The 55,664-nt window shown below is 72.3% G+C and carries 54 protein-coding genes (1 of these 54 running past the window's edge); 31 read left to right on the forward strand and 23 right to left on the reverse strand.

Features of this window, described 5'->3' with window-relative positions; translation table 11 throughout:
- Positions 1–657: 657 nt before the first annotated feature.
- The 3 genes from ABZU52_RS14930 to ABZU52_RS14940 all read left to right on the forward strand — a co-directional run bounded on the left by ABZU52_RS14930 (position 658) and on the right by ABZU52_RS14940 (position 2,500).
- On the forward strand, positions 658–1,344 hold the full coding sequence (locus ABZU52_RS14930) for a BON domain-containing protein (RefSeq protein ID WP_354971594.1): 687 nt from the start codon (positions 658–660) through the stop codon (positions 1,342–1,344).
- 113 nt (positions 1,345–1,457) lie between these two features.
- Positions 1,458–1,955 carry a redoxin domain-containing protein gene (locus ABZU52_RS14935; protein WP_354971595.1) on the forward strand — a complete coding sequence of 166 codons (498 nt, stop codon included), beginning with the start codon at positions 1,458–1,460 and terminating at the stop codon, positions 1,953–1,955.
- The gene (locus tag ABZU52_RS14940; RefSeq protein ID WP_354971596.1) at positions 1,952–2,500 is read left to right on the forward strand and encodes a DsbA family protein; all 549 of its coding nucleotides are present in this window, start codon (positions 1,952–1,954) and stop codon (positions 2,498–2,500) included. The genes ABZU52_RS14935 and ABZU52_RS14940 overlap by 4 nt, the downstream gene beginning before the upstream one ends.
- A gap of 11 nt (positions 2,501–2,511) precedes the next feature.
- Here ABZU52_RS14940 and ABZU52_RS14945 read toward each other — a convergent pair whose 3' ends face one another.
- Positions 2,512–5,415, reverse strand: a complete 2,904-nt coding sequence (locus ABZU52_RS14945; protein WP_354971597.1) for a LuxR C-terminal-related transcriptional regulator — start codon at positions 5,413–5,415, stop codon at positions 2,512–2,514.
- Between the two features lie 153 nt (positions 5,416–5,568).
- On the opposite strand from ABZU52_RS14945, the gene ABZU52_RS14950 reads away from it, so the two are divergent.
- The 5 genes from ABZU52_RS14950 (at position 5,569) to serS (ending at position 10,889) form a co-directional block, all read left to right on the forward strand.
- On the forward strand, positions 5,569–6,033 hold the full coding sequence (locus tag ABZU52_RS14950) for a hypothetical protein (RefSeq protein ID WP_354971647.1): 465 nt from the start codon (positions 5,569–5,571) through the stop codon (positions 6,031–6,033).
- Positions 6,030–7,178, forward strand: a complete 1,149-nt coding sequence (locus tag ABZU52_RS14955; protein ID WP_354971598.1) for an alcohol dehydrogenase catalytic domain-containing protein — start codon at positions 6,030–6,032, stop codon at positions 7,176–7,178. Before ABZU52_RS14950 ends, ABZU52_RS14955 begins: the two co-directional genes overlap by 4 nt.
- A gap of 51 nt (positions 7,179–7,229) precedes the next feature.
- Complete coding sequence (locus ABZU52_RS14960; protein ID WP_354971599.1) at positions 7,230–8,411, forward strand: saccharopine dehydrogenase NADP-binding domain-containing protein; 1,182 nt, start codon at positions 7,230–7,232, stop codon at positions 8,409–8,411.
- A gap of 25 nt (positions 8,412–8,436) precedes the next feature.
- Complete coding sequence (locus tag ABZU52_RS14965; protein ID WP_354971600.1) at positions 8,437–9,519, forward strand: MerR family transcriptional regulator; 1,083 nt, start codon at positions 8,437–8,439, stop codon at positions 9,517–9,519.
- Between the two features lie 86 nt (positions 9,520–9,605).
- The gene (serS, locus tag ABZU52_RS14970) at positions 9,606–10,889 is read left to right on the forward strand and encodes a serine--tRNA ligase (protein ID WP_354971601.1); all 1,284 of its coding nucleotides are present in this window, start codon (positions 9,606–9,608) and stop codon (positions 10,887–10,889) included.
- A 32-nt stretch (positions 10,890–10,921) separates the two neighbouring features.
- Here serS and ABZU52_RS14975 read toward each other — a convergent pair whose 3' ends face one another.
- The 4 genes from ABZU52_RS14975 to ABZU52_RS14990 are packed head-to-tail and all read right to left on the reverse strand — an operon-like array spanning position 10,922 to position 15,585.
- The gene (locus tag ABZU52_RS14975) at positions 10,922–11,803 is read right to left on the reverse strand and encodes a cytochrome c biogenesis protein CcdA (protein WP_354971602.1); all 882 of its coding nucleotides are present in this window, start codon (positions 11,801–11,803) and stop codon (positions 10,922–10,924) included.
- On the reverse strand, positions 11,800–12,453 hold the full coding sequence (locus ABZU52_RS14980; protein ID WP_354971603.1) for a redoxin family protein: 654 nt from the start codon (positions 12,451–12,453) through the stop codon (positions 11,800–11,802). Before ABZU52_RS14980 ends, ABZU52_RS14975 begins: the two co-directional genes overlap by 4 nt.
- 52 nt (positions 12,454–12,505) lie before the next feature.
- Positions 12,506–13,969, reverse strand: coding sequence for an NADH-ubiquinone oxidoreductase-F iron-sulfur binding region domain-containing protein (locus tag ABZU52_RS14985; protein ID WP_354971604.1), 1,464 nt, complete (start codon positions 13,967–13,969; stop codon positions 12,506–12,508).
- Positions 13,969–15,585, reverse strand: coding sequence for a ferric reductase-like transmembrane domain-containing protein (locus ABZU52_RS14990; protein WP_354971605.1), 1,617 nt, complete (start codon positions 15,583–15,585; stop codon positions 13,969–13,971). The genes ABZU52_RS14985 and ABZU52_RS14990 overlap by 1 nt, the downstream gene beginning before the upstream one ends.
- Positions 15,586–15,865: 280 nt before the next feature.
- Between ABZU52_RS14990 and ABZU52_RS14995 the strand changes: the two genes are divergently transcribed.
- Both ABZU52_RS14995 and ABZU52_RS15000 read left to right on the forward strand, forming a co-directional pair.
- Entirely contained in the window at positions 15,866–17,311 is a 1,446-nt protein-coding gene (locus tag ABZU52_RS14995; protein ID WP_354971606.1) for an alpha-amylase family glycosyl hydrolase, read from the forward strand.
- 75 nt (positions 17,312–17,386) lie between these two features.
- Entirely contained in the window at positions 17,387–18,295 is a 909-nt protein-coding gene (locus ABZU52_RS15000) for a L,D-transpeptidase (protein ID WP_354971607.1), read from the forward strand.
- Between the two features lie 16 nt (positions 18,296–18,311).
- On the opposite strand, the gene ABZU52_RS15005 is transcribed toward ABZU52_RS15000, so the two are convergent.
- From ABZU52_RS15005 to ABZU52_RS15020, 4 genes are read right to left on the reverse strand one after another with little or no spacing between them, the layout of a single operon-like run.
- On the reverse strand, positions 18,312–18,944 hold the full coding sequence (locus tag ABZU52_RS15005; protein WP_354971608.1) for a response regulator transcription factor: 633 nt from the start codon (positions 18,942–18,944) through the stop codon (positions 18,312–18,314).
- Positions 18,941–20,071: a histidine kinase gene (locus tag ABZU52_RS15010; protein ID WP_354971609.1), complete on the reverse strand. Its 1,131-nt coding sequence runs from the start codon at positions 20,069–20,071 to the stop codon at positions 18,941–18,943. The genes ABZU52_RS15005 and ABZU52_RS15010 overlap by 4 nt, the downstream gene beginning before the upstream one ends.
- A 26-nt stretch (positions 20,072–20,097) precedes the next feature.
- Positions 20,098–20,898, reverse strand: coding sequence for an ABC transporter permease (locus ABZU52_RS15015; RefSeq protein WP_354971610.1), 801 nt, complete (start codon positions 20,896–20,898; stop codon positions 20,098–20,100).
- Between the two features lies 1 nt (position 20,899).
- Positions 20,900–21,799: an ABC transporter ATP-binding protein gene (locus ABZU52_RS15020; RefSeq protein WP_354971611.1), complete on the reverse strand. Its 900-nt coding sequence runs from the start codon at positions 21,797–21,799 to the stop codon at positions 20,900–20,902.
- A gap of 183 nt (positions 21,800–21,982) precedes the next feature.
- Between ABZU52_RS15020 and ABZU52_RS15025 the strand changes: the two genes are divergently transcribed.
- Positions 21,983–22,837, forward strand: a complete 855-nt coding sequence (locus ABZU52_RS15025; protein WP_354971612.1) for an alpha/beta fold hydrolase — start codon at positions 21,983–21,985, stop codon at positions 22,835–22,837.
- 49 nt (positions 22,838–22,886) lie between these two features.
- Here ABZU52_RS15025 and ABZU52_RS15030 read toward each other — a convergent pair whose 3' ends face one another.
- The 3 genes from ABZU52_RS15030 to ABZU52_RS15040 all read right to left on the reverse strand — a co-directional run bounded on the left by ABZU52_RS15030 (position 22,887) and on the right by ABZU52_RS15040 (position 26,749).
- A complete protein-coding gene (locus tag ABZU52_RS15030) occupies positions 22,887–24,983 on the reverse strand; it encodes a prolyl oligopeptidase family serine peptidase (protein ID WP_354971648.1) in 2,097 nt (698 codons plus the stop codon).
- Between the two features lie 115 nt (positions 24,984–25,098).
- The gene (locus ABZU52_RS15035; protein WP_354971613.1) at positions 25,099–25,329 is read right to left on the reverse strand and encodes a hypothetical protein; all 231 of its coding nucleotides are present in this window, start codon (positions 25,327–25,329) and stop codon (positions 25,099–25,101) included.
- Between the two features lie 505 nt (positions 25,330–25,834).
- Positions 25,835–26,749 carry a DNA-processing protein DprA gene (locus ABZU52_RS15040; RefSeq protein ID WP_354971614.1) on the reverse strand — a complete coding sequence of 305 codons (915 nt, stop codon included), beginning with the start codon at positions 26,747–26,749 and terminating at the stop codon, positions 25,835–25,837.
- A gap of 195 nt (positions 26,750–26,944) precedes the next feature.
- Between ABZU52_RS15040 and ABZU52_RS15045 the strand changes: the two genes are divergently transcribed.
- The gene (locus ABZU52_RS15045) at positions 26,945–27,253 is read left to right on the forward strand and encodes a hypothetical protein (RefSeq protein ID WP_354971615.1); all 309 of its coding nucleotides are present in this window, start codon (positions 26,945–26,947) and stop codon (positions 27,251–27,253) included.
- A gap of 19 nt (positions 27,254–27,272) precedes the next feature.
- A complete protein-coding gene (locus tag ABZU52_RS15050; protein WP_354971616.1) occupies positions 27,273–28,418 on the forward strand; it encodes a site-2 protease family protein in 1,146 nt (381 codons plus the stop codon).
- A gap of 78 nt (positions 28,419–28,496) precedes the next feature.
- Here ABZU52_RS15050 and ABZU52_RS15055 read toward each other — a convergent pair whose 3' ends face one another.
- On the reverse strand, positions 28,497–29,768 hold the full coding sequence (locus tag ABZU52_RS15055) for an FAD-binding protein (protein ID WP_354971617.1): 1,272 nt from the start codon (positions 29,766–29,768) through the stop codon (positions 28,497–28,499).
- Entirely contained in the window at positions 29,765–30,517 is a 753-nt protein-coding gene (locus tag ABZU52_RS15060; protein ID WP_354971618.1) for a hypothetical protein, read from the reverse strand. Before ABZU52_RS15060 ends, ABZU52_RS15055 begins: the two co-directional genes overlap by 4 nt.
- 119 nt (positions 30,518–30,636) lie before the next feature.
- Between ABZU52_RS15060 and ABZU52_RS15065 the strand changes: the two genes are divergently transcribed.
- Positions 30,637–31,059, forward strand: coding sequence for a hypothetical protein (locus ABZU52_RS15065; protein ID WP_354971619.1), 423 nt, complete (start codon positions 30,637–30,639; stop codon positions 31,057–31,059).
- 32 nt (positions 31,060–31,091) lie between these two features.
- Here ABZU52_RS15065 and ABZU52_RS15070 read toward each other — a convergent pair whose 3' ends face one another.
- Entirely contained in the window at positions 31,092–32,021 is a 930-nt protein-coding gene (locus ABZU52_RS15070; protein WP_354971620.1) for an LLM class F420-dependent oxidoreductase, read from the reverse strand.
- 98 nt (positions 32,022–32,119) lie between these two features.
- On the opposite strand from ABZU52_RS15070, the gene ABZU52_RS15075 reads away from it, so the two are divergent.
- Both ABZU52_RS15075 and ABZU52_RS15080 read left to right on the forward strand, forming a co-directional pair.
- A complete protein-coding gene (locus tag ABZU52_RS15075; RefSeq protein WP_354971621.1) occupies positions 32,120–32,431 on the forward strand; it encodes a metalloregulator ArsR/SmtB family transcription factor in 312 nt (103 codons plus the stop codon).
- Positions 32,432–32,962 carry an SRPBCC family protein gene (locus tag ABZU52_RS15080; protein ID WP_354971622.1) on the forward strand — a complete coding sequence of 177 codons (531 nt, stop codon included), beginning with the start codon at positions 32,432–32,434 and terminating at the stop codon, positions 32,960–32,962.
- Between the two features lie 32 nt (positions 32,963–32,994).
- On the opposite strand, the gene ABZU52_RS15085 is transcribed toward ABZU52_RS15080, so the two are convergent.
- From ABZU52_RS15085 to ABZU52_RS15095, 3 genes are all read right to left on the reverse strand, one after another.
- On the reverse strand, positions 32,995–34,032 hold the full coding sequence (locus ABZU52_RS15085; RefSeq protein ID WP_354971623.1) for a hypothetical protein: 1,038 nt from the start codon (positions 34,030–34,032) through the stop codon (positions 32,995–32,997).
- A gap of 670 nt (positions 34,033–34,702) precedes the next feature.
- Positions 34,703–34,909, reverse strand: coding sequence for a hypothetical protein (locus tag ABZU52_RS15090; RefSeq protein WP_354971624.1), 207 nt, complete (start codon positions 34,907–34,909; stop codon positions 34,703–34,705).
- 200 nt (positions 34,910–35,109) lie between these two features.
- Positions 35,110–36,129, reverse strand: a complete 1,020-nt coding sequence (locus ABZU52_RS15095; protein ID WP_354971625.1) for an aldo/keto reductase — start codon at positions 36,127–36,129, stop codon at positions 35,110–35,112.
- Positions 36,130–36,260: 131 nt separating this feature from the next.
- Here ABZU52_RS15095 and ABZU52_RS15100 point away from each other — a divergent pair, with 131 nt between their 5' ends.
- From ABZU52_RS15100 to ABZU52_RS15155, 12 genes are all read left to right on the forward strand, one after another.
- Positions 36,261–36,863: a TetR/AcrR family transcriptional regulator gene (locus ABZU52_RS15100; protein ID WP_354971626.1), complete on the forward strand. Its 603-nt coding sequence runs from the start codon at positions 36,261–36,263 to the stop codon at positions 36,861–36,863.
- A gap of 127 nt (positions 36,864–36,990) precedes the next feature.
- Complete coding sequence (locus ABZU52_RS15105; protein WP_354971627.1) at positions 36,991–37,881, forward strand: helix-turn-helix domain-containing protein; 891 nt, start codon at positions 36,991–36,993, stop codon at positions 37,879–37,881.
- 63 nt (positions 37,882–37,944) lie between these two features.
- A complete protein-coding gene (locus ABZU52_RS15110) occupies positions 37,945–38,526 on the forward strand; it encodes a dihydrofolate reductase family protein (protein ID WP_354971628.1) in 582 nt (193 codons plus the stop codon).
- Between the two features lie 80 nt (positions 38,527–38,606).
- Positions 38,607–39,086 carry a hypothetical protein gene (locus ABZU52_RS15115; RefSeq protein ID WP_354971629.1) on the forward strand — a complete coding sequence of 160 codons (480 nt, stop codon included), beginning with the start codon at positions 38,607–38,609 and terminating at the stop codon, positions 39,084–39,086.
- 75 nt (positions 39,087–39,161) lie between these two features.
- Entirely contained in the window at positions 39,162–40,319 is a 1,158-nt protein-coding gene (locus tag ABZU52_RS15120; RefSeq protein ID WP_354971630.1) for an MFS transporter, read from the forward strand.
- Between the two features lie 83 nt (positions 40,320–40,402).
- Positions 40,403–41,347 carry an RNA polymerase sigma-70 factor gene (locus ABZU52_RS15125; protein ID WP_354971631.1) on the forward strand — a complete coding sequence of 315 codons (945 nt, stop codon included), beginning with the start codon at positions 40,403–40,405 and terminating at the stop codon, positions 41,345–41,347.
- An 82-nt stretch (positions 41,348–41,429) separates the two neighbouring features.
- Positions 41,430–42,617, forward strand: a complete 1,188-nt coding sequence (locus tag ABZU52_RS15130) for an FAD-dependent oxidoreductase (RefSeq protein ID WP_354971632.1) — start codon at positions 41,430–41,432, stop codon at positions 42,615–42,617.
- Positions 42,618–42,738: 121 nt separating this feature from the next.
- Positions 42,739–43,290 carry a sigma-70 family RNA polymerase sigma factor gene (locus ABZU52_RS15135; protein WP_354971633.1) on the forward strand — a complete coding sequence of 184 codons (552 nt, stop codon included), beginning with the start codon at positions 42,739–42,741 and terminating at the stop codon, positions 43,288–43,290.
- Positions 43,287–44,093 (forward strand): hypothetical protein, encoded by an 807-nt coding sequence (locus ABZU52_RS15140; RefSeq protein ID WP_354971634.1) that lies wholly within the window; start codon positions 43,287–43,289, stop codon positions 44,091–44,093. The genes ABZU52_RS15135 and ABZU52_RS15140 overlap by 4 nt, the downstream gene beginning before the upstream one ends.
- An 11-nt stretch (positions 44,094–44,104) precedes the next feature.
- Complete coding sequence (locus ABZU52_RS15145) at positions 44,105–44,905, forward strand: ATP-binding cassette domain-containing protein (RefSeq protein ID WP_354971635.1); 801 nt, start codon at positions 44,105–44,107, stop codon at positions 44,903–44,905.
- Positions 44,902–46,224: a hypothetical protein gene (locus ABZU52_RS15150; RefSeq protein ID WP_354971636.1), complete on the forward strand. Its 1,323-nt coding sequence runs from the start codon at positions 44,902–44,904 to the stop codon at positions 46,222–46,224. The genes ABZU52_RS15145 and ABZU52_RS15150 overlap by 4 nt, the downstream gene beginning before the upstream one ends.
- Positions 46,221–46,793, forward strand: a complete 573-nt coding sequence (locus ABZU52_RS15155; RefSeq protein ID WP_354971637.1) for a hypothetical protein — start codon at positions 46,221–46,223, stop codon at positions 46,791–46,793. Before ABZU52_RS15150 ends, ABZU52_RS15155 begins: the two co-directional genes overlap by 4 nt.
- Positions 46,794–46,893: 100 nt before the next feature.
- On the opposite strand, the gene ABZU52_RS15160 is transcribed toward ABZU52_RS15155, so the two are convergent.
- From ABZU52_RS15160 to ABZU52_RS15175, 4 genes are all read right to left on the reverse strand, one after another.
- Complete coding sequence (locus ABZU52_RS15160; RefSeq protein WP_354971638.1) at positions 46,894–47,778, reverse strand: hypothetical protein; 885 nt, start codon at positions 47,776–47,778, stop codon at positions 46,894–46,896.
- Positions 47,779–47,812: 34 nt separating this feature from the next.
- Entirely contained in the window at positions 47,813–48,532 is a 720-nt protein-coding gene (locus ABZU52_RS15165; protein WP_354971639.1) for a hypothetical protein, read from the reverse strand.
- A gap of 95 nt (positions 48,533–48,627) precedes the next feature.
- Positions 48,628–51,396 carry a BTAD domain-containing putative transcriptional regulator gene (locus tag ABZU52_RS15170; RefSeq protein ID WP_354971649.1) on the reverse strand — a complete coding sequence of 923 codons (2,769 nt, stop codon included), beginning with the start codon at positions 51,394–51,396 and terminating at the stop codon, positions 48,628–48,630.
- 107 nt (positions 51,397–51,503) lie between these two features.
- Positions 51,504–52,310 carry a helix-turn-helix transcriptional regulator gene (locus ABZU52_RS15175; protein WP_354971640.1) on the reverse strand — a complete coding sequence of 269 codons (807 nt, stop codon included), beginning with the start codon at positions 52,308–52,310 and terminating at the stop codon, positions 51,504–51,506.
- A 656-nt stretch (positions 52,311–52,966) separates the two neighbouring features.
- Here ABZU52_RS15175 and ABZU52_RS15180 point away from each other — a divergent pair.
- From ABZU52_RS15180 to ABZU52_RS15190, 3 genes are read left to right on the forward strand one after another with little or no spacing between them, the layout of a single operon-like run.
- The gene (locus ABZU52_RS15180) at positions 52,967–53,842 is read left to right on the forward strand and encodes an ABC transporter permease (RefSeq protein ID WP_354971641.1); all 876 of its coding nucleotides are present in this window, start codon (positions 52,967–52,969) and stop codon (positions 53,840–53,842) included.
- Positions 53,835–54,968, forward strand: a complete 1,134-nt coding sequence (locus ABZU52_RS15185; protein ID WP_354971642.1) for an asparagine synthase-related protein — start codon at positions 53,835–53,837, stop codon at positions 54,966–54,968. Before ABZU52_RS15180 ends, ABZU52_RS15185 begins: the two co-directional genes overlap by 8 nt.
- On the forward strand, positions 54,965–55,246 hold the full coding sequence (locus ABZU52_RS15190) for a PqqD family peptide modification chaperone (protein WP_354971643.1): 282 nt from the start codon (positions 54,965–54,967) through the stop codon (positions 55,244–55,246). The genes ABZU52_RS15185 and ABZU52_RS15190 overlap by 4 nt, the downstream gene beginning before the upstream one ends.
- Before the next feature lie 35 nt (positions 55,247–55,281).
- Here ABZU52_RS15190 and ABZU52_RS15195 read toward each other — a convergent pair whose 3' ends face one another.
- A protein-coding gene (locus ABZU52_RS15195; RefSeq protein WP_354971644.1) for a lasso peptide biosynthesis protein crosses the window boundary here: on the reverse strand, positions 55,282–55,664 show its 3' portion. It continues 19 nt past the right edge of the window; 383 of the gene's 402 nt are visible here — the last part of the coding sequence; the start codon falls outside the window, past its right edge; the stop codon is at positions 55,282–55,284.

The raw sequence follows: 55,664 nt of genomic DNA on the forward strand, positions 1-55,664 counted from the left end.
CGTTTTTCTTTTTTGCCGCCTTCTGGTGGGGGGGGGCCGGCGGTGGTGCAAACCCGGCCCCCCGGCTTCTATCTTGCTGTTGTGGTGGGGGTGGGGGGGGGGCCCGGTCCGCCGGGTGCCGGACCCCTCAGGCAGCCCGGCGGACCGGTGTACGGGTGGCGATCCGTCCGGATCACCCGCTCGGCGGCTCACGCAGGTGCTGGCCGCCAGCGGAGTGCGCGGAAGCTGTCGGTAACGGGCAGGCTGCGGCGGCCGAAGTGGACACCGGCGGCGGTGGAGGACGCCGGACCGACCCGCACATCTGCGGTTCCTCTCGGGATCGAGCCCGGGGGACGGGGTCGATCGCCTGGTGACGCCGTGGCCCGGGGGACGAGCACGACGACGGGGACGGACGGAGCTGCCCTGGCTCCATCACCCGACGCGACGGCTCCCGCAATCGAGGAACGCGATTACCGTAACCGAAATCAGCTCGCTTTGGAAGCGCTCCCATCATCGATGTACGCCCTGATCTCCACCCGTACCGCCCAGCTCCCCGCCGCGTCGTCACCCGGTCCGGGCGAGGACGGCTCACCCGGGGCGGCGGCAGGATCGCGGCATGGCGGACCTCCGGCCGCAGCCACCGCCCGGTCCGCCATCGGAACAGCGGAGGAGGGACAGATGGCCATCGCGGAGATCAATCGCACCGACCAGGACATCCAGTCCGCCGTGCTCGACGAGCTGACCTGGGAACCACGGGTGCAGCCGCACGAGATCGGCGTGACAGTGGCCGAGGGCGTCGTCACCCTGACCGGTCGGGTGGACAGCTACGCCAAGAAGTGGGCCGCCGAACGGGCCACCCACCGGGTCGCCTCGGTCCGGGCGGTCGCCAACGACGTGGCCGTGCAGCTCACCAACAACACCGAGCGCGCCGACACCGACCTGGCCGCGGCGGCCAGCCACGCGCTGGAGTGGGACGCGTTCGTGCCCATCGAGAAGCTCCAGGTCACCGTCTCGGCCGGCTGGGTGACGCTGCACGGCGACGTCGAGTGGGAGTACCAGCGCAGAGCCGCCGAACGGGCGGTCGCCCGGCTGGCCGGCGTACGCGGGGTGAGCAACGGCATCACCGTCCGACCGGCCAGCGCGCCGGACGGCCACAACCTGGCCGAGCGGATCGTCGACGCCCTCACCCGGGCCGGAGCGACCGAGGCCGAACGGGTCAGCGTCCGGGTGCACGGCGACACCGCGATCCTCGCCGGGTTGGTGCACTCGATGCCCGAACGGGCCGAGGTCGAGCAGGTGGCCTGGTCCGCGCCGGGCATCCGGGAGGTGCAGAACCACATCGCGGTCGCCCCGGTGCTGCACTGAGCGGGCGAGCCACCGAGCGGGCGCTGAGCGGGCGCTGAGCGGGCGCTGAGCGGGCGCGGAACCACCCGGGGTGGGTGAGCCCGGCTCACCCACCCCGGGAGCAGGCTGGTGGCATGAGTGATCCGAATGGGCTGATCCAACCGGGGCGCACCGCGCCCGGTTTCACCCTGCCGGCCACCCCGGACGGGGCTCCGCTGGGGCCTGAGCAGTTTCGTGGCCGGCCGGTCGTGCTCGCCTTCTACCCCGCCGACTGGAGCCCGGTCTGCGGTGACCAGATGTCGCTCTACCAGTCGGCGGCGCCCGTCTTCGCCCAGTATCAGGCGGTGGTGCTCGGCCTGTCGGTGGACAGCATCTGGTCGCACCGGGCGTTCGCGGAGAGCCGTGGCATCGAGTTCCCTCTGCTGGCCGACTTCGAGCCGAAGGGCGAGGTGGCGCGCAGCTACGGCGCGTACATGCCGAACGGTGAGGCGGCCCGCGCGCTTGTCGTGCTCGACCCGGCGGGGAAGGTGACCTGGAGCTACCTGTCGCCGCCCGACGTCAACCCGGGCGCCGACGGCATCTTCGACGCGCTGGACCAACTCGCCGCCGATCGGAAGGTGATGGCCGGATGAGTACGCCACTACAGGTCACCGCCCGACTTCGGGACCCGGTGACCACCGAGGATCACGTCCGAGGGCCGGCCGACGCCGCGGTGACCTTCGTCGAGTACGGCGACTTCCAGTGCCAGTTCTGCGGTGCCGCGTACCCGAACCTGCACGAGCTGCTGCGGCAGCGGGCCGACACGGTACGGCTGGTCTATCGCTACTTCCCGATCGCCAACGTGCACCCGTACGCCGAACGCGCCGCCGAGACGGCCGAGGCCGCCGGGGTCCGGGGCCGGTTCTGGGAGATGCACGACTGGCTCTACGAGCACCAGGACCAGCTCGACCCGGTGCACCTCTCGCTCGGTGTCGAGCAGGTCGGGTTGCCGCCGGACGAGTTGAACGCCGAGGTGGAGAGCCGGGCGCACGCGGACCGGGTGCGCCGGGATTTCGTGGGTGGTATCCGCAGCGGGGTGAACGGCACCCCCACCCTGTTCGTCAACGGCATTCGGCACGACGGCGGGTACGACCTGCCCGACCTGCTGACGGCCGCGGACGCCGCCGCCAACGCCTGACCGCTATCCGCTCAGATCAGCCGCAACTCGCGCGCCCGCCGGACCGCCTCGCGCCGACGGGTCGCGTCGAGCTTGCGGTAGATGTTGCGGACGTGGGTCTTCACCGTGTTGACCGAGAGGGACAGCTCGCTGGCGATCTCCACGTTGGACAGGATGCTCTGCAGGTAGCGCAGGATGGTCAGCTCCCGCTCGGTGAGCGGCTCGTCGAGCGCTCCCTTCGGGCCGGCGGCCGCCCCGGTGGTGCTCTGCCCCGCGCCCCGTACCAGGTCACTGACGAGCGCGAAGTGCGCGGTGCCGGCGTCCAGGTGCGCGGCCAGCAGGTCCCGCACCGGCGGTTCGGCACGGGTGAAGGCCCTTCGGCAGCCCTGCGGGCCGGCCAGGTCCAGCGTCCGCTCCAGGATCCGGCCGGCCCGACGCCCGTCCCCGGCGCGGTCGGCCAGCACCGCGTCCAGCAGACCCGCGTCCAGGCGTACCGGTAGCGGCCAGGTCCTCGCCGTCGGCGCCTGCCAGTCCGGCAGTGTCCGCTCGGCGGCGGCGGCGTCGCCGGCCAGCAGCTGCACCTTCGCCAACGCCACCGCGAGCACCGGGTCGGCACCCTCGTCGACGGCACCGGCCAGCAGGTCGCGGGCGGAGTCCAGGTCGCCCCGCGCGGCACGCAGTTCGGCTTCCACGGCCCGCAGCAGACCTGTCAACTCGGCGGCGGCCGGCCGGTCGGCCAACGCCTCGCGGGCCCGGACGAGCAGTCGCTGGCCGGCCGCCGGGTCACCGCCGTCGCGGCGCAACTGCGCCCGGCACAGCGCGGCCACCGCCGCCGCCACCGGTTCGCCGGAGGCGGCTGCCAGCCAGTCGTCCCCCGCCTCGGGGTCGCCGGCCCAGCCGCCCGCCGCGTTGAGCGCCGGGAGAGCGAGGGCGAGGTGCGCGGTGGCCTCCTCGGGCTGGTCGCGCAGCAGCGCCACCACGGCGAGCGCCAGGTACGCGTAACCGCAGTCGAGCCGACAGGACCAGCCCCGACAGGGCGGCATGCCGAGCGCGTCCCGGGCCGCCTGTTCGGCCGACCGCAACTCGCCGCGCACCGCGAGCAGCAGGGCCGCGCGGCTGGCGCCGACCAGCTCGGTACGCGGCCGGCCGGCCTCCCGAGCCGCCGCCCGAGCCCGGACGAACCGGGCGGTGGGCAGCCCGCCGTCGGCCAACTCGACAAGCCCCAGCGCGGTGCCGGTGAACGCCCGCAGGTCCAGGTCGTCGGCCGCGCCACCGCCACCGGCGGTCGGGGCAGAGCTGGCCACCCCGGTGCTGGCGGGCCGCGGACCGGGGCCGGCGGCGGCATCACCCGGGACAGCGAGCACGGCCTCCGCCGGACGGGTACGCAGCAGACGAGCGGCGGCGGCACGGACCTCGGCGCGGTCGTCGGCGAGCCGGGCCACGGTCAGCTCCAGCGCGGTGACCAACCGCAGGAACCGGTCCCGGCGTGGTACCGGCAGGCCCGCCGCGTGCCCGGCGGCGGCGCGCAGGTGACCGGTGGCGGCGCGCAGGTGACCGGTGGCGGCCGGCAGGTCACCGGCGTACGCGCGCTCGGCGGCGCAGGCCAACGCCGTCTCCGGGTCGGCGCGGATCACCTCCGCTGGTGGCGGCGCGGGGGCCGGGGCGTGCACCGGATCGTGGTCGTAGCGGGTCAGCTCCGGCCAGTGCGCGACGAACAGGTCGCCGGCCAGGTCCCAGCGGCCGGCGGCCAGGGCGTGGCGCAGACCGTCGGCGGGCCGGCCGTCGCCCGCGTACCAGTCGGCGGCCCGGACGTGCAGTTCACGCAACTCGTCGGCGGGCAACCGGGCCAGGTCGGCGCGGAGCAGGTCGGCGAGCAGCGACTCGCACCGGTACCAGGGCGGCCGGGTGTCCTCCCGGTGCAGCAGGCCACCGGTCCCGGCCAGGTCGGCCAGCGCCTGCCCGGCATCGGCACGACCGGTGACGGCCTCGGCCAGGTCGGCGCAGACGCTGTCGACGATGGCGGTACGGCGCAGCAGATCCTCCTCGGCCGGGTCGAGTGTCGCGAGCACCTCCTCGTGCAGGTACCCGGCGATCTCCGGTTGGTCTCCGCCGAACTGCCCCACCCAGCGGTCCGGGTCGGGCTGTCCGCGTACCGCCAGGGCCGCGATGCGCAACGCGGCCGGCCAACCGCCGGTGCGCTCCCGCAGCCGGTGCACGGCGGTCGCCGGCAGCGCGGCGGCGTGGGCGGTGAGCAGGTCGGCCACCTCGTCGTCGGTGAACGCCAGCTCGTCCGGGCCGATCTCGGTCAGCTCGCCGGCGAGGCGGAGCCGGTGCAGGGGCAGGTGCAGCCCGGCTCGCGCGCCGATCACCAGGCGGAGTCGCCGCCCGGCATGCCGCAGCAGGAACTCCAGGCCGGTCAACGCCGCCGGGTCGGCGACCCGGTGCAGGTCGTCCAGGATCAGCAGCACCGGCCGGTCGGCGTCGGCGAGCGTGGCGGCCAGCGCCTCCAGTTGATCGGGGCGCGGCGGCCGGTCCGGCACCGGGCCGCCCTCCGCCGACCCGGTCGCCGTACGCAGCGCCGCCGCAAGGTACGCCCAAAGCCGGTCGGAGTCGTCGCCGGCCTCCACCGACATCCACGCCGAGACCGGGTCGTCGGCCGGCGAAACCGACAGGTCACCGGAATCGGGCACGACCGCGCCCGGCTCGACGTCGGGCGGAGCGCCGCCCAGCCGCACCCAGGACGCGAGCAGGGTGGTCTTGCCCCAACCGGCCGGGGCGGCCACCAGGGTGACCGGCCCCGCGCTGCCCTCGTCCAACCGGCGCAACAGGCGGGGCCGGGCCACCACCGGCTCCGGCGGCACCGCCGGCGTCAGCCGGGACGCCAACAGCGGTGGCCCCGGTGCCGGTTCGACCCGTACCCGATTCTGTTCCGGCACCCAGCCCCACCCCCACCACACGTTCCGCCCCCGGTCGGCGAGCGGTTACCCGACCCGGGCCGGTTCACCCCTTCCGGGCGAGCGCGCTTCACCCGGCCGCGACCGACGATCGGGGGACGTGAACCGGGAGGACGGGTGGTACCGATGGGACGGCTGGCGCGGGCGGGACCCGCCCTCGGCAGCGCGGCGCTGGCCGGGGCGGCACGGCTGCTGCGCGTACCCCATTGGCTGGGCTGGCCGGGCGCGGACGGCGACGCCGCACGTGGGCGGCGCGGTGCGGACCGCCACGCCGCCGCGCCGGCCCGGTGGGAGGTGGTGACCGTCGACCGGCCGCCTGAGCAGGTGCTTCCCGACGGCCGCTGGCCGGAGCCGCTGCGCCGCCTGGACGGGGCGGTCGAGGTGCGGGTGCGGCCGGCGCCCGGCGACCGGGGAACCGAGCTGGCCGCCCGGCCGGTGGCCGGCGTCACCCCGCCCACCGGGCTGGCCGCGCACCTGGTCGGCGACGACCCGGGTCTGCTGGTCCGCCGGACACTGCGCCAGATCAAGCAACGGGTGGAGGCCGGTGAGGTGCTCCGCGCGGACCGCTCCGCGCTGGACCGTCCCGAGGTCCGCGGGTGAGGGCGCTCTGCTGGATGGCCGCCGGCGAGCTGGCGGTACGTGAGGTGCCCGACCCGGAGCTGCGCAACGAACGCGACGTCATCGTCCAGGTCCGGCGCAGCGCCACCTGCGGCGGTGACCTGCCGCTGCTTGCCGGCCGGCATCCGCTGCTGCGGGCCGGCGACGTGCTCGGCGCGGAGTTCCTGGGCAAGGTGGTGGAGGTCGGCCCCGGGGTCCGCCGACACCGCACCGGCGACCGGGTGGTCGTGGGCGCGAGCGTCGCCTGCGGCGGCTGCTGGTACTGCCGCCAGGGCCTGCACTCCTGCTGCGACAACGCCCATGCCGACCTGGCCAGCTCCGACCCCGACTGGGCCCGCTCGGACGCCGGCTGCTTCGGCCGGCCCCGGGCGGCGGGCGGCTTCGCGGGCGGCCACGCCGAGTACGTGCGGGTGCCGTACGCCGACGTGAGCGCCTTCCGGGTGCCGGACGCCGTCGACGACGACCGGGCCGTGTTCGCCGCCGACGCGGCGCCGACCGGGTGGCTCGCCACCGAGCTGGGTGCGGTACGCCCCGGCGACGTGGTGGCCGTCTGGGGCGCCGGGGCGGTGGGCCAGTTGACCGCGCGGGCTGCGGTGCTGCGCGGCGCCGCCCGGGTGCTGGTGGTGGACCGGTACGAGGAGCGGTTGCGGATGGCCGAGCGGCACTCCGACGCCGAGCCGCTGGACTACCGCCGCACCGACGTCGCCACCGAGCTGCGCGACCGTAGCGGTGGGCGCGGGCCGGACGTGTGCGTGGTGGCGGTCGGCACGACGCCGACCCGGTCGATGGCCGACCGGTTCGGTGGCCAGCACGCCGACCGACCGGACGCGCTGCGGGAGGCCGTGCACGCGTGTCGTAAGAGCGGCGTGGTGGTGGTGCTGGGCGGGACGGGCGGGTTCGTCGACGCGTTCCCGCTGGGTGCGCTGACCGAGCGGCGGCTCACAGTGCGCGGCGCTGCCCGGCCGGACCTGCGGGACGTGCCGATGCTGCTGGACCGGATGGCCCGCGACGAACTGCGGACCGAACACCTGGCCACCCACCGGCTGCCGTTGGCGCAGGGCTCCGAGGGGTACGCGCTGTTCCGGGACCGGGCCGACGGCTGCGTGCGCGCCGTGTTCACGCCGTGACGACCCACTCGTGATCACCTCATGGCCGGCGGTAGATGGCAGACTCCGGGGATGGCCGTGGAGCGAACGTACGACGTGGTGCTGTTCGGGGCGACCGGGTTCACCGGCGGCCTGACCGCCGAATACCTGGCCCGACACGCGCCGGCCGGGCTGCGCTGGGCGCTGGCCGGGCGCAACCCGCAGCGCCTCGCCGCCGTACGCACTCGGCTCGCCGCGATCGATCCGAGCCTGACCGACCTGCCGTTGCTCACCGCCGACGTGACCGACGCCGACTCCCTGCGGGCGGTGGCGGAGAACGCCCGGGTGGTGGCCAGCACGGTCGGCCCGTTCATCCACCACGGGGAACCGCTGGTCGCGGCCTGCGCCCGAGCCGGCACCGACTACCTGGACATCACCGGCGAGCCGGAGTTCGTCGACCTCATGTACGTGCGCCACCACGCCGAGGCGACCCGCACCGGCGCCCGGCTGGTGCACGCCTGCGGCTTCGACTCCATCCCGCACGACCTGGGCGCCTGGTTCACCGTCAAGCAGTTGCCCGCCGACGTCCCGATAACCGTGGACGGGTACGTGCGCGCCGGCGGCCGGTTCTCCGCCGGCACCTACCATTCGGCGCTCACCGCGTTCTCCCGTACCGGGCAGGCCAGCCAGGCCGCCCGGGACCGCCGGGCGGTCGAGCCGCGCCCGACCGACCGTCGGGTCCGGGCGGTGCCCGGCCGGCTGGCCCGCTCGGCGGAGCTGGGCATCTGGACCGTGCCGCTGCCGACCATCGACCCGCAGGTGGTACGCCGCTCGGCGGCGGCCCGCCCGGAGTACGGCCCGGACTTCCGCTACCGGCACTTCGCCGCGGTGAAGCGGCTGCCCACCGTGCTGGCCGGCGCGGCCGGGCTCGGCGCGCTGATCGGGCTCGTGAAGCTGCCGCCGAGCCGACGCTGGCTGCTGGGCCGGCTCGCGTCCGGGCAGGGGCCGACCGCCCAGCAGCGGGCGTCGTCCTGGTTCCGGGTCCGGTTCGTCGGCACCGGCGGCGGGCAGCGGGTGGTCACCGAGGTGGCTGGCGGTGACCCCGGTTATGACGAGACGGCGAAGATGCTCGGCGAGTCGGCGCTGTGCCTGGCGCTCGACGAGTTGCCGCCGGCCGCCGGCCAGCTCACCCCGGTCGCCGCGATGGGTGACGCGCTGCTCGACCGGCTCGTCCGGGCCGGCATCACCTTCCGGGTGCTGGAGCGCTCGGCTTGACCCTCAACCGGGTCGAGGGGTCAGGATGCGCAGCGTGAGCGACCTGCACAGCATCGGCGAGCTGGCCCGGGCCAGCGGCCTGACCGTCAGCGCCCTGCGCTACTACGACTCGGCGGGGGTGCTGGAGCCGACTCTGGTCGACCCGGTGACCGGCTACCGCTGGTACACCGAGGAGCAGATCGCGCCGGCCCGGCTGGTGGCCGGGCTACGCCGGATCGGCATGCCGGTGCCGGAGATCGCCGCCGCGGTACGCGCCGAGCCGGCCGTGGTGCACCACCTGCTCGACGCGCATCTGCGCCGGCTCGCCGACGGGCTCACCGACGCCCGCCGCGAAGTCGACCGGCTCCGGGCCCTGCTGGACCCGGCCCCGCCGGCCGCCACCACACTCCTGATCTCCCCCGCCGCCCTGGCCGCCGGGCTCGACGCGGTGCGCTTCGCCGTCAGCGTCGACCCGGAGCTGCCGATGCTCGCCGGCGTGCTGTTCGACGTGGAGCCCGACGGCGTCCGGCTGGTCGCCACCGACCGGTACCGGCTCGCGCTGGCTCGGGCCGGGGCCGACGTCGACGGAGCACCGGTGCGGGTGTTCGTGCCGGTGGCCCTCGTGGACCAGCTCCGGCCACTGCTCGACACCGCCGACACCTGGCCGGTCCGGCTGACCGTGGCCGGCGCGGACCTGCGGGTGCGGGTGGCCGAGCGCACGGTGACCGGCACCGCCCTGCCGTACGACTTCCCGGACTACCACCGGCTGCTGCGTAAGTCCGTCGGCGAGCGGCCGACCGCGCGCCGGATCCCGGTGGACGTGGCCACGCTGCGCGCCGCGCTGGTCGATCCGGCGGCCCCCACTGTCGCCCGCGACCACGACGGCACGACCCGGGAGGTCACCGTGCTCGGCGTCGACGACCAGGGCGGGCTGCGGCTGCTCCCCGCCGCCGACCTGGGCAGCGACGTGCTGCGGGTCGGGGTGGACGGTGGCTACCTGCTGGACGCGCTGAACGCGGCCGGCGCGCCGCAGCTGGTGCTGGAGCTGGACGGGCCGATCGCCCCGCTGGCCGTACGCCGACCGGACGACGCGGACACCTACTCGGTGCTGATGCCGATCCGGCTGTAGAACCTCCCCGCCCCGGGCCGAGGGGGCCGCGACGGTAGCATCTGGTGGTTCACCAGTGAACCCCGGACGGAGGCGTACGGAGCAGCATGCTCGACATGGAGTTGATCCGGAAGGATCGCGAGGCGGTGGCGACCGCGCTGGCGAAGCGTCTGGATCCCGCCGAGGTCAACCGAGCCCTGGACGAGATCCAGCGGCTCGACCAGGAACGCCGCGCCCTGATCACGGAGATCGACGCCGAGCGGCAGCGCCGCAAGGCCGAGGCCCGGGCGTACGCGCAGGCGAAGCGCGCCGGCGAGGAGCCGCAGGTCGCCGCGCCGGAGGCGGAGCGTAAGCAGCTCGCCGAGCTGGAGTCCCAGCTGGACGAGGTGCAGGCCCGGCTGCGCGACGCGATGAGCGAGCTGCCCAACCTGCCCGCCGACGACGTGGTGGCCGGCGGCAAGGAAGCCAACCGGGTCGTCAAGACCTTCGGTGAGCCGCCGGTGATCGAGAAGGTCCGCGACCACGTGGAGCTGAGCCGCGCGCTGGGCCTGGTCGACTATGAGCGTGGGGTCAAGCTCGGCGGGTCCGGTTTCTGGATCTACACGGGCATCGGCGCCCGGCTGGAGTGGGCACTGCTCAACTACTTCGTCGACCAGCACATCAAGGCCGGCTACGAGTTCCTGCTCCCGCCGCACCTGCTGCTGGACTCGGCCGGCTTCGCCGCCGGGCAGTTCCCCAAGTTCTACGACGACGTCTACCACCTGGATGCGGCGTCCGCCCCGCGCGGTCAGTTCCTGCTGCCCACGTCGGAGACGGCGATCCTCGGCGCGTACCAGGACGAGATCCTGGAGACCCCGAAGCTGCCGTTGAAGGCGTTCGCGTACACCCCGTGCTACCGGCGGGAGTCGGCCGGCTCGCACTCGGACGAGCGCGGCACGGTGCGGGGGCACCAGTTCAACAAGGTGGAGATCTTCCAGTTCACCCTGCCGGAGCAGGCCGACGCGGCGCTGGAGGAGATGCTCGCCCACGCCGAGAGCCTGGTCGAGGGGCTGGGCCTGCACTACCAGCGCACGCTGCTCTCGGCCGGTGACGCCAGCGCGTCGATGAAGAAGACCCTCGACATCGAGGTGTGGATGCCGAGCACCGGCAAGTACAAGGAGGTGTCGTCGGTCTCCTGGGCCGGCGACTACCAGGCCCGTCGGGCGGCCATCCGTTACCGCGAGCCGGGCGGCAAGCAGACCCGCTTCGTGCACACCCTCAACGGCTCCGCGCTGGCCACCAGCCGGCTCTTCCCCGCCATCCTGGAGCAGTACCAGCAGCCCGACGGCAGCGTCCTGATCCCCAAGGTCCTCCAGGACCGCCTAGGAACAGACCGCCTCTCCCCCCGCTAGACCCCCCCGGCCTCTCGCGGTTGATCATGAAGTTATTGCCCTTCGCCTCGGCGTGTCGTGGCAATAACTTCATGATCAGCAGGGTCTGGGCGGAGGCGCCTCGTGAGGGCTGCCGTTAGGAGGAGCGCGGTGAGGGCGGCCAGCAGTAGCGCTGGGCCGATGGTGTTCAGGGTGTTGGCCAGGGTGTGCTGGATCTCGGCGGCCGCTCGGATGACCGGGTCCTGGAAGGCGTCGCGGCGGCCGGCGGCGAGCCGTAGCTCGTACCAGCCGTACCAGGCGACGTAGCCGCCGGCGAGCAGCAGCACCAGACCACTGAGGCGGGGCACCAGCGCGCCGGCGACGCGCAGCCGGGCCACCAGGCCGTCGCGCAGCAGCGCCACGCCGAGCGCGGCGACCGCCACCACCAGACCCATCCCGAGGGCGTACGCGCCGAACAGCGCCAACCCCTGACCGGTCGAGCCGGCCTGGAGGCTGGTCACCACGATGGCCAGGAACGGCGCGATGGCGCAGCCGAGCGACGCCAGCGCGTACGCCGCGCCGAACAGCGCCATCGACGGCCAGGACCGGGTCAGCCGGGGCGCCCGGGTGGACCAGCCGGGGGCGGGCAGCCGGCGACCGGCGAGCAACCAGCAGCCGGCCACCACCAGCAGCACGCCGAGCGCCACGGTCAGCCACGGCAGCCGGGGCCGCAGCCAGCCGGCCAGCGGCGCGAGCGCCAGGCCGAACGCGCCGAACACCAGCACGTACCCCACTGTCAGCCCGGCCGCCGCGGTGAGCGCGCGGCCGACCGCGCCGCGGGTGTCCGACTCCCCGGCGACCAACAGCGAGAGGTACGCGGGCAGCAACGCGAAGCCGCACGGGTTGACCGCGCCGAGCATGCCGGCGGTCAGCGCGAGCAGCAGTGTGGCGGTCACGCCCCGGCCAGTGCGGCGACCTTGGCGGTGAGCGCCTCACCGTCCAGGAAGCCCTGGTGGACGATGGCGCCGTTCCGGTCGATGATCACGAAGATGCTCTGCTCGGTCACCTTGAACCGCTTCCAGAGCGCGCCCTTGCCGTCCTCGATCTGTGGCGTGTCGCCCAGGTCGAACTCGGTGACGAACTCCTTCATGGCTTTCCGCTCGCCCAGCCCGGCGACGCCGACGATCGGCACGGTGTCCCGGTACCGGGGTGCGATCTCGGCCACCGTCCAGGCCTGGCTGGCGCAGGTGGCGCACCACGGCGCCCAGAACCACAGCACCACCGGTTTGCCGGCGAGCTGCGCCGCGTCGAACGCGGCCCCGCCGAGGGTGGTCCCGGTGAAGCGCAGTACGTCCGGGACCCGCGCTGGGGCGGCGGGCGGTCCGCCGGTCGGCGTGGACGGTGTCCCGGTCGACGTGGGCGCGGCACCGGTCGAGGCCGGGGCCGATCCGGCGGCGGCGGGCCCACCCGGCGCGGTGCCGGTACAGGCGGCGACGCCGAACAGGGCCACCACGAGCGCCCCGCCGGTGGCGGCCCGGCGCAACTGCCCGGCCGCTGTCCAGCGGCGCAACTGCCCGGCCGCTCTGCACGCCCTGCTGATCCGCATCCGCTTCTCCGTTTCCGGTCCGGAAGGGACCCTTGCTGGACCTGAGGCTTTCCTACTCGGCCTTGGCGAGTCGGAGAGCCAACTCGGGGCAGACCTTGACCGCCTTCAGCGCGCCCTCGCGCAGCCAGGTCGGCACGGGGGTGGCCGGGAAGGCGGGATATCCGTTCGCGTCCAGCCGGATGAAATCCGGTACGACGTGCGCGCAGAGGCCGTGCCCGTCACAGCGGGACCAGTCCAGGGTGAGCTTCTGCGGGTTCGCGTCCGGTGCGCCCGGCAGCCCCATCACGCCCTTGACCCGTCGGCCACAACCGTCGCCGGTGCTGTGCAGCCGCAGATCCTCCGCGAAGACCTCGATCGCGGAGAGCGCGAACCGGGCGGTGCCGTCCGGGTGGCTGCACGCGCCCCGGCCCTTCACCTCGCCGGCGGCGGCGCGCACCACGTCCGCCGGTTGGCTGCCGGCGACGGCCAGGTCCACCGCACGGGCCAGGTCCGGCAGGCCCATCTTGCACGGCCCGCACTGGCCGGCGGACTCGCCGGCCAGGTAGCGCACCACCTGGGCGGCCTCACCGAGCGGGCAGGTGTCCACACCGAGCGGGACGATGATGCCCGCGCCGAGGGTGCCACCCACGGCGGCCAGGCCCTTGCGGGACACCTCGGCCTTCTCCGCCGCCTCCGGGGTGATCCACTTGCCGTGGTAGCCGCCCATCAGGATGCCCTGGACGTCCGGCACCTCGCACAGGTCGAGCACGTCGCGCAGCGGCATGCCGGCGGTGCACTCCACCACCGCCGGTCGGCCCGCCGCGCCGGTCACGGTGAGCAGCACGGTGCCCGGCTCGTCATCGGTGCCGAGCGCCGCGTACTCGTACGGGCCCAGTCGCGCGCCGACGGCGAGCTGCGCGAACGTCTCGGCGTTGGAGAGCAGGGTAGGCAGGCCACTGACCCCGGAGTCACTGGAGCGTTTCTTGGTGCCCGGCGGGATGTGCGGCAGCCCGTTGATCCCGTTGACGAGTGCGCCGCCCTCACCGGAGATGAACCGGTGCGGCACGGTGACGATCGTCGTCTGCACCGGCATCCGGCGCTCGTCGAGGGCCTCCATCAGCGAGTCCCGGCCGACCCCGTCGTCCGCCACGCCGATCACGATCTCGTCGGCGTCCAGCGCGTACGCGGCCAGCGCCGCGCCGTCCAGGATCAGGTGCGGGGCACGGGTCAGCAGGACCTTGTCCTTCCAGCTGGCCGGCTCCCCCTCGGTGGCGTTGACCACCACCACGGCGGCGAGGCCCTGCCGCTCGCAGGACTCCAGCACCGCGCGCATCTTGCGGGCGAACGGGAAACCCGCCCCGCCCTTGCCCTTGAGCTGCATGCCCTCGGCGAGCCGGAGCAGCTGCGCGGGCTCCATCGGGCCGATCGGTCCGTGTACTTCCTCGTGCGCGAGCAGGTCGAGCCGGCCGTACTCGGCGAAGCCGGCGGTGAGCCGGGGCTCACCCACACAGGCGACAGGTGGCACGGCGGTCCGCATCACTTCGCCTCACCCCGCAGCCCGGCCCAGTACGCCCCGTCCACCGCGTCGGCGCTGGCCTTGCGGCGCTTGGACTTGCCCTCGCCGGCTGCCCGCTTGGCGCGGCGGGAGGCCAGGTCGACCAGGGTCGGAGTGTCGTCGACGGGCGGCTCCACGTCGTCCGGCACGTACCGGGCCGGCGGACGCCAGTAGTCCGGCTCCTCGGGCAGGTCGTCCTCGGCGCTGTGCCGGCCGCTGCCGCTGCGCGGCGCCGACGAGATCGGGCTGCTGGAGACCGGGCCGGCGGAGATTGGGTCGCCGGCCTGCCACCGGCGCGGGCTGTCCCAGGGCTCCTCGGGCTCGTCGAGGGCCGGCAGCGGCGGCGCCGAGTAACGGCTGCCGTCGTCCTCGGTGCGGGACCGGCGACGGGACCGCTCGGCGGCCGGCTCCTCAACGCGGCGCCGGCCGGTCGGCACGGCCTCGTCCCGGGTGCGGGAGCCACGCCGCCGGGTCACCGGCTCCAGTTCCTCCTCGTCGCGTCGACGGGTGTCGGTCTCCTCCACGCTGCGGCGGGCCGACCGGCTGGTCGTGGGCTCCTCGTAACGCCGGCTGCGCGAGGACGGTTCGGTGTCGCGGCGGGCCGCCGGCTCCTCCTCCCGCCGACGTCGGCTCGGCCGGGTCGGTTCGACGAGGGAGCCGGGCTCGGGCACCACCGGAACGGTGAACCGTTCCGGGTCACGCCGCGCGGGCGGGGCGGTCCAGGTGGCGGTGGTGGTGTCCGCCCAGGCGGGACGCTTGTCTGCGGCCTTGCTGCGCCGACCCAACCCGGCCAGCAGCGATCGGGCGGTCTTCGCCTCCTCGGCCCGGCCAACCATCACCGCGTTGCGCACCGCTGCCTGGTGCTGCTCGCGGCTGCGCCGACCGATGGTGACCGAGAACCGGACCAGCAGGGCCAGCACCACCAGCAGGATGCAGCCCAGGTAGCTGAGCGTCACCCAGGGCGCTGCGGCCCGACCGGCGTTGAGGCCGTGCAGCACGGCGAACGGCCAGGCCAGGTACGCGACGGAGTGCAGGGCCCGCCACAGCCACTTCGGACCGACGTCGGCGAAGCGGGCCCGGATGATGCCGGTCCAGATCACGCTGACCATCAGCAGTGCGGCGACAGTGCCGAGCCCCACGTAGAGCCCTCGGCCACCAACGAACGGCACCAGAGCGTCGGTCGCCGCCGCCCGCCCGGTGGCGATCTTGGTGAGGACGTGGAAGCCGAGCCCTGCCACGCCCAACACGCCGGTGGCCCGGTGCGCCGACTGCATCAGCACCCGGTGCGGGATGCGCAGCACCAGCCGGTCGGTGGCGAGCAGGCCGAGCATCACGGTGAGGCTCAACGCCACCAGGGAAACCACCCCGGCGAAGAACTCGGTGAAGAAGAAGCCGTACGCGTACGCCGTCTGGCCGGCACCGGTCAGCATGATCGCCGCCCAGAGCGCGGCGAGCACCGACGCGATCAGCATGCCGACCGCTGGCCGCGACGGGGTGCGCACCCCCCGACTGCTGGCGCTGGTCCGGACCGTCGCCGCCTTTGTGTCCTGCTGTGCCCGGGCCATCTGCTCCTCGATCGTCTCGCGGCGGCGTACCACCGGCCGACCCCTGTTCCCCCATCCAGTACGGACCGGCAGGGCGCGCGGATCACCCGCTGCCGGAAATTTTCTGGGCCGAAATCGAACCGAGGGGCGCGGCCGTGCGTTGTACCCACCCTCATCCACCGGTCTGGACAGTGACGGACGTGCATGCATTGACAGTCCCTGCAACACGCTTGTAACCTTTCAGCAAATTTCAGCCCGGGTTGCAAGATTTCGACAACCCGGCGCTCCCCCACCGCACCACCACCCCCGCTCCCGCTCCCCGTCAGGAGTCCCCATGCACCGACGTCGACGCGGCTCGGCACTCCTCGCCCTCGGCCTGATCGCCAGCCTGCTCGTCCCCAGCACCGTGACGGCACCCCCGGCCGTCGCCGCCCCGTCCGGCGGCAAGAAGGTCATCGTCCAGCTCTTCGAGTGGAACTGGCCCTCGGTGGCCAGCGAGTGTCAGAGCACGCTCGGCCCGAAGGGCTACGGCTACGTGCAGGTCTCGCCCCCGCAGGAGCACGTGCGGGGCAACCAGTGGTACATGGCGTACCAGCCGGTCAGCTACCGGATCGAGTCCCGCAAGGGCACCCGCGCCCAGTTCCAGTCGATGGTGAACACCTGCCACGCGGCCGGCGTCAAGGTGATCGTCGACGCCGTCATCAACCACATGTCCGGTCAGGACAACGGCGGCACCGGCTGGGCCGGCTCGTCGTACTCGCACTACGACTACCCGGGCATCTACCAGACCCAGGACTTCCACCACTGCGGACGCAACGGCGGCGACGACATCGCCAACTACAACGACCGGTACGAGGTGCAGAACTGCGAACTGGTCAACCTGTCCGACCTGAAGACCGAGTCGGACTACGTCCGTACGAAGATCGCGTCGTACCTCAACGACCTGCTGTCCCTCGGCGTCGACGGCTTCCGGATGGACGCCAGCAAGCACATGCCGGCCGCCGACATCGCCGCGATCAGGGGCAAGCTGTCCCGCTCGGCGTACATCGTGCAGGAGGTCATCTACGGCGCCGGTGAGCCGGTCCAGCCGACCGAGTACACCGGCAACGGTGACGTGCACGAGTTCCGCTACGGCAAGGACCTGGCCCGGGTGTTCCGCTCCGAGCGGCTCGCCTACCTGAAGAACTTCGGCGAGGGCTGGGGGCACCTGCCCAGCGCATCGGCCTCGGTGTTCGTCGACAACCACGACACCCAGCGCGACAGCAGCGGCGTGCTCACCTACCGCGACCGGGGCATCTACGCCCTGGCGAACGCCTTCATGCTGGCCTGGCCGTACGGCTCCCCCACCGTGATGTCCAGCTACACCTTCAGCGACCGGGACGCCGGCCCGCCCTCGGACGGCGCCAACAAGACGCTGAACACCACCTGCTACTCCGGCTGGGAGTGCGAGCACCGCTGGCCGGTGATCGCCAACATGGTCGGCTTCCGCAACGCCACCGAGGGTGCCGGTGTGGCCAACTGGTACGACAACGGCAACAACCACATCGCCTTCAGTCGCAGCGGCAAGGGATTCATCACCGTCAACGACGAGGATGCCGCGGTGAACGGCCGCTCGTACTACACCGGGTTGCCCGCCGGCCGATACTGCGACGTCATCCACGGCACGTACGCCGGTGGCACGTGCAGCGGACCGGTGATCACGGTGGACGGTAGCGGCTGGTTCGCGGCCAACGTTCCGGCGCACGACGCCGTGGCCATCCACATCGGCGCGCGGATCTGATGCGATCGGGGCCTCCGGACGGCGCGTCTCGCCGAACCGGGGGCCCCGAAGCATCCGCCACCATAGAGTGGTTTCGTGCCGTTTGACCGAAAGACACCGTACCGTCGTCGCGGCTTCTGGGTGACCGCCGCCATCGGCGTACCCGTGCTGCTGGTGACCGCGCTGCTGGTCGGCCAGGCCCTCACCCCGAGCTCGACGGCCCCCAACGACCGCAACGTGGTGGCCGACCCGACACCGAGCAGTCTGGAGCAGAGCCCGGAGGAGTCGGTCCCCCCGGCCGCGCCCGCTCCGGACGGGCTGCCGGTGGTCGACTACGACCCCGCCCCCGGCGGGTTCCCCGCCGACCCGGCCAGCACGGACGTCACGCCGCTGACCGACGGCGCGCACCCGACCAGACGGATCGCCGCGTACGACGCGCCCGGCGGTCGACCGCGCGCCTTCCTCGAACCGGCCATCCGTGGTGTCGAGCTGACCATGCCGATCGCCCAGCGGCGTGCCGGCTGGACCGCCGTCCTGCTGCCCTCGGCCAACCGACGGCTCGCCTGGCTGCCGCCCGGCGGGTTCGAGACGGTGCCGCTGCGCGACCAGATCGTGGTGGAACGCAAGGTGCACCGGCTCACCTGGTACCGGGCCGGCACAGCGGTGCGCTCCTGGGAGGTCAGCCTCGGCCAGTCGGGCCAGGAGACCCCGCTCGGGCGGACCTTCATCCTGGGCCGCACCCCACCGCCGGAGGAGGTCTACGGCGGAGTGGACATCTACGCCCTCGGTTCGGTGCCGGACGACCCGGAGTCGGTGCCGGCCGGGCTGCGCGGCGCGCACATCGGGGTGCACAGCTGGTACAACGACGACGAGCTGGGCGAGAACACCACCAACGGCTGTATCCGGCTGACCCGCAGCGGTCAGCGGGAACTGCTCGCCGAGGTCCGTCCCGGCAGCAGCGTCGTGGTGGTCGACCAACTGGCCGCCCCGCCGCCGAGCGCCTGAGCGCCGGCGCGCCCGGTCACTCGCCGAGCAGCCAGCCGTTCTGCTCGGCGACCCGGATCGCGTCGGCCCGGTTGCGGGCGCCGGTCTTACCGATCGCCGCGGACAGGTGGTTGCGTACCGTCCCCTCGGACAGGTGCAGCGCCCGGGCCAGGTCGGCGACGGTGCCGCCGCCGCGCGCGGTCCGCAGCACCTCGGTCTCCCGCTCGGTCAGCGGGCTGACCCCGGCGGCCAGCGTCTCCGCGGCCAGCGTCGGGTCGACCACCCGCAGGCCGGCGTGCACCCGGCGGACCGCGTCGGCGAGTTGCCGGGCCGGGGTGTCCTTGACCACGAAACCGCTCGCCCCGGCCTCCATCGCCCGGCGCAGGTAGCCGGGTCGGCCGAAGGTGGTCACCACCAGCACCCGGCAGGTCGGCAGCGCGGCCCGCAGCGCCGCGGTTGCGGCGATCCCGTCCAGGCCGGGCATCTCCACGTCCAGCAGGGCCACGTCGGGGGCGCTGCGTCGGGCCTCGGGCACCACCTCGTCGCCCCGGCCGACCTCGGCGACCACCGTCAGGTCCTCCTCCAGCGAGAGCAGGGCGGCCAGCGCACCCCGGACCAGCGCCTGGTCGTCGGCGAGCAGCAGCCGGATCGGCGTGGGTCCGCCGCTCACCGGGCCTCCCCCGGCACGTGCACCCGCAGCAGGAAACCGTCTCCCGCCGGCCGACGACCGACGGTCACCACCGCGTCCAACCTCCGCGCCCGCTCCCGCAGGCCGACCAGCCCGTGCCCGCTCGCGTCCGGAGTGGACGGCCCTCGACCGTCGTCACTGATCTCGACCCGGTCCGGGTACACCCGAATCACGCAGCACCGCGCCCCGCTGTGCCGGACCACGTTCGTCACCCCTTCCCGTACCGCCCAGCCGAACAACCGGTCCCACTCCTCCGGCAGGTTCGGCACCTCGGCCGACACGTCCGCCGCGATGCCCGCCGCGGCCAGCGCGGAGCGGGCGCCGGCCAGCTCCGCGCCGAGGCTGACCTCGCGGTACGCCCCGACCGTCTGTCGTACGTCGGCCAATGCGGCCCGAGCCAGCGCCTCCACCTCGGCGATCTCGGCGGCGGCCCGCTCCCGGTCGACCTCGATCAGACGCCCGGCCAACTCGGCCTTGATCGCCACCACGGTCAGCGAGTGCCCGAGGATGTCGTGCAGGTCGCGGGCGGCGCGGGCCCGCTCCTCGGCGACCGCGAGCCGACCGATCTCCTGCTGGGCGGCCCGAAGTTCGCTGTTGCGCTGCGCCAGCCGGGACACCCCGAACATGGCAAACGAGGCGAGCAGCACCGCGAAGGTGACAGTGCTCTCCCCCGTCCAGGTCGGCACCAGCCAGGCCGCCACGAGTGGGATCAGCGCGCAGAGCGCCACGATGATCAGCGCCTGCACCGCCGACAGCAGAAACACCGCGGCGGCGGCCACGAACACCAGCGTGGCCGTCCAGTCCCCGGCGGTGCCCGGAATGCTGGCCAACCCCAGCACAACGAGCCCCGACAACGCGAACGCGGCTCGGCGCGGAGGGATCGGTCGGAGGTGCTCGCGCAGGTTGCGGGCCCACTGGAACAGCAGCACGTAGCCGAGGCCGAAAGCGAACAGGGTAGCGACGCCGACGATCCGCCGCCACGGCTGCGGCTGGTCCAGCGCGGTGGAGAGCGGCACGTTGAGGAAGAACAGCCACACTCCGGCCAGCAGCCAACCGGTGAACCGCCATCGGCGGCTCACCGGTCGGGGTTGACCCGTCAGCGAGTCCATCGGGTTCACGCTAGCGGCCCGCGCGGTCAGACCCGCGCGGTGTCCCGGCGGAACAGCCGGGCCGCGCCGACGCCGAAGAGCAGCGCCCAGACGACGAGGTTGGCTACCGCCGCCATGCTCACCGCCTCGCCGGTCAGTGGGGCGCGGGCCAGCACACCCATGCCGTACACCGGGGTGAACTTCGCGACCTGCTGAAGCACGTCCGGCAGCACCTCGACCGGGACGAACAGCCCACCGAACATGGCCAGCACCGCCAGCACCGGGCCGATGATCTGCATGACGTTCTCGGCCGGCGCCAGGTAACCGATGAACAGACCGAACGCGGCGAAGACCAGCGAACCGAGCCAGGCGGCGAGCCCGGACAGCAGCCAGACGTACGCCGGGACGCGGACGCCGGCCACGGCACCCACCAGGAACTCGACGACGACAGCGAGCAGACCGAGGCTCATTGCGGTGATCAGCTTGGTCGCCACGTACGCCGCCGGGCGGAGCGGGGTGAGTCGCAGCTGGCGGCTCCAGCCCAGCGCCCGTTCGGTGGCCACCGCGCCACCGACGCTGGTGGTCGCCACCATGGCCGCGTACACGGCCAGGCTGATCATGACGTACGCCGTCACCGGCCGACCGTTGTCCAACGACTGCCCGCGCTGCGGCAGGCCGAAGATGAGGAAGAAGACGCTCGGCATGATCAGCGTGAAGGCGAGGGTGCGGCGGTTGCGCAGCACCCGGCGCAGCTCGATGAGCAGGGCACCCGGAGCGAACCCGCCCAGTGCGGGCAGCCGACGATCCGGCGCCGCGGCACCGACGCGGGTGGGGGTGGAGGTGGTCATCTCAGGCTCCGGTCTGCGCGGTGGTCAGGGCGAGGAAGGCGTCCTCAAGGTTGCGAGAGGTGATCTCGACGTCCCGGGCGGCGGTCCGGGTCAGCAGGTGCCGGGCGATCGCGTCCGAGTCGCCGGTCCGCACCAGCACGCTGTCGCCGCGTACCTCCACGGCGTCCACGCCGGGCAGCGCGGCGAGCGCGGCCTGGTCGGCACCGGGCAGGGTGGCCCGCACGGTACGGCCGGCGGCCAGGTTCTTGATCTCGGCGGTCGTGCCGTCGGCGACGATCCGCCCCTGCCGGACCAGCACGATCCGGTCGGCGTACGCGTCCGCCTCGTCCAGGTAGTGGGTGGCGAAGATGACGGTCCGCCCACGTCGGGCGTCGCGGCGTAGGGCCTGCCAGAAGTCCCGCCGGCCCTCGACGTCCATGCCGGTGGTCGGCTCGTCGAGCACCATCAGGTCCGGGTCGGGCAGCAGGGCCAACGCGAAGCGCAGTCGCTGCTGCTGACCGCCCGAGCAGCGCCCGACCACCCGGTCGGCGATGTCGGTGATGCCGGCCCGCTCCAGCACCTCTGCCGCCGGGCGGGTGTGCCGGTAGAAGTGCGCGGTCATCCGTACCGTCTCGCCCACGGTGAGGTCCTTGAGCAGCCCGCCGGTCTGGAGTACGGCGGCGACCCGACCTCGGGCCACCGCGTCGTCCGGGGTGCCGCCGAGGACGCGGACGGTGCCCCTGTCCGGACGGGACAGCCCGAGCAACATGTCGATGGTGGTGGTCTTGCCCGCGCCGTTCGGGCCGAGGAACGCCACCACCTCGCCGGGCTGCACCCGCAGGCTCAACCCGTCGACAGCGGTGACCGCGCCGAAGCTCTTGGTGAGGCCGTCCAACTCGACAGCCAAATGGGTACTGGTCATGCCACTGATGCTCCGGCGACGCGTACCCAGATGCCCGGAGCGGTCGTCACGCTCCGACCGTGACATTTGTCAGGGGCCCAGCCTGCTCGGTCCCGGAGGGTCCCAGCCTGCTCGGTCCCGGAGGGTTTCCTTGCCCGGCAGCGGGTAACCGCCGGGCCGAACGCGTGACACCGGGAGGACGCGATGGTTGGCACGCCGCAGGGTCCGGTCGACACGATCGTGCTGATCCACGGGCTGTGGATGACGCCGCGCAGCTGGGAGGGGTGGGCCCAGCGGTTCACCGAGCGCGGCATGCACGTCATCGCTCCCGCCTGGCCCGGCATGGACCGGTCCGTGGAGCAGCTGCGCGAGGATCCTGGCCCGATCGCCGAGCAAAGCATGGCCACGATCATCGCGCACTACGACAAGATCATCCGGGCGCTGCCCCGACCGCCGATCATCATGGGGCACTCGTTCGGCGGCCTGTTCGCCCAGGTCCTCGCCGACCGGGGTCTCGGCGCGGCGGTGGTGGGGGTGCATCCCGCCGCGATCAAGGGGGTGCTCAAGGTGCCGCTGAGCACGCTGCGATCCGGGTTCTCGATTCTGCGCAACCCCGCGAATCGCAACAAGGCCGTCCCGTTCACCCGCGACGACTTCGCGTACGCCTTCGGCAACACGATGAGCCGCGAGGACTCCGACCGGGCCTGGGAGCGGTACGCCGTCCCCGGCGCCGGACGGGTGCTCTTCGAGGGCGCGTTCGCCAACCTCGACCCTCGGTCACCGGCCCGGGTGGACGTCGGGCGTACCGACCGGGCGCCGCTGCTGCTGATGGCCGGCGGAGCCGACCACGTGGTGCCGGCGTCGGTGGTCCGCACCAACGCCGGGCTCTACCAGAAGTCCCGGGCACTCACCGCGTACGAGGAGTTTCCCGGCCGATCACACTTCACCGTCGGACAGGACGGCTGGGAGCAGATCGCCGACTTCGCGCTGGACTGGGCGCTGCGCGCCGCCGCCCTGCCCCGGGAAGCGACGATCGCCAGCGAAACCCCCCGCCGCTGAACCGACCATCGCCGCTCCTCGCCCCCACCAGCTCTCCGTGACGCCGGCGTCACCGTGGCTCCGCGATGGGCGTCGGCCATCGGGCGCCGAACCGGGAACGCTGCTGCGGTACGGCAGCCACGGTCAGCTTCCGCCATAGGAACTCCAGCGTCAGCGCCCACACGAAGGCCCGCTGCTCGTTGTTGGCCGCCGCACCGTGCCCGCCCTCGACGTTCTCGTAGTACGCCACCTCGTGGCCGTGCTCGCGCAGCCGGGCCACCATCTTCCGGGCGTGCCCCGGATGCACCCGGTCGTCGCGGGTCGAGGTGACGAGCAGGACCGGCGGGTACGGCCGTCCGCCCCGGACGTTGTGGTACGGCGAGTACTCCCGAAGGTAGGCCCAGTCGGCCTCCCGGTCCGGGTCGCCGTACTCGGCCATCCACGAGGCCCCGGCCAGCAGCCGGTGGTAGCGCCGCATGTCCAGCATCGGCACGCTGGCGACGACAGCCCCGAAGAGCGAGGGGTAGCGGGTCAGCATCACCCCCATCAGCAGCCCTCCGTTGCTACCGCCCTCGATGCCGAGCCGCTCCGGCGTGGTGATCCCGCGCGTCACCAAGTCGGCCGCCACCGCCGCGAAGTCCTCGTATGCCCGGGGCCGGTTCTCCCGCAGCGCGGCGCGGTGCCACTCGGGGCCGTACTCGCCGCCGCCCCGGATGTTCGCCACCACGTAGCTGCCGCCCCTGGCCAGCCAGCCCCGCCCGACGATCCCGCTGTAGTAGGGGGTCAGGGAGACCTCGTAGCCGCCGTACCCGGTGAGCAGCGTCGGCCCGCCGGCCGCGCCCGGCTCCCCCACCACGAAGTACGGCACCGGGGTGCCGTCGGCCGAGGTGGCGAAGAACTGGCGGACCGCCAGGCCGCCCGGGTCGAAGAACGCCGGTTCCCGCTTGAGCGTCTCGACCGCGCCGCCAACCTCCCCGAGCCTCAGCGCCTCCGGTTGCAGGAACCCTTCGGAGGCGAGCAGGTAGGCGTCGCTGTGGTCCGGGTCGGTGTCCACGATCTGGCTGTGGTCGAACTCCGGCACCCCTGCGAGCGGCTCCCGCCGCCAGCCCGTATCGCCGGGCGTCAGCACCTCCAGCCGGCTCCGCACGTGGACGAGGGCGGCCAGGATCAGGTGGTTCCGGGTCCAGAAATAGCCGCTCAGCGCCGTGCGGGCGTCAGGCCGGAAGAGCACCGTCAGCTCCCGCTGACCGGCGAGGAACGCGTCGAACCGGGTCGCCAGCAGCGCCCCGGCCGGGTGGGTCACCCCGTCGACCGTCCACGGCGAGCGCAGCCGGATCAGCAGCCACTCCCGGTGCACGTCCCGCTGGGCGTCCTCCGGCACGGCGATCCGGATCCGTTCGCCCACATCGGTCAGCAGGTAGCTCTCGGAGCGGTAGAAATCGAGGCTGCGGCCCGCGAAGTCGCGCTCGAAGCCGGGCGTCGGGTCGTGCGAGGCGTAGACGGCCACATCGTCCGAGCGCCCCTCGTAGACGACGTCGGCCGCCGACAGCGGCGTGCCTCGCCGCCAGCGCTTGGCGACGCGTGGGTACCCGGAGGAGGTCAGCGACCCCGGCCCGAAGTCGGTACCGACGTAGATGTGATCCGCGTCAATCCAGCAGACACGGCTCTTCGCCTCCGGCAGCGTGAAGCCGTCCTCGACGAAAGCCCGGCGGAGCAGGTCGAACTCGCGCACCACGACCGCGTCGGCGCCGCCCCTGGACAGGCTGATCAAGCAGCGCTCGTAGCCGGGCCGCAGCACCGTCACCTTCTGCCAGACCCAGTTCTCGCCCTCCTCGGCGGCCAGCGCGTCGACGTCGAGCAGCACGTCCCACTCCGGTTCGGGCCGCCGGTACTGGTCGAGAGTCGTCCGCCGCCAGATCCCACGCGGGTGCGTCGCGTCGGTCCAGAAGTTGTAGTAGAAGCCGTCCCCACGCCACCCCGGGTAGGGGATGCGGTCCTCGGCATCGAGCACCGCCCGGACTTCGGACCGCAGGGCGGCGAACGTTTCGCCTGCGGTCAGCGTGGCCAGGGTCTCCGTGCTGCGGTCCCGCACCCACCCCACGGCGTCCGCGCCATCAAGATCTTCCAGCCAGAGGTACGGGTCAGCGCCCTCATCGATCAACCTCACCACCTTCGCCACTATCCCCGACGAGTGACCACCATCCACGCACTGTCGGCATGCCGACTGAACGGGTGCGACGTGGAAGACGGGCGGCCATCGAGAGGCCCTTCGGCAGTGCGGCTCAGTCAAGCTCTGCGGCACAGACCGCCGGGTCGAAGATCGAGTTGCGGATCGCCGCCAGCAGTGGGGCGGAGGGTGGGTGGTCGGGGTTGACGTGGCGGCCGAGCACGACGATCGCGACACGCTCGGCGCCCGCCTGCTTCAGGGCGTAGGCGAGCGACTGGGCACGCGCACCGGTGGTCCACGTGTCGTCGATGACAAGCGCCCGAACCGGTTCTCTCAGGTCCGGCACCTCAGCCGCGAACCAGTCCGTCTGGAACTGGCGTTCGCCAGCGCCGTACCGAGGGTCGGCGACGGCGGTTATCCGAGGCAGGCCGACCCGCTGAGCGCAGAGAGCGTCAAGGGGGTGCCGGCCCGGACGTCCCTAAGTGCTCGGAACGGTGACGACATGGGTGGGCTCGCCCTCCAGCCGGCTGGCAAGGCAGGCGCGATGATCGCGCAGGAAGAGCAGCAGGAGGGCCAGGAGATTCCAACCGGCCTGGGCCGGCGGACGAATTGCCTTGTAGGCCCGAAGGTTGTGGTGATGCTGACCGGTCCGAGGCGAGTAGGAGACCGGGACCACAAGGTCGGCCAGGACGCCGCGCGACCTGGTGTGGTGCGTCTGGCAGGGGAAGCAGAGCGGATAGCCCGCTGTGCGTACACCTCGACATGTCGGGCAGATCCACGAATAGGCCGGCAGGGGATTGCTCAGATAGTTGCGCTGGAGCTCGACGTACTGGCGGATGACACCCCAGGAGTCAGAGTGTGACGAGGTCAGGAAAGCCCTCCATACCCGTTCCGGTCGGCATGCGATCAAGGATGCCGTCGACAACGTCGAGGAGTTCGCTCATGCCGCGCACCACGTGAACTCCAGGGTTGTCGGCGAACGACCGTGCCCACTCGTGCTGCATCACCTGATTGGTCAGCACAACCGGGCGGCCGTGCTGGAGTGCAAGGCGTGCCTGGATCCGAGCGCCACTCTTCGCTCCGGCCTCGACCACCACCGTGGCCGCCGCGTATCCACTCATCACGGCGTTGCGCATGGGGAAGCTCTGCTTTGTGGGTGGCGCGTCCGGCCAGAACTGGCTCAGTACGAGTCCCACGTCCGCGATGTGGTCCTGGAGGCGGCGATTGGTGGCCGGGTAGTACCGGCGGATGCCGGTACCGATCACCGCCACCGTCCGACCACCCGCCTCCAGGGCCGCCTCATGCGCCGCCGTGTCGATCCCCTTGGCCAGGCCGCTGACCACGGTGACTCCCTGCCGCGCCAGCGAGGTGGCAACGGCCTTCGCGATCCGGACACCGTCGGCAGAAGCCTCCCGGCTGCCCACCACGGCGATCGCGCGGAAGTCAGGAACCAGTGCCCCCCGGGCGAAGAGAACCGGAGGCATTTCCCGAATGGCCCGAAGCTGCTGGGGATAATCATCATCGAAGAACGCACGGACGATGATCGCGTGCGACTGCCACGCCTCAATCTCGGCGAAAGCTGCTTCGATCAGAGCGTCAGCGGAGCCCTCGTCCGCGAACAGTCCGTCCGTTTCGACGAGCGCACGGCGGAGGACGCTCGACGCGCTGCCCACGTCCTGGATGTCAAGGGCGATCTCGGACCAGCTCACGCCCGTCCGACGCAGCAGCGCGACCAGGGCTGCTCGCTCCGCCACCGACTTCTCCACACGGATGATCGTAGGGCCTGCTGCGACGAGAGGCCGCCGTTGCCCCAGCCAGCCGGGCTTCACGTCACGTCGCCATCTCGTCAGCCGATCACTCACCGACCGAACATATGTTCGGACAGTGAGGCCGTCAAGGGCGACTCGCTGGCTTCGCCCACCTGGCGCGCAGGTCTTCCGCCGTCACAGGATCAGGCTGGCGTGGTACGCCATTCCGGTGTCCTTGCCGCACTGGGAACCGACAGCACCCCGTACAAGACGGACGTCTGGATGCTCGGCGACCGGGAGAAGACTGCCATCGATCGACGGGCACTGCACCAGTGGTTGTGCCGCCCCATCTCCGTTCGAGACCTGACCACCGACACTCCGCTGCCGGACACCATCGACCCTGGTCCACTGCTTGAGGTGGCGGAGCGCGGTCGGATGGAACTTGGGCAGATGTTCGCTCGGCACGGCCAACCGATCACACCCACCGAGACGCCATCTCGTCGGCTGGCATGGGCAGGCTGAGTAGGGGTATGAGCCAGGGATGAGGGCCAGTTTCCGGCTTGGCCGGGTCGCGGGGGTGCCGGTCGGCGTCAACTGGAGCGTGCTGGTCATCTTCGCGTTGATCGCCTGGGGGTTGGCCGCGAACCAGTTCCCCCGCTCGTACCCCGACCGCTCGCCGGTGGCGTACACCCTCGCCGGGCTGGCCGCGGCGGTGGTGTTCTTCGTCGGCCTGCTCGCCCACGAGGTGTCGCACGCGGTGGTGGCCAAGCGCAACGGGCTGACTGTCGACGGCATCACGCTGTGGCTGTTCGGCGGCGTCGCCGAGTTGCGCGGCGAGCCGCGTGATCCGGGCGCGGAGCTGCGCATCGCGGGCATCGGCCCGCTGGTCAGCCTGCTGATCGGGGCGTTCTTCGGTGCCATCGCGGCGCTGCTCGCGCTGGCCGGGCAGGGCGGGCTGCTGTTCGGGTCGGTGGCCTGGCTGGCGGGGATCAACGTGCTGCTGGCCATCTTCAACGTGCTGCCGGCCGCGCCCCTGGATGGTGGTCGGTTGCTGCGCGCCGCGGTCTGGAAGGCCACCGGTGACCGGACCCGGGCGTCAGTGGTCGCCGCCCGGGCCGGCTGGGTGCTGGGGGTGCTGCTGATCGGCCTGGGGCTGTGGCGGTTCCTGTCCGGGGTGGGTTTCGGTGGGCTGTGGCTGGCGCTGATCGGCTGGTTCCTGATCGGCGCGGCCGGGCTGGAGGAGCGGCAGGCCCGCACCGGCAACGCGCTGCGCGGGATCCGGGTGGGCGACGTGATGACCCCGCAGCCGCAGACCGCCTCGGCGGAGATGACGGTCGCGGACTTCGTCGACCACTACCTGTTCGCGTACCGGCATTCGGCGCTGCCGCTGACCGAGGAAGGCCGGCCGGTCGGCCTGGTCACCGTCGACCGGGTGCGCGGCGTGCCGCCGGAGCGGCGGGCATCGACCACGCTGGCCGAGGTGGCCTGTCGAGCCGACCAGTTGGTGCTGGCCCAGCCCAACGAACAGCTCAACGACCTGCTCCCCCGACTCACCGAGTGCGCCGACGGCCGAGCCCTGGTGGTGACCGACGACGGCCACCTGACCGGCATAGTCTCCCCCAGCGACATCAGCCGAGCCGTCCAACGAAACACCCTCCGCACCCCCACCCCCACCCGATCCCGTTGATCATGAAGTTATTGCCCCGACACGCCGGGCCGAGTGGCAATAACTTCATGATCAACGGAGGTCAGCAGCAGGGGTGGCTCAGCGGGGGAAGTAGCGAGTCAGGTGCTCGGTTTGGAACTTGCCCTTCGGGTCCAGGTCGGTCAGGAGGGTGGTGAAGTCGGCGTGGCGCGGGTAGCGGGCGGCGAGCTCGGCCGGGTCGGTGACGAAGACCTTGCCCCAGTGTGGGCGGGGCGCGAACGGCGCCAACCGCTCCTCCACGGCGGCCAGCACGGGCAGCACCGCCGCGGTGTCCCCGATCCAGGTGAAGTGCAGCACGAAGCTGTCCCGCCGGTAGTTCGGGCTGAGCCACAGCTCGTCGGCCGCCACCGTGCGCAGCTCGGACACCAGCAGCACCGGGGCGATCAGGTCCGCCACGTCGTCCAGCGCGGCGAGCGCGTCGGCCGCCGACGTCCGCGCGACGTGGTACTCGGACTGCAGTTCGTCGCCGCTGCTCGGGGTGAAGCCGAGCTTGAAGTGTGGCAGCCGCTCGTGCCACGGGCCCGGCTCGCCGAGCTGCGGGGTGCAGTTCTCCGCCGGCATCCCGAGCACCGGGTGCCGGGGCTGGTCGGCGGCGGTGGTGCCCAGCCAGTCCGCCGGGGGCGGCGGCTGGTCCGCCAACTGTTTGCGCCACACCTCGCGCAGCCGGGGCGTACGGAAGTCGGTGAAGACACTCACGCTGTACGCCGAGCCGAGCGCCTCGTCCAGCGCCGTCCGGTCGAGGTCGAGGCGCACGTACTGGCGCAGCGCGAAGGTTGGCACGACGTCCACTGTGACCCGGGTGACCAGGCCGAGCGCGCCGAGCCCCACCACCATCCCGGCGAACGTGTCGTCGTCGCGGTCGACCCGGAGCAGCTCACCGTCGGCGGTGACCAGCTCCAGGCCGGCGACCGCACTGGCCAGGTTGCCGTGGGTCTGGCCGGAGCCGTGGGTGGCGGTGGCCACCGCGCCCGCCACCGAGATGTGCGGCAGTGAGGCGAGGTTGGCCAGCGCGTACCCCTGGGTGTGCAGCTGTCGGGCGATGTCGCCGTAGCGCAGCGCGCCGCTCGCGGTGACCTGCCGCCGCTCGCGGTCCACCTCGACGACCGGGGGCAGCCCGGCGAGGCTGACCAGGTCTCCGTCGGTGTCGCCGAGACGGTTGAAGGAGTGCCCGCTGCCCACCGCCCGGATCCGGCTGCTGCCGGCGACGAGCCGGCGCAGTTCGTCGACGGAGCTGGGCCGGTGGAACGCCTTCGCGGCGTACCGCACGTTGCCGGCCCAGTTGCGGCGCGGAACGTCGGTGGTCGACGCGGCCTGCGGTCCCTGCGCGGTCATGTGGCGGTCTCCCGATCGGTGGTCTGCTGGTCGGCCAACGCGGCGACGAGGGTGTCCAGAACCGTATCCGTCTGGAACGTGCTGTAACCACGCTGGGCGATCGGCAGACCGGCCGTGGTGGCGCGTTCGATCTCCCCCCGGGCGGCCTGCCGGGTGGACGCGTCCCCGGACATCAGAGCGTCCTGGCCGCGTCGGATCAACCGGTCCACCCGGTCCATCTGGTAACCACGCAGGCCGACCGGTAGATCCGGGGCGTCGAAGGCGGCGCGACGCAGCGCGAGCAGGTCGACGAACCGGCCTCCGGCATGGCGGGTGAGCGCGGCGGACACCTGCTCGGGCTGCTCGCGGACCTGGTCGAGAACGAGCAACTCGATGGCGGGTCGGCCGTCGAGCGGATGGCGGGCGGTCACCGGCCCGATCGTCACACCCGGCACGGGCACCAGCAGCAGTCGCGGTGGCTCGGGATGGCCGTCGCGTCGGGGCGGCTCGTCGAGGACCAACGCGCCAACCTCGGCCCACTGGATATCCCGGCGCAGGCCGGGCCGCCGGATGCTGAGCCCGTCCGCGTGGATCCCGAATCGGAACGGACGCAACGCGCTGACCAGCGCCACCGCGCCGAGCGCGATCGCCCCCACCGCGATGATCGTCCGTAGCAGGGCGCCGTCGCTGGGATAGACCAACAAGAGCACTCCACCGAGTACGCAGACCAGGGCGAGCACGCGGGCGCCCCGACTCCGGCGCAGTTCCACGCTCGAACCCCCGTTCATGACCGTGGCGTCGGTCCCCGCATCTTCCGCCAAACCGGGCACCGAGGACACCGGTCGATCGGGCACGGTTGTTCTCGTCATCGTCGGGGAACCCTACGCCCATGAGCAGCTACCGTGATCCGGCCGCACGAGGTGACGTCTTCCCCTCCGAGGAGGAGCTGGACCCGACCGGCACCGGGGTCGAGCAGGCCAGCGCACCACCGTCGGGTGGGGTGCCGAGCCATCCGTCGCCCACACCCGGCCCTCGGCCCACCCCGGCACCCGCGCCCGCCCCGACGCCGGTGCCGGTGCCCGGGCCGCCACCGCGTGCCCCCGGCGCGCAGTCGATCGTGACCCGCCACCTGGACGGCTCGGTGGAGGTGGTCACCGACCTGGACGGTGACGGTGTCGCCGACGTCGTCCAGATCGACGTGGACGGTGACGGGATCCCGGACATCACCTTTGTGGACAGCGATCGCGACGGGCGGTTGGACACCGTGCTGGGCGACCAGCACGGGGTCGGCACGGGTGCCCACCGCGCCTGACCGGCGGCGGCTTCCACGGCCATCCGGCCGGCTCAGAGCTTCGTCATCACCTCGCTGGCGACCAGCTCCAGGTGCTCCAGGTCGCTGAGGTCCAGCACCTGGAGGTAGAGCCGCTCGCTGCCGATGTCCGCGTACCGGCCGATGGTGTCCAGCACCTCAGCGGGCGTCCCGGCCAGGCCGTTGGCCCGCAGCTCGTCCGGTTCGCGGCCAATGGCGGCGGCCCGGCGGGCCACCTCGGCGTCGTCGCGCCCGCAGCAGAGCACCAGGGCGTTGGACCAGACCATCTCGGCCGGGTCCCGGCCGATCTCGACGCAGGCGGCGCGGACCCGCTCGAACTGCGCCGCCGTGTCCGGCACCGAGGCGAACGGCAGGTTGAACTCGTCGGCGTAGCGGGCGGCCAGCCGAGGGGTGCGCTTCGGGCCCGTCCCGCCGAGCAGGATCGGTGGACGCGGCTGCTGCACCGGCTTGGGCAGGGCGGGCGAATCCCGGACCGGGTAGTACCGGCCGTCGTGGTCGAACCGCTCCCCCACCGGCGTGGACCAGAGCCCGGTGATGACGGCGAGCTGCTCCTCCAGCCGGTCGAACCGCTCGGCCAGGGGCGGGAACGGGATGCCGTACGCGCTGTGCTCCTCGGCGTACCAGCCGGTGCCGATGCCCAGCTCCACCCGGCCGCCGCTCATCTGGTCGACCTGCGCCACGGTGATCGCCAGCGGGCCGGGCAGCCGGAAGGTGGCGGCGGTCATCAACGTGCCGAGCCGGATGCGGCTGGTGTCCCGGGCCAGACCGGCCAGCGTGGTCCACGCGTCGGTGGGGCCGGGCTCGCCGGTGCCGTCACCCATCAACAGGTAGTGGTCGGACCGGAAGAACGCGCCGTAGCCGGCGTCCTCGGCGCAGCGGGCGACGGCGAGCAACTGGTCGTAGCTGGCGCCCTGCTGGGGCTCGGTGAAGATCCGAAGTTCCATGATCCGAGCATAGGGAGCCGATCGGTGCCGCCGCGTCGGGACGCAGACTCCGGTCATATGCTTTGACAGTCATATGACCAACGAGGCATATTAGGGCGGTGTCCACCGACGTCTTCACCGTCCTCGCCGAGCCCACCCGACGCCGGATCCTCGATCAGCTCCGCGACGCCGATCGCAGCGTCGGCGAGCTGGTCGACGCGCTCGGGGTCACCCAGCCGGCCGTCTCCAAACACCTGCGGGTGCTTCGAGACGGCGGCTTCGTCACCTGCCGGACGGCCGCTCGACAGCGGATCTACCGCCTCGACCCGGGCCCGCTGCGGGACGTCGACGGCTGGCTCGACCCGTACCGCCGGCTCTGGGCCCGACACCTGGACGCCCTGGAACGGCACCTCGACAGTCAGGAGCAGTGAATGGACCGCGACGCCTTCCGCCCGAGCCCACCCGCCGAGGTGCGCGCCGAGCCCGCCGACGCCGGCGCGACACTGGTCTTCGTCCGCGACCTGCGGCATCCGCCGGCCACCGTCTGGGCGGCACTGACCGACCCGGCCCAACTCGCCCAGTGGGCGCCGTTCCTCGCCGACCGCGATCTCGGCAACGCCGGCGACGCCGTGCTCACCCTCGTCGACGGCGAGACCATCCAGCAGCAGCCGGCGACGGTACGCCGGGCCGAGCCGCCGCACCTGCTGGAGTACACCTGGGGCGACGACCTGCTGCGGTGGGAGCTGAGCCCGCTGGGCGGCGGCACCCGACTCACCCTGCGACACACCGTCGCCGGCCGGGGGATGCTGCCGATGGTCGCGGCCGGCTGGCACCTCTGCCTCGACGTGGCCGACCGGCTGCTCGACGGCGACCCGGTCGGCCCGATCCGCGGCGCGGAGGCCAAGGACTTCGGTTGGCCCGAGCTGCGCGACGCGTACGCCGAACGGCTCGGTGAGGGCTGACCGGCACCAGCCCCGGAGCCGCCGGGAGCCGGTCAGACGTACGGCCGCTTGACGTACGCCGCGCGGAGCGCCGCCAACCCGACCGCCTTCGGCGTCAGCGTGCCCCACCCGGAGTTGAGGTAGTTGGTGCGCACGATCCGTGGCCCACGCTCCGCGTTGAGCTGGGCGATCGCCGGCGGCACGGTGGCGATCCAGGCTGCCTGGTCCGGGATCTCGGCCTTCCTGACCCCCCACTCGGCGATGATCACGGGTCGGGACAGCGCCACCGGGCCGAGATCGGCCACCGCCCAGTCCTTGGTACGACGAAACCGTGCCAGCGCGGTGTGGCTGGCGTTGGTGGCGTACGCGTTCCACTGGAGATGGTCGAGGCGGGACATCAGCGTCTCCGGGTGGGTGCGCTGGAAACAGGCCCGGTCAAAGCCGCCCAGCCCCACCGAGAAGGTCGTGCCAGCCGGCAGCTTGCGCGCCTTGAACCACGTCAGGATGTAGTTCACCGCCTGCACCGCCCGAGCGTCCGACCCGGCCCAGGTGTACGCCCTGCCGTCCTCGGTGGTGCCGAACTCGTGATCGGTGTCCAACTCCGAGGCGAGCTGGATGTTCACCCCGAGGCCGAGCGTCCGGTACTGCGACAGGGCGCGGGCCAGCAGCCCGTCGCACTGCCCCTTGAGCACCTGGCCGTACCCGTACGCCCTCGGCCAGGTCGTGCCGGGTCGCTGCTGGATGGTCATCGACGGCGCCGGCACGGTGTAGCTGATGCCGTCCACCACGAAACGCTGCGGTCCCTGGTTCGGAGCGCCGTAGTGCTTCAGCTCCAGGACCATGTTCATCTGCACTCCGGCCCTGCCCAGGGTGACCAGCCAGGGCCGGTTGTAGCCGGGGAAGATGTAGCCGTCGGCGAGGCTGCGGTACTGGGTGAGGGACCGGAAGTTGCCCCCCGCCATGTCGGCGGTCGGATCGGCGCCGCCGGACAGGTAGTAGCCACCGAGCACGGGTTGGCTCAGGGTGTAGTCGGCGGCGGCCGTCGCGGTGTTGCCGGCGGCGTCGCGGACCTGGACGGTGACCCGGGGCATCACGCCACCGACCGATACACGACCACGGAGCCGTTGTCGGAAACCCGGGTCCAGGTACGTCCGGAGTTGCCGGTGACGGTCAACAGCACTGGTCACCCGGCCCGAAGACGGATGTGTTCAAGGCTGCGGTCGCGGTGGGAGCGGCCATGTCGGGCCCTTCTGGCTCGGTCGCCAGGGCTCGGCGCGCGGTTAGCGACGCCGGACCCAGCGGGGTCCACAGTGCGAAAGGCCGGCGGGGCACGGGGACGGCAGGCACGGCAGCTGTGCCGTGACCGCCACGGCGTCGAGGCCGAGCTGGGTCAGGGCGGCACCGGCGCGGACGATGCTGTCCGCGCCGGGCCGGAGGATCGGGATGTGGCCAGCCACCCGTCTACCTCCACCTGCCCCAAGGGTGCTCTACCAGGGGCTTTACCGTCTTGTCCGGTCTGCGACAACCTCCGGCGAGGCTGCGCGCCCAACTGATCAACTCGGGTTCATTGACGTCGCGGTATCCCGCACACCGGAACACCCCGACGTCAGCAACACCGAGTCGATCAGCTCTTGAGCAACCGCCGGCCCCGCTGTGACACGATTCCGCAGCGCTGGCGTCAGTTGAGGTGGTCGGCGGAAACGGTCTGGAGCAGCCAGGCCAGCGGCATTCGTGCCCGCGCCTCGTAGGTGCCGTCCCCGCTCAACCGGTGCAGGGTGACACGACGAGCACGACGTCGGTGACCGTGGCCCAGACGCTGCGGGAGGGCGGCTTACGCCAGACACTCACATCAGGGATACGGCCACCGTCACCGTCCGGTCCGGAGATGCGCACGCCGACGGCCTGAAGCACCTGCTCGGCGGGCCACCCCGCCACGATCAGCCAGGCGAAGAGGCGACTGGCGATCATGGCGTGCTCCGAATCGAGCGGCGGCATGACCGACAGGACCCCTCAGGGCTGGTCTCGTAGCGGTGACCGTTCGGATCCGCGGCGTTCATCGCCGCCACGTCGTCGAGCGTCACAACGGCGGGCATGTGCATGCCGACAGCCTCAGCGCTCATGAGCCTCACCCTAGGTGACCAGCGGCGCCGACCACCGCACCCGAAGGCTCAGCGACGGCGCCGCGCCGGGTCGAGGAGCGCGGGCGGGGTGTCGAACTTCTCGTGGGCGGCAAGGTCGACCCCGGGTGCGACGATCGCGTCGATGGCGTCGAGCACGTCGGCCGGGAGCACGGTGTCCGCGGCGGCGAGCTGTGCGTGCAGGTGGTCGATGGTGCGCGGGCCGATGATCGCGCTGGTCACCGCCGGGTGCGCGGTGACGAACCCGAGGGCGAGCTGGATCAGGGTGAGCCCCGCCTCGTCGGCGACGGTGGCCAGTTGCTCGACGGCGTCGAGCCGGGCCTGGTTGGCCGGAACGCTGAGGTCGAAGCGGGCGGGCAGGAGCGTCGAGCGGCTGGTGGTGATCTCCCGGCCGGCCCGGACCGCGCCGGACAACCAGCCGGAGGCGAGCGGGCTCCACGCGAGCACGCCGAGCCCGTACTGCTCGGTCACGGGCAGAACGTGGGCCTCGATCCCTCGTTGCAGGATCGAGTAGCTGGGCTGCTCGGTGACGTAACGCCCCAGGTGGTGCTCCCGCGCGGCCCACTCGGCCTGCACCAGCCGGTACGCGGGGAAGGTCGACGAGCCGAAGTAGCGGATCTTCCCGGCCCGTTGCAGGTCGGTCAGCGCCGACAGGGTCTCCTCGTCGCTGGTGGTCGGGTCCCACCGGTGGATCTGGTAGAGGTCGACGTGGTCGACGCCGAGACGACGCAGGCTGTTGTCCAGCTCGGTGACGAGCCAGCGGCGCGAGCTGCCGCGCTGATTGCGCTCGTCGCCCATCGGCATGCCAGCCTTCGTGGCCAGCACGATGTCGTCGCGGCGCCCGGCGATGGCCTTGCCGACCATCTCCTCCGACTCGCCCTGGCTGTACATGTCGGCGGTGTCGATCAGGTTGATTCCGGCCTCCAGCGCGGCGTCGACGATCGCCGTCGCCTCGTCCTGGGTGGTGCGCCCCAGCTTGCCGAAGTTCATCGCGCCGAGCGCGAGGGTGCTGACCTGGACGCCGGTGCGCCCCAGGGTGCGGTACTGCATGACTGTTCCTCCACGGAAGGGTGAGTGGCAATGGCCCACCCGCTCTGGCATTCTGAGCAAGTGGAACCACGTTCCGCTAGGAACGATACGGAACGCGGTTCCGTTTGCCAAGTGATGGGGGTAACAGCGCGGTGGGCGACATGGACAGCGGATCGGGACGCTCGACCCCGCGCAAGCGGGCCGACGCTCGGCGCAACGAGGCGACACTGCTGGACGCCGCCGCCGCGGCCTTCGTCACCTCGGGCGTCGACGCACCCGTACGCGACATCGCCGCCCGGGCGGGCGTCGGTGTGGGCACGTTCTACCGCCACTTCCCGACCCGCGCCGACCTCATCGTGGCCGTGTACCGGCACCAGGTCGAGGCGTGCGCGGAGGCCGGGCCGATACTGCTGGCCGCCAGCAGCACACCGCACGCCGCCCTCGCCCAGTGGATCAACCTCTTCGTCGATTTCCTGGTCACGAAGCACGGCCTCGCCGAGGCGCTACAGTCCGACAACGCGGCCTTCGAGACGCTGCACGCCTACTTCCTGGACCGTCTCGTGCCGGTCTGCGCCCAGTTGCTCGACGCCGCTGCCGCAGCGGGCGAGATCCGTCCCGACGTGACAGCCTTCGAGTTGCTGCGCGGTGTCGGCAATCTCTGCATCGGCGCCGGCGAGCCCCGCTACGACGCGCGTCGCATGGTCGAACTCCTCGTCGCCGGGCTGCGCCGACACCAGAGCGCCGGGCCGCGATAGCTTGCTGATCATGGCGGACTGGAGGATCCGACCGGCCATGATCGCGGACGTCGAGGCTTCACAAGTTGGGGTGTAGTTGGGGACCGAGATGCGCCGGGGTGCCCGTCAGGGATCGGGCGCCGGCTCGATGCTGGCGGCGGCGCGTGATGCCGGATGGGCCGTCGGCGATGATGTCGGCGTGGAGTATGTGTCCAGGGTGCCCGGTCCGCCGCTGGACGGACTGATCGACGACCTCTACTACCTGGAGGGTGCCCCGCCGTACTCCCGGTTGATGCTGCCGGCGGCGCCTGCGCCATTGCTCATCGTCAACCTCGGGGCGCCGTTTCTCATCCGCGCGGGCACCGACGTGGAAGCCGTGGAGTACGCCGACGGCTGCGCGGTCACCACGCCCACCCGTGCGTGGGAATTCGGCTATCCAACCCCGACCCGGTCCGTGGGCGTCCACTTCAGGCCGTGGGGGCTGGCACCGTTCCTTCCGATGCCCGCGGCCGAGTTGTGCGATCGACCGGCAACGGTCGAGCGGATCTGGGGCCAGCCCGCTATCGCGGAGTTGCGACGGCGGCTGAGCGTGGCGGACGCACCGCACGAAGTGCTGATGTTGCTCGAGGAGGAACTGGTGCGACGGCTGCGGGTGATCGACGGTCTTGACCTGGTCCGCCAAGTGAGCAGCGCCGTCGCGGCGACAGGCGGGACAGTGCCGATCAGCGACATCGGTGTGGCGGCCCGCGCCAGCAGCACGTATTTGGCGAAGCGGTTCAAGGCCGTAGTCGGTGTCACGCCGAAACGGCTGGCTCGCAGCTACCGCTTCAGCTCCACGGTGTTGGCGCTCGACGTGGCTGCACCGATCGATTGGGGAGACGTTGCCGCTGGCGCTGGCTACTTCGACCAGGCCCACTTTGTGCGCGAGTTCCGGGAGTTCACCGGGCTCACGCCGACCCGGTACGCCGAAGTCCGGCGGCGATTCCTGCGCGATCATCCCGACCACGTCCTGGACGGCTGGCCGCTGCCAGCCGATTGATTTCGTACAAGAGCGACAGCTCACGCCGCACGAGACTTGGGACTCCAAACAGAGGAGGAACCCATGGGAAAAGTGGTTATGAACGCGTCGGTTTCGGTGGATGGTTTCATCGCGGCTGAGAACGACGATCCCGGGCCGATCTTCGAGTGGCTGGTCAGCGGTGACGTGCCGTTGGACGAAGGTGGCGTTCTGAAGGTGTCGCAGGCGTCCTACGACCACATCCGGCCGTACTGGGACGAGATCGGAGTGACGATCGCCGGCCGCCACGTCTTTGACATCACCGACGGCTGGGATGGGACGCCTCCGAGTGGGATCGACCATGTGGTCGTGGTGAGTCACCGTGGCGCGCCTGAGGGCTGGGACCCCCAGGCGCCCTTCCACTTTGTAGACGGCATCGAGGCAGCCGTGGCCAAGGCGCGAGAGCTTGCGGGTGACCGCACTGTCGAGGTCGCTGCTGGCGACGTCGGCGGCCAGGTGCTCGCCGCAGGTTGGGTCGATGAGGTACGCATGGACGTCGCACCCGTCGTGCTCGGGTCCGGTAAGCGTTACTTCGGCTCCGTCGACGCGCAGCACCTGCTGGAAGGCCCAGACGTAGTTGTTCAGGGCAACCGGGTGCTTCACCTGCGCTATCAGGTGCGCCGTTGACCGATCTGAGTGGGTACGCGAAGAAGTCCGCTGCGAATGCCCAGACCCACACCCCGGCGGTGTCAATGTAACGTTGACAGATGACCTCGGAGCTGGCTCGGTTGGCGGAGGTTCGCGCCACCCGCGCTCGGCTGGACGAGCAGGAGCTGGAGATCATCGACCGGGCGCGCCACGACGGTGCGACGTGGGCGCAGATCGCGACGGCACTCGGCCTCGGCAGCCGGCAGGCCGCCGAGCAGCGTCGACAGCGGCTCGTGGCGGCGCGCTGGTCGCGGCGGCAGCAGCTCGACCGCCGGTTGCCCCCGCAGATCGCGGCGCTACGGGCGGCGGTGGTCGACCTTGGCCGCTGGATCGGCGCCGATCAGCGGTGGGACAGCCGATTTCGTCGTGCGGCACTCGTGCGCAGCACTGTGGACGCCGCGCTGGATGCCGCCCCGGGCTCGCTGTACGCGTTGGCCCTGCACCTCGCCGCCGACCTCGCCGAAGCGGGCGAGCGACTGCCCGCGCCCGCTCGAACCGCCGCAGCCAGGATCGACGCCGCCCTGTCAATGGTGCGTTGACAGGGCACATCAACGTTGCCAGCACTCAACTCAAGGCTGAGGATGTGAGTCACCTCGACTCAGCTCGGAGTGCTCATGCGTCGCAACGCGAGCCTGTTCGTGGCGATCTCCCTGCTGTCCGGCTTCGGCAGCAGCGCGATGTCCCTGGTCGCCGGCATCTGGATCCTGGACCTCACCGGCTCCACCAGCCTCGCCGCTCTCGCCGGCCTCTGCGTGTACGCCCCGGTGCTCGCCGGCCCGTGGCTGGGCGGTCTGCTCGACCGGGCGCCCCGACGGCCGCTGGTCATCGCCGTGAACCTCATCCTGGCCGCCGCCCTGCTGACACTCCTCACGGTGCGGGGGCCGGGGCAGACCTGGCTCATCTTCGCCGTCTCGTGCGCCTACGGCGTCAGCTACGTGCTGATCGACGCCGGCGAGACGGCGCTGCTGCCGTCGGCGCTCGCGCCGACCGAACTCGGCGACGTCAACGGGTGGCGCTCCAGCGCCCAGGAGGGCATGAAGCTCGTCGCTCCCCTGGTCGGGGCCGGCCTCTACGCGTGGCGGGGCGGCCCCGCGGTCGCCGTGCTCAGCGCGGCCATGCCGGTCCTGGTCGCCGTCCTGTACGCGGTGCTCCGCCTGAACCGGACCCGCGCCGACCAGCCCACCGAACGCGGCGGCGGCCCGCGTACCGGATTGGTGGTCCTGTTCGGACAGCGAGCGACACGTCTGCCGGTCGTGCTCGCGGCGGTGTCCATCGCCATGTCCGGATTCACGACGGCGGGAATCTATGCGATCGTCGTCGCCGAGCTACGGCTGCCGACGACGTTTTTGGGTGTGCTGGCCAGCGCGCAGGGCGCCGGTTCCATCCTCGGCGGCCTGATCGTCGGCCGGCTCATCGCGGCCAGGGGTGCCGTCGCGGTCGGTGTCGCCGGCACGGCGCTGTTCGCGCTCGGCTGCCTGGCGCGTTGCCTGCCGTGGTGGCCGGCCACTGTCTTCGGGGCGGTGGTGGCCGGCGTCGGCCTGCCCTGGACCCTGGTCGCGGCGGTGACCGCCGTGCAGACCCACACGCCGTCGGCGCTGCTGGGACGGGTCTCGGCAACGGCCAACACCGCGATGTTCGGACCCCTCGTCGTGGCCATCCCGCTCGGCTCCGCGGCCGTCCACCTCGGCGCCCGCCCGCCGCTCATCACCGCCGCAGCGATCTGCCTGATCGCAGTGGCGGCGGCGCCGCCGGGCGATCCGTTGATCAAGTGACGAAAAACAGGTCAGGAACGGCGCGTAAAGCTACTTTTCATCACTTGATCATGGCGCGAGCGGTGGGTGGATACTGTCTAGTCATGCCGCTCAGTCCGGACGAGGTCGAGCTGTTCGAGCACTCCAGGGCCCGCCTGGAGGCGATCGCCTATCGCCTGCTGGGCTCGGCCAGCGACGCCGAGGACGCCGTCCAGGACACCTTCCTGCGCTGGCAGGGCGCCGACCGGGAGCACGTCGAGACGCCCGAGGCGTGGCTGACGAAGGTCCTCACCAACGTGTGCCTCAACCAGTTGACGTCGGCGCGGGCCAGGCGGGAGACCTATGTGGGCACGTGGCTGCCCGAACCGGTCCTCGCCGGTGACCGGATGCTCGGCCCGCTCGACACCGCCGAGCAGCGCGAGTCGGTGTCGATGGCGGTGCTCACCCTGCTGGAGCGGCTGTCGCCCAACGAGCGCGCGGTGTACGTGCTGCGGGAGGCGTTCGGCTACTCGCACGGTGAGATCGCCGAGATCCTCGGCATCACCGAGTCGAACTGCCAGCAGACCTACCGGCGCGCCAAGCGGCACGTCACCGCCGAACGGGCTCGCGCGGAGGTCGACCAGACCGCTGCCCGGAAGATCGTCGCGGAGTTCCTCACCGCGGCCAACAACGGCGAGATCCAACGGCTGGTGGAGTTGTTGACCGACAACGCGACGAGCATCGGTGACGGCGGCGGCAAGATCCCGGCTCGGACCGCGCCGATCGTCGGCGCACTGGCGGTGGCGAAGTTCCTGCGTGGCCTGTTCAAGCCCGCCGACGTCAAGCGGGCCCTGGTCGGCGGCAGCCCCGCCCTGCACATCGCCACCGCCAACGGCGCTCCGGCGGTGGTGGTCGTGATCGACGACCAGGTCATCGGGGTCATGTCCGTGGAGGTGACGCCCGACGGTGTCGCGGCCATCCACAGCCAGGTCAACCCGGACAAGCTCGTCCGCGCCACCCGGCAGTGGCTCGCCTCCGCGCACGGGGAGCCCACGCTGCACGTCTGGTGACCCAGCTCATAGCCCACTCCTGTCAGGAATCGCGTCGCTGTCCGGTTCAGGTAGCGACCGCCACCGAGACAGGAGTGCCACCATGAGACACCGCATCGTCGTCCTCGGAGCCGGCTACGCCGGTGCCACCGCCGCCGGGCGCCTCGCCAAGCGGCTGCACCGCGACGACGCCGAGATCATCATCGTCAACGCCGACGCCGACTTCGTCGAGCGGGTCCGCATGCATCAACTCGCCACCGGGCAGGACCTCAGGCGCCGTCCGCTCGCCGAGATCTACGCGGGCACCGGCGTCGAGGTGCGACTGGCGCGGGTCACCGCCGTCGACGCCGACCGCCGGACCGTCGCGCTCGCCGACGACCACGGCACCGACGAGATCGCGTACGACACGCTCGTCTACGCCCTCGGTAGCGCCACCGCTGACCATGGCGTCCCCGGGGTCGCCGAGCACGCGTACGACATCGCCGGCAGGCCCTCGGCGCTGCGGTTGCGCGACCGCCTCGCCCAGCTCGCGCCCGGTGCGACGGTGCTCGTCGTCGGCGGGGGCCTCACCGGCCTCGAAGCGGTCACCGAGATCGCGGAGACCCGGCCGGACCTCGACGTCACGCTCGCCGCCCGCGACGGTCTCGGCGACTGGCTCAACGACAAGGCGCAGCAGCACCTGCGCGGCGTCTGCGACCGGCTCGGCGTCACCGTCCACGAGCACACCGACATCGCGCGGGTCGCGCCCACCGGTGCGGTCACCCGCGACGGTCGGGAGATCCCCGCCCAGGTGGTCGTGTGGACGACCGGCTTCGCGGTCCACCCCATCGCCGCCGCCACGACGCTGGCCGTCGCGGACACCGGGCAGATCATCGTCGACGCCACCATGCGGTCGGTCTCCCACCCCGAGGTGTACGCGGTGGGCGACGCCGCGATCGCCGAAGGGCCGGGCGGCAAGCCGCTGCGGATGTCCTGCGCCTCGGGCGTCCCGATGGCCTGGCAGGCCGCCGACGCCATCGCCGCCCGCCTGACCGGTCGGGAGAAGTTCCCCAAGGCTCCACTGCGCTACTTCAACCAGTGCATCAGCCTCGGCCGCCGCGACGGCATCATCCAGTACGTGACCGCCGACGACCGGGCCAAGCCGTCCCTGCTCACCGGTAAGCTGGCGGCCCGCTACAAGGAGTTCGTCTGCGCGGGCGCGGCGTGGGGCATCTCGCACCCGATCCTGTACCCGGTGCGCCGCCACCGCATCACCGCCACTCGAACGGAGACCCTCGCCGCCGCATCGTGAGCGGCTTCGTCGGGCGGCGACCCGTGACGCCGACGCGCTGATCGTCGCCCCGACGACTGAATGTGACGGCGATCACCCCAGCGCGAGACCCGATCAGGAGGACGTCGTCGTCTTACCCGATGTGAGACGACGACTGGACGCGGCCGACGAGCAGGAACTCGTACGCCGCGTGGCCCGTGGCGATCGGCGGGCCTTCGACGAGCTCTATCGGCGCACCGCACCGTGGCTGGAGGTGCGGCTGCGCCGTCGCTGCGCCGATCCGGACGTGGTCGCCGACGTGCTCCAGGAGACCTACCTGGCGGTCTGGCGGGCGGCCGGCAGCTTCGCCGGCGACCACGTCCGGGGCAGCGCCGTCGGCTGGTTGTGGACCATCGCCGCGCACCGCCTGGTCGACGCGTTCCGACGCCGATCCCGACAGGCCCAGCTACCGCAGGTCCATCCGACCGACACCGTCGTGCCGGCCGCCGAGGACGAGGTGATGGCGGGCCGCGTCGGGCAGGAGCTCGAACAGGCCCTGGCCACCCTGCCACCCGAGGTGCGCGAGGTGCTGCGCGCCACAGTCCTCGACGGCTTCACCATCCGCGAGACGTCCGTGCTGCTGGGCGTACCCGAGAACACCGTCAAGTCCCGGGTACGCCGCGCCCGGATCGCCCTGCGGGAGGCACTGTCGTGACCACGCATCCCACCCTGAGCGAGATCGACAGCTACGCCGCCGGCGACAGCGGCCAGGACGAGGCGACCGTCTGGTCGATCGAGGTGCACCTGGAGAGCTGCGCCGACTGCCGGGCCCGGCTGGCCGGCAGCACCACGTCCGCGTCGCGCGCCCTGATCGCCGAGGTCGCGGCCGCCGTCGACAGCGAGATCGCCGCCGGGCCCGTCCCGACAACCGGGTCCCGCTTCCGTACGCCGGTGCGGCAGCGCTGGTTCGTGGCGGCGATGCTCCCCTGGGTCGCCATGACCGCCGCCGTGCTCGGCACCGCCACGCTGCTCACGCGACTCCTGCCCGAGCTGCCCTCGATCGTGCTGCTGCTCGCGCCGCTGGCGCCGCTGCCCGGTGTCGCGGCCGCCTGGAGCAGGCGCGTCGACCCGGCCTGGGAGCTGATCGCCGGCACCCCCTCGACCGGTCTGACGATGCTGCTGCGGCGCACCGCCGTGGTGCTGGTCCTCGTCATTCCGGTGCTCGCCGTGTCCGCCTCGTTCGGCCCGAGCCGGGCGAACCCCGCGCTGATGCTGCTGCCGTGCCTGGCCTTCACCGCCGCGACGCTGCTGCTCGGCTCGGTCATCGGGGTCCACCGTGCCGCGATCGGCCTGATGGCGGCCTGGACCGCCGTCGTGGTCGCACCCAGTCTCGCCACCGCCGAACTGCCGGCACTGCTGGAGCCCGCCGCCACCGGCGGGTGGGCCATCCTCACCGCGGTGCTGGTCGCCCTGACCTCTCTCCGCGCCGGCAGTTTCCGGCGCCTTACCTCGTACTGAAGGGATCCGCGATGCGAGCGGTGAGCACGGCCGAGACGGCCACCACCATTCACCCCTGGGCCATCCACGCCGAAGCGTTACAGGTGCGCGCCGGACGCCACCTGGCCGTCGACGGGCTCGACCTGAGCCTGGGCACCGGCGTGCACGGGCTGCTGGGGCCCAACGGCGCGGGCAAGACCACGCTGATGCGCGCCCTCGCGACGGTGCTCAAACCGGCCGGTGGCCGCCTCACCCTGCTCGGCAGCCCGGTCGACGGCCGCACCGACCTGCGGACGGCCAGGCGGGCGCTGGGCTACCTGCCGCAGCACTTCGGTTACTACCCGCGGTTCACGGTGCGCGAGTTCGTGGCGTACCTGGCCTGGTTGAAGGAGATGCCGAAGGCCGCCATCCCGGCGGCCACGCAGCGCGCGATCGACCGGGTCGGGCTCAGCGCCAAGGCTGACGCCCGACTCAAAACGCTCTCCGGCGGCATGCTGCGCCGGGCCGGCGTCGCGCAGGCGATCGTCAACGACCCGCAGGTGCTGCTGATGGACGAGCCGACCGTGGGCCTCGACCCCGAGCAGCGCCTCGACCTGCGCGAGCTGCTGCGCGACCTGGGCACCGACGCCTGCGTCCTGGTCTCCACCCATCTGGTCGAGGACGTGGTCGCCGCCTGCACCGAGGTAGTGCTCGTCAACGAGGGCCGGCTGGTGTGGCAGGGCTCGCCCGCCGCGCTGGTCGCGCACGGCGACGACGGCCACGCGGGCGACAGCCCCGCCGAACGCGGTTACTCGGCCCTGCTGCACCGGCACCGCGCGGAGGCCGCCCGATGAGCATCCTCCGGATCGAACTGCGCCGCTCCGCCGCGATCGGTGCCGCAGTGCTCGCACTGGTGGTCGGTGTCGCCGCTCTCTACCTCGCCCCCGGACGCTGGTCGCAGGGCTGGATGTCGCTCACGCTGACCACCAAGGAGTACCTGCTCCTGCTGTGGCCGCTCGCCCTGGCCGCCGGCGCCTGGCAGGGCCGCCGCGAGCACCGGGCCAGGGTGGGCGAACTGTTCGACACCACCCCCCGGTCCCCAGTCCGCCGGATGCTGCCGGTCCTCGTCGCGATGGGGGCCGCTGTCGGGCTCGCGTACCTGCTCGTGGTCGTCGCGGGCGGCCTGCGGATCGCCTCGACCGCCGCGTACTTTCCGCCGGACGTCGTCGCCATCGTGCTGGTCGGCGCGTTCTCGTTGAGCGCGGCCGCCTGGCTCGGCCTGGGCCTCGGTCGGCTGCTGCCCGCCCTGGTGACCGCCCCCGCGCTCGCCGTGGCCGGCGTGCTGCTGGTCTTCTTCACCACGATCATGCGGCCGGACTGGCTGGGCGCGGTGCTGTCGCCGGCCTACGGCAGCAACCCGTTCTACCCGTTCCAGACCATCGATCCCCGGGTGACCGGCGCGCTCGCCATCTGGATGGGCGCGCTCGCGTTCACCGGCGTGCTGCTGCTGGTCACCCGAAGCCCGTACGCGCGGGTGGCGGCCGTACTGCCGGCGCTGCTCGGTCTCGGCGCCGGGGCGGCGATCGTCCCCCGGGACGAGGCCACTCTCATCGCGCCCGTCGACCCGGTCGCCCGCGAACTCGTCTGCACCGACGACGCGCCGACGGTCTGTGTCACCCGGGTCAACGCGAACGTGCTGGAAACGCTGACCCCACTGGCCCGCGAAGGGCTGGCCGTCCTCGCGAAGCTGCCGGACGCGCCGACGCAGGTGCACGAGGACCGGCGGTCGTTCGCCCTCCCCGACGAGATGCCCGCCGGCAACGACGACATCATCACGATCACCGTACGGATCGACGACCGCGGTGGCCTCGCCCATCCGGCCTCTGTGGTCCCCGAGATCGTGCTCAGTCTGGGCGTCGACTTCACCGGAGAGTGCCAACGCAACGGCGCTGTCGAACGGGCCGCCGCGTACTACCTGCTCGGCCGCGAGCCGGTCTCCGACGTCGGCGTCGTCCCCGGCATGATCTCGGAGGATCCCCTGTTGAACGCCGAGGCCGTCACGCTCTGGCGGGGCCTGCGAGAGCTTCCGTCGTCGGAGGCGACTGCCCGCATCGCGGCCGTGCGCGCGGCGATCCTGGCCTGCCGGGACACCACCGGAATGCTGTCGCGATGACCCTCTACCTGCGGGCACGCCGCGTACCCCTGGCGCTGGCCGCGTCCGTCGGCGCCGCCGCCCTGATCTGGGCTCTGTGGCTGGTCTTCTCCACCGACCGCGACCTCGGTGCGCTGGTCGTCGTGCTGACGGTCGTCCTCATGGTGGCGGTCCTGTCGACCACGCTGGTCGCCCCGGACGAAGACCTGGAACGCACCGCCGCATTGCGGTGGCCCTGGCGTCGGGTCGCGCACCTGCTGGCCGCGCTGGCGGTGGTCCTCGTCGTGCTTCTCGCCACCCAGCCCACCGGTGCCCGCTTCGGTCCGGGCGTGCTGGTGCTCCGTGACGGCGCAGGTCTGCTGGGCCTGACCGCCCTGTGCGCGACAGTCGTCGGCGCGGCCCGCGCCTGGTTCCTTCCGCTGGGCTGGACGGTCGTCGCCGCCATGTTTCCCCAGTCGGGCGCCTGGGGCGCCGTCGTCACCTGGCAGGGCCAACCGCCGAGCAGCCGACCAGGGGCATGGGTCGCCGCCGTCCTGGCGGTCACCGGCGTGCTGGCGTACGCCCTCCTCGGAGCCGCCCGGCGCGAGTGAACTGATCAGGCTGGCGGGTCCGCCGCACCAGGTGAACCACATCCCGCTCCGCGTCGACCGGTGGGGTCGATGCGGAGCGGGACCGTCGGTGACCTGATCCCTAGAAGCCGCCCCACTGACGGGCCGAGCACTTCCAGGTCTTCCCACCATCCTGCGAGATGCAGACCGCGAGGATCTTGCCGAGGAACGGAAGGCTGAAGGTGAAGATGTGGGCCTTGGTCTTCGCGTAGACAACGCCTGACTTCTCGGCGATGTCGGTCAGCGCCCACCCGGGGTCCGGTCGGTCCACTGTCGCCACGCGGCGCAACGATCTGATGTCCCTGCCGTCGAGGAGTGTCCTGATCTCGTCCGCTGAGGGCTCGCCGTCGCCGATGAGCGTCTGCACGGTGTCCGGGCCGTCGACGGCGACACCGTTTGCCTTCTCGAAGGCCGCCTTCGTCCCGCCGACGGTGGTGCCGCCGGCGAGGTCGAGGGTGAGGATCGGCCCGCCCGCCAGTCGCGAGAGCAGGCATTCCCACACGGACTTGCCCGACGCGACGCACATGGTCAGGCACCACTCCCGGCCGTCGGGGGTCGACGAGGCGAAGAGCAGGGACGTCGCCGTCCCGCTGTCGCCCCTGCCGTCGTACGCCCCGTCGGCGAGGTCGGCCATTGTCGTGCCGAACACCTCTCGGCTGCCCGGGATCGTGCCGACGACAGTGACACCGTCGACCTCCTTGCCGGCGGCGAGTGCTTCGAGTTGGTCGCCGGTGAGGTTCCGCCCGCCGGTGTCGACGGCCAGCACCTTGTCCAGGTCGCCGACGGGCCGGCCGGTCTGGTCCTCGAACTGTTGCAGCATCGTCCCCGGAGCACCGGGGTGGTCGGTGATCGTCGTCCGGGCCTCCCCCTCGGCGGCCTGCGACGGCGCGTACGAGGCGGTCAGCGCGATGATCAGGGCGGTCGTGACGATGGTGGCGCGCCTGGTGATGTCCCGCAGAGTTGTCATCGTGTCCTCATCTCGGTGATCGGTGTCGAGCGGGCTACCAGCGGCAGGTGACGATGTCGCCCACGGTGTTCGGCGACCCCCACTCGCAGTGGTCGTCGATCCACTCGCCGATCTCGTCGATCGTGTCCACGATCCAGGCGAAGAACGACTTGATCGCGCCCAAGATGCTGAAGTAGACGACTGTCGTCTCAGGGGTGCCGCCGGCCTCGTCGATGACGTCCTTCGTCGACATGGCAGCGTCGGGCTTCTCGATGATGTCCAGCACCCGTACGCCGGTGTCGTCCTTGCCGGCCAGCAGCGCCTCGACCTGCTCCGGGGTCCGCTCCTTGCCGTCGTCGACGGCCACGATCGCGCGGTCGATCAGCACCTCGCGGCTGCCGCTGACGGCCCGGACGATGCCGGTGATCTCGCCCACCGTGAGGTCGTTGCCGAGCGCGAGGCCGGTGAACCGCCGGACCGACACGGCACCGGACGGCTCCAGCTGGATCTCGTCGGCGGTGATCGCGTCGTCCGGTCCGAATGGCTCCCAGGCAAAGGTCCACTTCCCGCCGACGCAGCGGAACTGGCCGTGTTCCCGGCCTTCGGGCTCGGTTTCGGTACGGACGACGGTGCCGCGGTCGTCGACGTGCTGGACCACGCAGTCGGCGCCCTTCTGCGGCGGCTTCTCGGGCTGGGCCACGGCGGCGGAGGACATGGCCAGCACCGTCGCGCTGACCACCCCGATCACCGCGAGGCGGTGTGCCAGACGACTCATCGAACGCTCCATTCCTGGTGCGGATAGAAACTGGTGTCCGAAGAGTGGCGGGGCGCGCTGAAGCGGCCCGGAAACGGCGCTGAAAGCGGGGTACGTCAGCGCAGCCGCGTGGCGTCGAGCTGGTCGAGGTCGGCGCGGATCGAGTCGGCGTCGGCATCGCCGAGTTCGTCGAGGATGGTCAGGGCCCGGCGCCACGCGGCACGGGTGGCGTCGAGGTCGCCGAGCGCCCGGTGGCTGCCGCCGAGGTTGACGTACGTGCTCGCTTCGGCGTACCGGTCGTTGACCTGGGTGAAGAGGTCGAGGGCGTGCCCGTAGCAGGCGATCGCCCGCCGGTCGTCGCCGAGCTGGTGATGGGCGTGGCCGAGGCTGTCCCAGGTGTCGGCCTGCCCCTGGACGTCGTCCACCTCCTGCAACATCCGCAGCGCCTCGCCGCACGACTCAAGGGCGCGGTGGTAGTTGCCGAGCAGCGCTTCCTGCCAGCCGACCGCGTTGAGGGTGTACCCCTGCCCGGCCCGGTTGCCCGTTCCCCGAAACAGGGCCAGCGCCCGCCGGGAATGGCGGAGCGCCTGCTGGTGCTGCCCCTGCCGCTCCGCCAGCTGACCAAGGTTCAGGCAGGTGTGTGCCCGTCCGGCGTCGTCGCCGACCTCGGTGAACAGGTCGAGCGCGCGCCGCAGGTGGTCGTCGGCCTCGTCGTACCGGCGGAGCCGCGAGCAGGCCAGACCGAGGCTGCGGTGCGCGTGGGCCTGTCCGGCCTGATCCCCGATGCGGGATGCGGCGGCCAGCGCGATTTGTTGCGTGCCGAGCCAGTCCTGCCAGTGCCCCTGCCGGTGCAGGAAGCCGGCCATGGTCCAGGCGAGCCGCCAGGCGTGCCCCTCGAACCCGGACCGCGCGGCGAGCGGAACCGCGGCGAGCAGGACGGGGACCTCGGCGGTGAACCACGCCGCGGCGGCGGATCGACTCCTGGGGCGTTCCGCCGTCACGCCCTCCCGAGGGGGCGGCAGGCTGATCGCGCTGAAGTGCGGGTGCAGCGCGAGGTCGGCCGCGTACGCGGTGTGCAGGCAGTGGTCGAGCAGCCGGTGGATCGCGGCGCGGCGCTCGGCCGGCGGCTCGGCCTCGTCGGCGAGGCTGGCGGCGTACGCGCGCAGCAGGTCGTGGAACGCGTAGCGCCCGTAGGTGTGCTCGGTGAAGAAATTCGCCCGGGTCAGCTCGGTGAGCAGGGGACCGATCGCTCGCGGGGTGACGCCGGCCAGGCTGGCCACCGCCGGGGCGGAGACGTCCGGGCCGGGATGCACGCTCAGCAGCCGGAACAGCCGGACCGCGGGTGGGCTGAGGGTCCGGCACGACCAGGAGAAGACCGCCCTGACGTCGGTGGCCTCGTCGCCCGCCCGGAAGGCGTCCAGGTCGCCCAGTTCCCCGGCGACGGCGGCCAACGAGAAGTGCCGATTGGTGGCGGCTCTGGCCGCGACGATGGCCAGGGCGAGGGGCAGCCGCGCGCACCGGTCGGCGATGTCGTCGGCGGCGGCGGGCTCGGCGGCGACCTGGTGCGCCCCGAGCCGGCGGACCAGCATGTCGCGGGCTTCGCCAGGGCTGAGCAGATCGAGGGGCACCGGTTGGGCGCTCTCGGTGACGACCAACGGGATGAGCTGGTCGCGGCTGGTGACGATCGCGAGGCAGTCGGGTGAGCCGGGCAGCAGCGGGCGGACCTGTTCCGCGTCGCGTGCATTGTCCAGCACCACCAGCAGACGCTTACCGGCCACGGCCGTGCGGAACATGCTCACCATCAGGTCCACTTCGCTGGGCATGCGTGCCGCCGGAACGCCGAGCGCCTCCAGGAACCCGTGCAACGCTCGCGCCGGTTCGGTCGGTGTGGCCGCCGGGTCGAAACCGCGCAGGTTGACGTAGAGCTGTCCGTCCGGGAAGCGCTCCGCAGCACGATGCGCCCAGTGCACGGCCAGCGCGGTCTTGCCCACGCCGGCGGTACCGGACACCACCACCGCGCCGCCCCGGTCGATGAGCGCGTCCAGGGCGGCGAGTTCCGCGTCGCGCCCGGTGAACGTCGGTACGGGTGGCGGCAGCTGTGCCGCCACCACCCGTACCGCGGTGGCCGGAGCGGGTGCGGCGATAGCGGTGTCCTGACGCAGGATCGCGCTCTCCAGATCCCGCAGCCGTGGGCTCGGGTCGATGCCGAGGTTCTCCCGCAGGGCGTCGCGCAGCCGCCGGTACGTGGCGACCGCGTCGCCCTGTCGGCCGTCGCGGTACAGGGCGAGCATCAGTTGCGCGTGCAGGTGCTCGTCGAAGGGGTGCTGCCGGACCAGCCGTTCCAACCCGGGGATGAGTCGAGTGTGCTCGCCGACGGACAACCGGGCCTCGGCGAGCGCTCGTTCGGCCTCCAGCCGCAGCCGTGCCAGGTGGTCCGCCTGCTCCTCAAGCCAGGCCGACCCGCTGACGTCGGCCAGCGGCGGGCCACGCCACAGCGCCACCGCGGCCGTCAGGTGGGCCACCTGCTCGGCCCGGTCCGTCGATCGCCGCGCCAGTTCGAGGAGGTGCTCCGCGGCCTGGACATCCGTGGACTCCGGCCCGGTGTTGAGCAGATAACCGGGCTGGCGCGCCACGATCGATCCGGGCTCGCCGAGCACCTCGCGCAGATAGGAGACGTGGCGTTGCAGGGTGTTCGCCGCGGTGGCCGGTGGGCGCTCGCCCCAGACCACGTCGATGAGCCGGTCGGCGCTCACGACCCGGCCCGCCTGCAGCGCCAGCGTCGCCAGCACCGCCTTGCGGCGTACACCGTTGACCGCCTGCGGACCGTCGGCGACAACCACCTCCACCGGCCCGAGCAGCCTGACGCGCACGCCCGTAGCGGCCATCGAGATCACCGAATCAGGCTAAATCCGGAGTCCGGCGAGCCCGGTCTGTTCGTCGCGCACTGGACACGACCCACGGCCAGGCCGGATGCGAGTCGACGAGGGCGGTCCTACGGCCGCTGCTCCGCCGGTGACGATGCGCCCGTAGCCCGCAGGGTGTCGCAGGGATGGCAGCCGTACGTCTCGCGGTACGCCTGGGCAAACCGCCCGGGATGGGTCCACCCCCAGCGGCGGGCCGTCTCCGCCACCGTCTGCCCCGGCTTGGCGTGTTGCAGGTCCCAGTGCGCCAGGCGTAACCGGACGGTGCGCAGGAACGCCATCGGGGTCTGACCGTGGTACCGCTGGAACGCGGCCTGTAACGCGCGTTGGCTGACCTCGCACGCTTCGGCTATCCGACCCACGGTCAGCGGCGCCGCGGCATTGGCCTCGATGAACTCGGCGGCCCGACGGACGATGGCGCGTCCCACACCTGACTGTCCGGGCAGGTAGTTGATCGTCATGGTGGTGTTCGGGAACACCGCGACGGCGGTGGTCGCCATCAGGTCCACCAGGCCCGCCCTGGCCAGTGGACTGTTGACGACAGCGTTGACGGCGAGTTGACGCCTGACGAACGCCGTCGTCGACTGCCAGAGCTGGCCCATCGCCGGGGAGACGGGTGCCATCGCGGTGAACCGGAAATTCGCGGCCGGCAGGCCGGTGCGCGCGGAGGCGCATGCCGCGATCCGCTGCATCGGCATCCGGACCACGATGGACGCCAGGTCGTCGACGAGGTGGATGGCACCCACCTCCGGGTAGCGGCCGGTCGTGCCCCGAGCGAGGCGCAGTTCCTCATCGTCGGCACGGATCGCGTACCGGCCGTGGGTCAGGGTCACCGCGGCGAAATCGGGATAGGGCAACGACTCGGTGCGGCTGCGCATCGTGTAGCGCGTGTCGCCGATCTCCAGCTCGTCGATGCCGAGCGTGACTCGCCGGTAGCGGAAGCGAGCGGGTCGCCCGGAGATCCTGGTCCGATGTTCTCCGAATCTGAGTGTGATTATGTGGTGCGCTCGCTCTGGGTCGTCGGTCTCGACGACGTCTCGGGTCGCAGGCTCGTGCCCGTCAGGGTTTTCCGTCCGCGGCATAGGCCGTCACCTCCAGCGGGCCGGCGATCCGACCCGATCTGATTGAACGTTCTACTCATGCGACACGCCGAGTTGATGGCCCGGTCCGCTTCGCGAACACGCTGGCCGTTTCGCGAACGACGGGTCGTCGGACCGTTCTCTACCAGGCAACAATGGAAACTGTTCTCCTGACGCCCTTGGCGCTGCATTTCATGGGGTGTGGCGGTGACCGACCCGGTTGTGACTTTGTGGTTACGCATTTCCTGGGACGAATCTGTCGGGTTCTCGACCCTCCGGCAATCGCAGCCGCCCCCTTCACGAGCCCTAACCTCTGCCTGTCCGAGCCACTCACCCTGGCCCGGCCCATTCGGCCGGCCGATCGGGGTCCGCGACGCTGCGACCTGGTCGGCCGGTCCGGTGTCCGTGGGGTGTGCGGGTCGCAGGCCGCCCGTCGCCGTGTTCGGGAGGTACCGGTGAGGAGCTTCGAGGCGGCGGTCGCCCCGCGCGACGCGCGGGTGGCGGCCGGGGACGCCGGGGCAGCGCCGCGATGGCAGGCCGGCGCCCGCGGCGTGCTGGCACTGCTGTCCCGCGACCTCAGCGAACGTCGCGGGCTTCGTCTGTCGTTCCTGCTGGACCTGGTGTTCGGGTTGCTGAACCTGCTGGTCTTCCTGTTCGTCTCCCGGGTGCTGACACCGCACCCGGACGCCGGCTTCGCCCGCTCGGTCAGCTACTTCGATTTCGTCGCCGTGGGCATCGTCTTCCTGCTGGTGCTCCAGGCCGCGACCGTGCAGGTGGTCACGCGTGTGACCACCGAGCAGCGGGACGGGACGCTGGAACTGTGGGTGGCACAGCCGGTGCCGGGCTGGTCACTCGCGCTGGGGCTCGCCGCGTACCCGTTCGTGTTCGCGCTGCTGCGCGCCGCGCTCTACCTGGGCCTGCTGTCCGGGTTCTTCGGCCTGCACGTCGGTGCCGCCCGATGGCCCGCGGTGCTGGTCGTGCTGGCCCTCGCCGCGCTCAGCACGCTGCCGTTCGGTGTGGCGTTGATGGGGCTCACGATGGCGGTCGGTCACGGCGACCCGGCGGCCCGTCTGCTGGTGGTCGCCCTGTCGTTTTTGTCCGGCACCTACTTCCCCACCTCGGCGCTGCCCGACGTCCTGCATCCGGTCTGCGCGGTGCTGCCCACCCGGATCGCGCTGGACGGGCTGCGCGCCGCACTCGCCGGCGGCGGATGGGGCGGGGCCGCCTGGACGCTGGCCGGTGCCGCCGCCGTCCTGCTGCCGTTGTCCACCTGGTCGTTCGACCGCGCGCTGCGGATCGCCCGGCGCAGAGGGGTGCTCACCCGTGACTGAACCCGCACCGTCTCAGGCCACCGCGCGCGATGTCGCGTGCGGCATCGTGCTGGGGCTGGATCCCGATCCCGCACCACCTGCCGTGACGTCCGACCCGGCGCCGGCACCGCTGGTCGCCCTGGAACGGGCGGTGCTTCCGGCGCTGAGCCGGCCACCGTGCCTGGTCAGCTTCTCCGGCGGGGTGGACTCCTCGCTCGTGCTGGCGATCGCCACCCGGGTGGCCCGGCGGCACGGGCTGCCCGACCCGGTGCCGGTCACCTGGCGGTTCATCGACGCGCCCCGCGCGCAGGAATCGCCGTGGCAGAACCGGGTGATCGCCGAGCTGGGTCTGGCCCGGCAGTGGCAGGTCCTCTACGCCGAGGGCGACCTCGACCTGGTCGGGCCCGTCGCCCGCCGGCTGCTGACCCGGTACGGGCAGCTACACCCGCCGAACCGACATCTGCACCTGCCGATCGTGGAACTCGCCCGTGGTGGCTCGCTACTCACCGGCCTCGGCGGGGATCAGATCCTCGCTGGCTGGCGACGCCGACCCGGATCGCTGCGGGCCCGGGTGGGCCGGCTGCGGACACACCTGCGACACCGGGAACCGGACCCGTTCCCGTGGCTGCGGCCGGAGGTGGCCCGGCGGACGCGGCGCGCGTTCCGCCGCGAACAGCGCGCCGAGCCGCACCGGCTGGCCGGACGGATCTCCTGGCACCTGCGCCGCCGCGACCTGACGATGAGCCGAACGAGCCTGGCCACCATCGCCGCCGACCACGACGTGCTGGCGGTGACGCCGCTGCTGGACGGCGGATTCGCCGCCGCACTGTCCGCGCACCACGGCCGGATGCGGTCACCGTCACGACGTGAGCTGTTGGCGACGGTGGCCGACGACGAGCTGCCCCCGCTGGTGATCGCACCCCGCCGCAAGGCGGTCTTCGACGAGGTGTTCTTCCGGGCGCACACCCGGGAGCTGGTGCGCTCCTGGGACGGCGGCGGGGTCGACGACACGTTGATCGACCCCGAAGCGCTGCGGCGGGAGTGGTCGGGCTGGCCGGTCAACCCCCGCACCGCCGCTCTGGTGCAGCAGGTGTGGCTGGCCGGCTGGAGAAACCGCGAACGTTCCACTCTGGAGGTGCCGAAATGAACGCCGACACGACGACCGTCTATCGCGTCCGGGGTGACCGGGTCGCCTGGCGAGCGGCCGGCGACGAGACGGTGCTGCTCGACCTCCGGCAGTCCGTCTACCTGGCACTGGACCGGTCGGCCGCGATGCTGTGGCCGCATCTGATGGCGGGGGCCACCGCAGCCGAGCTGGCCGAGGTGCTGGCCGAGCGGGGCCCGGTCGAGCTGGAGCGGGCCGCCGCCGACGTGGCTGCGTTCCTCGCCGAGCTGGAGGCCATCGACCTGATCGAGCATGTCTGACACCCGCATCGGGGGCGGTCGGCCGGCCGGCCTGGTCAGCGTACCCAGGCCGGCGGGGCTGGGTGGCGCAGGATCACGGCCAGCTCGTGGCGGTGCGGGTCCGGGTCGCCGTCGAGCCAGGCGTGCGCGTGGAAGCCGGCAGCCGGCGCGCTGACCCCGATGACAACGGTCCGCGGCACCCCCTGCTCGGCGAACCAGCGTTGCCGCACGAGCGCGCTCTCCAGGCAGTTGCCGCCACTACGGCGCAGCGCCCGTCGGACCAGCCTGTCGGTGCCGCCGGGTGGGGGTGCGGCGAGGCGTACCGCGCCCAGCCCACCTCGGGCGAGCTGGCGACGCACCAGCCGACAGGCCAGCATCGCCCACGCCACAAGCGCCACGCCGAGAGGCCCGTACCCGCGGATCAGCCGAGCCACCGCCA

The sequence above is a fragment of the Micromonospora sp. NPDC005220 genome (assembly GCF_040607895.1).
Classification (GTDB): domain Bacteria; phylum Actinomycetota; class Actinomycetes; order Mycobacteriales; family Micromonosporaceae; genus Micromonospora.

What these genes read in the sequence shown, in the direction of transcription:
- ABZU52_RS14930 (WP_354971594.1), top strand. Translation starts at nt 658, where the DNA reads ATGGCCATCGCGGAGATCAATCGCACCGACCAGGACATCCAGTCCGCC.
- ABZU52_RS14935 (WP_354971595.1), top strand. Translation starts at nt 1,458, where the DNA reads ATGAGTGATCCGAATGGGCTGATCCAACCGGGGCGCACCGCGCCCGGT.
- ABZU52_RS14940 (WP_354971596.1), top strand. Translation starts at nt 1,952, where the DNA reads ATGAGTACGCCACTACAGGTCACCGCCCGACTTCGGGACCCGGTGACC.
- ABZU52_RS14960 (WP_354971599.1), top strand. Translation starts at nt 7,230, where the DNA reads ATGGCCGTGGAGCGAACGTACGACGTGGTGCTGTTCGGGGCGACCGGG.
- ABZU52_RS14965 (WP_354971600.1), top strand. Translation starts at nt 8,437, where the DNA reads ATGCGCAGCGTGAGCGACCTGCACAGCATCGGCGAGCTGGCCCGGGCC.
- serS (WP_354971601.1), top strand. Translation starts at nt 9,606, where the DNA reads ATGCTCGACATGGAGTTGATCCGGAAGGATCGCGAGGCGGTGGCGACC.
- ABZU52_RS14980 (WP_354971603.1), bottom strand. Translation starts at nt 12,453, where the DNA reads ATGCGGATCAGCAGGGCGTGCAGAGCGGCCGGGCAGTTGCGCCGCTGG.
- ABZU52_RS14985 (WP_354971604.1), bottom strand. Translation starts at nt 13,969, where the DNA reads ATGCGGACCGCCGTGCCACCTGTCGCCTGTGTGGGTGAGCCCCGGCTC.
- ABZU52_RS14995 (WP_354971606.1), top strand. Translation starts at nt 15,866, where the DNA reads ATGCACCGACGTCGACGCGGCTCGGCACTCCTCGCCCTCGGCCTGATC.
- ABZU52_RS15010 (WP_354971609.1), bottom strand. Translation starts at nt 20,071, where the DNA reads ATGGACTCGCTGACGGGTCAACCCCGACCGGTGAGCCGCCGATGGCGG.
- ABZU52_RS15015 (WP_354971610.1), bottom strand. Translation starts at nt 20,898, where the DNA reads ATGACCACCTCCACCCCCACCCGCGTCGGTGCCGCGGCGCCGGATCGT.
- ABZU52_RS15020 (WP_354971611.1), bottom strand. Translation starts at nt 21,799, where the DNA reads ATGACCAGTACCCATTTGGCTGTCGAGTTGGACGGCCTCACCAAGAGC.
- ABZU52_RS15025 (WP_354971612.1), top strand. Translation starts at nt 21,983, where the DNA reads ATGGTTGGCACGCCGCAGGGTCCGGTCGACACGATCGTGCTGATCCAC.
- ABZU52_RS15050 (WP_354971616.1), top strand. Translation starts at nt 27,273, where the DNA reads ATGAGGGCCAGTTTCCGGCTTGGCCGGGTCGCGGGGGTGCCGGTCGGC.
- ABZU52_RS15055 (WP_354971617.1), bottom strand. Translation starts at nt 29,768, where the DNA reads ATGACCGCGCAGGGACCGCAGGCCGCGTCGACCACCGACGTTCCGCGC.
- ABZU52_RS15065 (WP_354971619.1), top strand. Translation starts at nt 30,637, where the DNA reads ATGAGCAGCTACCGTGATCCGGCCGCACGAGGTGACGTCTTCCCCTCC.
- ABZU52_RS15070 (WP_354971620.1), bottom strand. Translation starts at nt 32,021, where the DNA reads ATGGAACTTCGGATCTTCACCGAGCCCCAGCAGGGCGCCAGCTACGAC.
- ABZU52_RS15080 (WP_354971622.1), top strand. Translation starts at nt 32,432, where the DNA reads ATGGACCGCGACGCCTTCCGCCCGAGCCCACCCGCCGAGGTGCGCGCC.
- ABZU52_RS15085 (WP_354971623.1), bottom strand. Translation starts at nt 34,032, where the DNA reads ATGCCCCGGGTCACCGTCCAGGTCCGCGACGCCGCCGGCAACACCGCG.
- ABZU52_RS15090 (WP_354971624.1), bottom strand. Translation starts at nt 34,909, where the DNA reads ATGATCGCCAGTCGCCTCTTCGCCTGGCTGATCGTGGCGGGGTGGCCC.
- ABZU52_RS15095 (WP_354971625.1), bottom strand. Translation starts at nt 36,129, where the DNA reads ATGCAGTACCGCACCCTGGGGCGCACCGGCGTCCAGGTCAGCACCCTC.
- ABZU52_RS15105 (WP_354971627.1), top strand. Translation starts at nt 36,991, where the DNA reads ATGCTGGCGGCGGCGCGTGATGCCGGATGGGCCGTCGGCGATGATGTC.
- ABZU52_RS15110 (WP_354971628.1), top strand. Translation starts at nt 37,945, where the DNA reads ATGGGAAAAGTGGTTATGAACGCGTCGGTTTCGGTGGATGGTTTCATC.
- ABZU52_RS15115 (WP_354971629.1), top strand. Translation starts at nt 38,607, where the DNA reads ATGACCTCGGAGCTGGCTCGGTTGGCGGAGGTTCGCGCCACCCGCGCT.
- ABZU52_RS15120 (WP_354971630.1), top strand. Translation starts at nt 39,162, where the DNA reads ATGCGTCGCAACGCGAGCCTGTTCGTGGCGATCTCCCTGCTGTCCGGC.
- ABZU52_RS15125 (WP_354971631.1), top strand. Translation starts at nt 40,403, where the DNA reads ATGCCGCTCAGTCCGGACGAGGTCGAGCTGTTCGAGCACTCCAGGGCC.
- ABZU52_RS15130 (WP_354971632.1), top strand. Translation starts at nt 41,430, where the DNA reads ATGAGACACCGCATCGTCGTCCTCGGAGCCGGCTACGCCGGTGCCACC.
- ABZU52_RS15145 (WP_354971635.1), top strand. Translation starts at nt 44,105, where the DNA reads ATGCGAGCGGTGAGCACGGCCGAGACGGCCACCACCATTCACCCCTGG.
- ABZU52_RS15150 (WP_354971636.1), top strand. Translation starts at nt 44,902, where the DNA reads ATGAGCATCCTCCGGATCGAACTGCGCCGCTCCGCCGCGATCGGTGCC.
- ABZU52_RS15155 (WP_354971637.1), top strand. Translation starts at nt 46,221, where the DNA reads ATGACCCTCTACCTGCGGGCACGCCGCGTACCCCTGGCGCTGGCCGCG.
- ABZU52_RS15160 (WP_354971638.1), bottom strand. Translation starts at nt 47,778, where the DNA reads ATGACAACTCTGCGGGACATCACCAGGCGCGCCACCATCGTCACGACC.
- ABZU52_RS15165 (WP_354971639.1), bottom strand. Translation starts at nt 48,532, where the DNA reads ATGAGTCGTCTGGCACACCGCCTCGCGGTGATCGGGGTGGTCAGCGCG.
- ABZU52_RS15170 (WP_354971649.1), bottom strand. Translation starts at nt 51,396, where the DNA reads ATGGCCGCTACGGGCGTGCGCGTCAGGCTGCTCGGGCCGGTGGAGGTG.
- ABZU52_RS15175 (WP_354971640.1), bottom strand. Translation starts at nt 52,310, where the DNA reads ATGCGCAGCCGCACCGAGTCGTTGCCCTATCCCGATTTCGCCGCGGTG.
- ABZU52_RS15190 (WP_354971643.1), top strand. Translation starts at nt 54,965, where the DNA reads ATGAACGCCGACACGACGACCGTCTATCGCGTCCGGGGTGACCGGGTC.